50 protein-coding genes and 1 pseudogene (2 of these 51 cut by a window edge) are annotated in these 56812 nt (G+C 73.3%); 31 read left to right on the top strand and 20 right to left on the bottom strand.

The features are described from left to right. Window positions 1-1561, bottom strand: the 5' portion of a protein-coding gene (locus tag MET2598_RS0119975; RefSeq protein ID WP_018262086.1) for a cation-translocating P-type ATPase. 1304 nt of this gene lie to the left of the window's left edge; the window shows 1561 of its 2865 coding nt (coding positions 1-1561); the start codon lies at window positions 1559-1561; its stop codon lies off the left edge, out of view. A gap of 159 nt (window positions 1562-1720) precedes the next feature. On the opposite strand from MET2598_RS0119975, the gene MET2598_RS0119970 reads away from it, so the two are divergent. Continuing rightward, window positions 1721-2563: a universal stress protein gene (locus MET2598_RS0119970; protein ID WP_012331516.1), complete on the top strand. Its 843-nt coding sequence runs from the start codon at window positions 1721-1723 to the stop codon at window positions 2561-2563. 20 nt (window positions 2564-2583) lie between these two features. Here MET2598_RS0119970 and MET2598_RS0119965 read toward each other — a convergent pair whose 3' ends face one another. Beyond that, window positions 2584-3399: a universal stress protein gene (locus MET2598_RS0119965; RefSeq protein WP_018262085.1), complete on the bottom strand. Its 816-nt coding sequence runs from the start codon at window positions 3397-3399 to the stop codon at window positions 2584-2586. Between the two features lie 194 nt (window positions 3400-3593). Here MET2598_RS0119965 and MET2598_RS0119960 point away from each other — a divergent pair, with 194 nt between their 5' ends. Next, the gene (locus MET2598_RS0119960) at window positions 3594-5099 is read left to right on the top strand and encodes an aldehyde dehydrogenase family protein (protein ID WP_018262084.1); all 1506 of its coding nucleotides are present in this window, start codon (window positions 3594-3596) and stop codon (window positions 5097-5099) included. Window positions 5100-5117: 18 nt separating this feature from the next. Here MET2598_RS0119960 and MET2598_RS36950 read toward each other — a convergent pair whose 3' ends face one another. Next, window positions 5118-5987, bottom strand: a complete 870-nt coding sequence (locus MET2598_RS36950) for a hypothetical protein (RefSeq protein WP_157182213.1) — start codon at window positions 5985-5987, stop codon at window positions 5118-5120. 183 nt (window positions 5988-6170) lie between these two features. On the opposite strand from MET2598_RS36950, the gene gspG reads away from it, so the two are divergent. From gspG to MET2598_RS0119930, 5 genes are all read left to right on the top strand, one after another. After that, window positions 6171-6623: a type II secretion system major pseudopilin GspG gene (gspG, locus tag MET2598_RS0119950; RefSeq protein ID WP_018262082.1), complete on the top strand. Its 453-nt coding sequence runs from the start codon at window positions 6171-6173 to the stop codon at window positions 6621-6623. A 16-nt stretch (window positions 6624-6639) separates the two neighbouring features. Further along, window positions 6640-7125, top strand: coding sequence for a prepilin-type N-terminal cleavage/methylation domain-containing protein (locus MET2598_RS0119945; protein ID WP_265576562.1), 486 nt, complete (start codon window positions 6640-6642; stop codon window positions 7123-7125). Next, window positions 7122-7604, top strand: a complete 483-nt coding sequence (locus MET2598_RS0119940; protein ID WP_018262081.1) for a type II secretion system protein — start codon at window positions 7122-7124, stop codon at window positions 7602-7604. The genes MET2598_RS0119945 and MET2598_RS0119940 overlap by 4 nt, the downstream gene beginning before the upstream one ends. A 106-nt stretch (window positions 7605-7710) precedes the next feature. After that, complete coding sequence (locus MET2598_RS0119935) at window positions 7711-8352, top strand: general secretion pathway protein GspJ (RefSeq protein WP_012331521.1); 642 nt, start codon at window positions 7711-7713, stop codon at window positions 8350-8352. Beyond that, complete coding sequence (locus MET2598_RS0119930; protein ID WP_018262080.1) at window positions 8349-9272, top strand: general secretion pathway protein GspK; 924 nt, start codon at window positions 8349-8351, stop codon at window positions 9270-9272. Before MET2598_RS0119935 ends, MET2598_RS0119930 begins: the two co-directional genes overlap by 4 nt. A 31-nt stretch (window positions 9273-9303) precedes the next feature. On the opposite strand, the gene MET2598_RS0119925 is transcribed toward MET2598_RS0119930, so the two are convergent. The 5 genes from MET2598_RS0119925 to MET2598_RS0119905 all read right to left on the bottom strand — a co-directional run bounded on the left by MET2598_RS0119925 (window position 9304) and on the right by MET2598_RS0119905 (window position 17746). After that, window positions 9304-10404: a microcin C ABC transporter permease YejB gene (locus MET2598_RS0119925; RefSeq protein ID WP_012331523.1), complete on the bottom strand. Its 1101-nt coding sequence runs from the start codon at window positions 10402-10404 to the stop codon at window positions 9304-9306. Window positions 10405-10410: 6 nt separating this feature from the next. Then, window positions 10411-12294 (bottom strand): extracellular solute-binding protein, encoded by a 1884-nt coding sequence (locus MET2598_RS0119920; protein WP_012331524.1) that lies wholly within the window; start codon window positions 12292-12294, stop codon window positions 10411-10413. Next, window positions 12291-14156 (bottom strand): extracellular solute-binding protein, encoded by a 1866-nt coding sequence (locus MET2598_RS0119915; RefSeq protein ID WP_018262079.1) that lies wholly within the window; start codon window positions 14154-14156, stop codon window positions 12291-12293. The genes MET2598_RS0119920 and MET2598_RS0119915 overlap by 4 nt, the downstream gene beginning before the upstream one ends. 224 nt (window positions 14157-14380) lie before the next feature. After that, on the bottom strand, window positions 14381-16777 hold the full coding sequence (locus MET2598_RS38190; protein ID WP_051086520.1) for a caspase family protein: 2397 nt from the start codon (window positions 16775-16777) through the stop codon (window positions 14381-14383). A gap of 429 nt (window positions 16778-17206) precedes the next feature. After that, window positions 17207-17746, bottom strand: a complete 540-nt coding sequence (locus tag MET2598_RS0119905) for a c-type cytochrome (RefSeq protein WP_012331527.1) — start codon at window positions 17744-17746, stop codon at window positions 17207-17209. 282 nt (window positions 17747-18028) lie between these two features. Here MET2598_RS0119905 and MET2598_RS0119900 point away from each other — a divergent pair, with 282 nt between their 5' ends. From MET2598_RS0119900 to rffA, 5 genes are all read left to right on the top strand, one after another. Next, window positions 18029-18772 carry a 3-deoxy-manno-octulosonate cytidylyltransferase gene (locus MET2598_RS0119900; RefSeq protein ID WP_026190831.1) on the top strand — a complete coding sequence of 248 codons (744 nt, stop codon included), beginning with the start codon at window positions 18029-18031 and terminating at the stop codon, window positions 18770-18772. 22 nt (window positions 18773-18794) lie between these two features. Further along, a complete protein-coding gene (locus MET2598_RS0119895) occupies window positions 18795-19649 on the top strand; it encodes a prephenate dehydratase (protein WP_012331529.1) in 855 nt (284 codons plus the stop codon). A gap of 139 nt (window positions 19650-19788) precedes the next feature. Beyond that, window positions 19789-20196: a cytidine deaminase gene (locus tag MET2598_RS0119890; protein ID WP_012331530.1), complete on the top strand. Its 408-nt coding sequence runs from the start codon at window positions 19789-19791 to the stop codon at window positions 20194-20196. Beyond that, window positions 20193-21017 (top strand): purine-nucleoside phosphorylase, encoded by an 825-nt coding sequence (locus MET2598_RS0119885; RefSeq protein ID WP_018262077.1) that lies wholly within the window; start codon window positions 20193-20195, stop codon window positions 21015-21017. Before MET2598_RS0119890 ends, MET2598_RS0119885 begins: the two co-directional genes overlap by 4 nt. 346 nt (window positions 21018-21363) lie before the next feature. Continuing rightward, window positions 21364-22509 carry a dTDP-4-amino-4,6-dideoxygalactose transaminase gene (rffA, locus tag MET2598_RS0119880; RefSeq protein ID WP_018262076.1) on the top strand — a complete coding sequence of 382 codons (1146 nt, stop codon included), beginning with the start codon at window positions 21364-21366 and terminating at the stop codon, window positions 22507-22509. A 158-nt stretch (window positions 22510-22667) separates the two neighbouring features. Here rffA and MET2598_RS0119875 read toward each other — a convergent pair whose 3' ends face one another. Further along, window positions 22668-24254: a peroxidase family protein gene (locus tag MET2598_RS0119875; RefSeq protein ID WP_012331533.1), complete on the bottom strand. Its 1587-nt coding sequence runs from the start codon at window positions 24252-24254 to the stop codon at window positions 22668-22670. 815 nt (window positions 24255-25069) lie between these two features. Here MET2598_RS0119875 and MET2598_RS0119870 point away from each other — a divergent pair. The 6 genes and pseudogenes from MET2598_RS0119870 to MET2598_RS43800 form a co-directional block, all read left to right on the top strand. Beyond that, window positions 25070-25723 (top strand): carboxymuconolactone decarboxylase family protein, encoded by a 654-nt coding sequence (locus MET2598_RS0119870; protein WP_018262075.1) that lies wholly within the window; start codon window positions 25070-25072, stop codon window positions 25721-25723. A 152-nt stretch (window positions 25724-25875) separates the two neighbouring features. Then, window positions 25876-26670, top strand: a complete 795-nt coding sequence (locus MET2598_RS0119865; protein ID WP_018262074.1) for a class II aldolase/adducin family protein — start codon at window positions 25876-25878, stop codon at window positions 26668-26670. 197 nt (window positions 26671-26867) lie between these two features. Continuing rightward, window positions 26868-27878: a fumarylacetoacetate hydrolase family protein gene (locus MET2598_RS0119860; RefSeq protein ID WP_018262073.1), complete on the top strand. Its 1011-nt coding sequence runs from the start codon at window positions 26868-26870 to the stop codon at window positions 27876-27878. 11 nt (window positions 27879-27889) lie between these two features. Continuing rightward, window positions 27890-28747: a transporter substrate-binding domain-containing protein gene (locus tag MET2598_RS0119855; protein WP_018262072.1), complete on the top strand. Its 858-nt coding sequence runs from the start codon at window positions 27890-27892 to the stop codon at window positions 28745-28747. A gap of 118 nt (window positions 28748-28865) precedes the next feature. Further along, complete coding sequence (locus MET2598_RS0119850) at window positions 28866-31031, top strand: carboxypeptidase-like regulatory domain-containing protein (RefSeq protein ID WP_018262071.1); 2166 nt, start codon at window positions 28866-28868, stop codon at window positions 31029-31031. A 29-nt stretch (window positions 31032-31060) separates the two neighbouring features. Beyond that, window positions 31061-31255, top strand: a pseudogene (locus MET2598_RS43800) (helix-turn-helix domain-containing protein); the annotation flags it as partial. A 150-nt stretch (window positions 31256-31405) separates the two neighbouring features. On the opposite strand, the gene MET2598_RS0119840 reads toward MET2598_RS43800, so the two are convergent. Then, window positions 31406-32383, bottom strand: a complete 978-nt coding sequence (locus MET2598_RS0119840; protein WP_018262069.1) for an acetamidase/formamidase family protein — start codon at window positions 32381-32383, stop codon at window positions 31406-31408. 14 nt (window positions 32384-32397) lie between these two features. After that, complete coding sequence (locus tag MET2598_RS36940; RefSeq protein ID WP_018262068.1) at window positions 32398-32919, bottom strand: hypothetical protein; 522 nt, start codon at window positions 32917-32919, stop codon at window positions 32398-32400. 56 nt (window positions 32920-32975) lie between these two features. Here MET2598_RS36940 and MET2598_RS0119830 point away from each other — a divergent pair, with 56 nt between their 5' ends. Beyond that, entirely contained in the window at window positions 32976-33311 is a 336-nt protein-coding gene (locus tag MET2598_RS0119830) for a transposase (RefSeq protein WP_018262067.1), read from the top strand. 60 nt (window positions 33312-33371) lie between these two features. Here the strand turns inward: MET2598_RS0119830 and MET2598_RS0119825 are convergent, their stop codons facing one another. Then, entirely contained in the window at window positions 33372-34754 is a 1383-nt protein-coding gene (locus MET2598_RS0119825; protein WP_018262066.1) for a class II 3-deoxy-7-phosphoheptulonate synthase, read from the bottom strand. A 595-nt stretch (window positions 34755-35349) separates the two neighbouring features. Here MET2598_RS0119825 and MET2598_RS0119820 point away from each other — a divergent pair. Beyond that, on the top strand, window positions 35350-35700 hold the full coding sequence (locus MET2598_RS0119820) for a hypothetical protein (protein WP_236728760.1): 351 nt from the start codon (window positions 35350-35352) through the stop codon (window positions 35698-35700). 13 nt (window positions 35701-35713) lie between these two features. On the opposite strand, the gene MET2598_RS0119815 is transcribed toward MET2598_RS0119820, so the two are convergent. Further along, entirely contained in the window at window positions 35714-36601 is an 888-nt protein-coding gene (locus MET2598_RS0119815; protein ID WP_012331541.1) for a sulfite oxidase heme-binding subunit YedZ, read from the bottom strand. Window positions 36602-36751: 150 nt separating this feature from the next. On the opposite strand from MET2598_RS0119815, the gene MET2598_RS0119810 reads away from it, so the two are divergent. The 7 genes from MET2598_RS0119810 (at window position 36752) to MET2598_RS0119775 (ending at window position 44453) form a co-directional block, all read left to right on the top strand. After that, window positions 36752-37075, top strand: a complete 324-nt coding sequence (locus tag MET2598_RS0119810; protein WP_012331542.1) for a hypothetical protein — start codon at window positions 36752-36754, stop codon at window positions 37073-37075. Between the two features lie 47 nt (window positions 37076-37122). Then, window positions 37123-37644, top strand: coding sequence for a Uma2 family endonuclease (locus tag MET2598_RS0119805; RefSeq protein ID WP_018262064.1), 522 nt, complete (start codon window positions 37123-37125; stop codon window positions 37642-37644). Between the two features lie 373 nt (window positions 37645-38017). Beyond that, window positions 38018-39013, top strand: a complete 996-nt coding sequence (locus MET2598_RS0119795; protein WP_018262062.1) for an adenosine kinase — start codon at window positions 38018-38020, stop codon at window positions 39011-39013. A gap of 6 nt (window positions 39014-39019) precedes the next feature. Next, the gene (gene ugpE / locus MET2598_RS0119790; RefSeq protein ID WP_012331544.1) at window positions 39020-39862 is read left to right on the top strand and encodes a sn-glycerol-3-phosphate ABC transporter permease UgpE; all 843 of its coding nucleotides are present in this window, start codon (window positions 39020-39022) and stop codon (window positions 39860-39862) included. Window positions 39863-39885: 23 nt separating this feature from the next. Beyond that, window positions 39886-40947: an ABC transporter ATP-binding protein gene (locus MET2598_RS0119785; RefSeq protein WP_018262061.1), complete on the top strand. Its 1062-nt coding sequence runs from the start codon at window positions 39886-39888 to the stop codon at window positions 40945-40947. Window positions 40948-41541: 594 nt separating this feature from the next. Then, window positions 41542-42714, top strand: a complete 1173-nt coding sequence (locus MET2598_RS0119780) for a CaiB/BaiF CoA transferase family protein (RefSeq protein WP_018262060.1) — start codon at window positions 41542-41544, stop codon at window positions 42712-42714. 59 nt (window positions 42715-42773) lie between these two features. Beyond that, window positions 42774-44453 (top strand): thiamine pyrophosphate-binding protein, encoded by a 1680-nt coding sequence (locus tag MET2598_RS0119775; protein ID WP_018262059.1) that lies wholly within the window; start codon window positions 42774-42776, stop codon window positions 44451-44453. A gap of 96 nt (window positions 44454-44549) precedes the next feature. Here MET2598_RS0119775 and MET2598_RS0119770 read toward each other — a convergent pair whose 3' ends face one another. Both MET2598_RS0119770 and MET2598_RS0119765 read right to left on the bottom strand, forming a co-directional pair. Then, on the bottom strand, window positions 44550-45437 hold the full coding sequence (locus MET2598_RS0119770; RefSeq protein ID WP_012331548.1) for a sterol desaturase family protein: 888 nt from the start codon (window positions 45435-45437) through the stop codon (window positions 44550-44552). Between the two features lie 2 nt (window positions 45438-45439). Then, the gene (locus MET2598_RS0119765) at window positions 45440-46303 is read right to left on the bottom strand and encodes a creatininase family protein (protein ID WP_018262058.1); all 864 of its coding nucleotides are present in this window, start codon (window positions 46301-46303) and stop codon (window positions 45440-45442) included. A gap of 355 nt (window positions 46304-46658) precedes the next feature. On the opposite strand from MET2598_RS0119765, the gene ugpB reads away from it, so the two are divergent. The 4 genes from ugpB to MET2598_RS0119745 all read left to right on the top strand — a co-directional run bounded on the left by ugpB (window position 46659) and on the right by MET2598_RS0119745 (window position 50954). Continuing rightward, complete coding sequence (ugpB, locus tag MET2598_RS0119760) at window positions 46659-47981, top strand: sn-glycerol-3-phosphate ABC transporter substrate-binding protein UgpB (protein WP_012331550.1); 1323 nt, start codon at window positions 46659-46661, stop codon at window positions 47979-47981. Between the two features lie 2 nt (window positions 47982-47983). After that, entirely contained in the window at window positions 47984-48868 is an 885-nt protein-coding gene (ugpA, locus tag MET2598_RS0119755) for a sn-glycerol-3-phosphate ABC transporter permease UgpA (protein WP_012331551.1), read from the top strand. Between the two features lie 63 nt (window positions 48869-48931). Beyond that, a complete protein-coding gene (locus MET2598_RS0119750; protein ID WP_018262057.1) occupies window positions 48932-49609 on the top strand; it encodes a PRC-barrel domain-containing protein in 678 nt (225 codons plus the stop codon). Window positions 49610-49706: 97 nt separating this feature from the next. Next, window positions 49707-50954 (top strand): acyl-CoA dehydrogenase, encoded by a 1248-nt coding sequence (locus tag MET2598_RS0119745; protein WP_018262056.1) that lies wholly within the window; start codon window positions 49707-49709, stop codon window positions 50952-50954. 224 nt (window positions 50955-51178) lie between these two features. Here the strand turns inward: MET2598_RS0119745 and MET2598_RS0119740 are convergent, their stop codons facing one another. The 5 genes from MET2598_RS0119740 to hutI form a co-directional block, all read right to left on the bottom strand. Continuing rightward, window positions 51179-52198, bottom strand: a complete 1020-nt coding sequence (locus tag MET2598_RS0119740) for a GlxA family transcriptional regulator (protein WP_018262055.1) — start codon at window positions 52196-52198, stop codon at window positions 51179-51181. Between the two features lie 150 nt (window positions 52199-52348). Next, window positions 52349-54028: a urocanate hydratase gene (hutU, locus tag MET2598_RS0119735; RefSeq protein ID WP_012331555.1), complete on the bottom strand. Its 1680-nt coding sequence runs from the start codon at window positions 54026-54028 to the stop codon at window positions 52349-52351. Continuing rightward, window positions 54025-54840 carry an N-formylglutamate deformylase gene (gene hutG, locus MET2598_RS0119730; protein WP_012331556.1) on the bottom strand — a complete coding sequence of 272 codons (816 nt, stop codon included), beginning with the start codon at window positions 54838-54840 and terminating at the stop codon, window positions 54025-54027. Before hutG ends, hutU begins: the two co-directional genes overlap by 4 nt. Continuing rightward, window positions 54837-56378, bottom strand: coding sequence for a histidine ammonia-lyase (gene hutH / locus MET2598_RS0119725; RefSeq protein WP_012331557.1), 1542 nt, complete (start codon window positions 56376-56378; stop codon window positions 54837-54839). The genes hutG and hutH overlap by 4 nt, the downstream gene beginning before the upstream one ends. After that, window positions 56375-56812: the 3' end of an imidazolonepropionase gene (gene hutI / locus MET2598_RS0119720; RefSeq protein ID WP_018262054.1), read on the bottom strand. It continues 765 nt past the right edge of the window; only the last 438 of its 1203 coding nucleotides appear in the window; the start codon falls outside the window, past its right edge; the stop codon is at window positions 56375-56377. Before hutI ends, hutH begins: the two co-directional genes overlap by 4 nt.

The following is a 56812-nucleotide window of genomic DNA, read 5'->3' as shown; positions in this document are numbered from 1 at the left end:
CCGCGATCGCGGAGCGGCGCTCCGGCGTGAGGGCCCGGCCGCGCCCGCCGACGAATTCCTGCGCGCAGCGCGCGAGCACGACGTCCGGCGCGCCCTTGGTGGCCAGGAGGAGCGGCGCCTCGCCCTCGGCGTCGCTCTGCACCGTGCTCATCAGCCTGCGCTCGGAGGAGAACGGGATCTCGGCGAGGCGCGCGAAGCGGCGGGCCACCGCCCCGGCCTCCAGCCCCGCCTTGCGCGCCGCGGCGATGAGCGCGCCCTCGGTGGGGTCGCCCTGCACGGTCCAGCGCCCGTCGCGCTCCTGCAGGACCGCGTTGCTGGCCAAGAGGCCGGCGAGGAGGGCCCGCTCCACCTCGGTCCGCAGCGCCTCGCCGAGGGCGCCGCCGGCATGGCCGAGCGGTCCGACCGGGGCGTAGCCGCTGCCGCCGACATCGACGCGCCCGCCCGCGGTCGCGATCACCCGCACGGTCATCTCGTTGCGCGTGAGGGTGCCGGTCTTGTCGGAGGCGATCACCTCGGCCGAGCCCAGCGTCTCCACCGCCGCGAGGCGGCGCACGATCGCGCGCCGCCGCGCCATCCGCTGCACGCCGAGGGACAGGGACGCGGTGACGATGGCCGGGAGACCCTCCGGCACCGCCGCGACGGCGAGCGCCACGCCCAGGATGAGCACGCCGAGGAGGGCGCGCAGGCTGCGGACCTCCTCGACGACCACGATGGTCGCGATCAGCACGAGGGCGATGGCGACCACCACGAGCCCGAGGCGCTTGCCGACGCGGTCGAGTTCGATCTGGAGCGGGGTGCTCTCGTCCGGCGCGTCCTGCAGCATCTGGGCGATGCGCCCGATCTCGGTGCGCATCCCGGTCGCCGTCACCACGGCCAGCCCCCGGCCGCTGGTCACCGCGGTGCCGCTGAAGACCATGGTGCGGCGGGGTTCCGGATCCGCCGCGTCGGCGAGCGGCGCGACCTGCTTGAACACCGGCAGGCTCTCCCCCGTCAGGGCGGCCTCCGTGGTCTGCAGGAGGGCGACCTGGATCAGCCGCGCATCGGCCGGGATCGTGTCGCCCTCCTCCAGGCGGAGGATGTCGCCCGGCACGAGGTCGGCGGCCGGCACGGTCTGGAGCGCGCCGTCGCGGATGACCCGCGCCCGCGCGGCCGCCATCCGGCGCAGGGCCGCGACCGCCCGATCCGCGCGCACCTGCTGGAGCGCGCCCATCGCGGCGTTGAGGAGCACGATCGCGACGATCGCGATCGCGTCGTAGGGCAGGCCGGACTCCCGCTCCGACAGCCACAGCCCCGCCGAGACGAGCGCCGCGGCGAGGAGCAGCAGGACGAGGCTGTCCGTGAACTGGGCGGCGAGGATGCGCCAGGCGGGCACGGGCGGCGCGGCGCGCAGCGCGTTCCCGCCGTGGCGGGCGAGGCGCGCCCGCGCCTCGGGCGCGCTCAGCCCGGAGGCGGCCTCGACGCGCAGGGCCGCCAGAACCTCGTCGGCGCCGAGGCGGGAGGGATCGGCCGGATCCCGCGCGTCCCCCGCGGGATCGGCCTGCAGCGCGCGGTGCTTCGTCATCTCGCCCTGTCCAGTCCGACGCGCAGGTGACCATCCGGCGCGGAGTCCCCGCAAGGGGGGTCCGTCCTGCACCGGGCTAGGGCGACCGCCGCTGATCTACCTCAAGGTGTGCCGAGACCCGTGCCCCGAGAATGACCCCGCCGTATCCGGAGAGCCCTCATGACCGACACCATCAGGACCGTCCTCATCGCCGTGACGGAGCGCACGGGGGACGAGGCGCCCTCCGCGGCGCTCGCCTACGGCCTGGCGCTGGCGGGACAGGCCGGGGCCCGCGCCACCGTGCAGGCGGTCTCGGCCAAGCTCGTGCTGCCGCATGCCTGGATCAGCCGCTTCGTCGCGATGCTCGTCGCGGCCGAGAACCGGCGATTGCGGGATCTGGCGGAGGAACTCGCCGAGCGGGCCCGCGGCGAGGCCGCGGCCGCGGGGATCCTCTGCCGCACGCAGACGCAGCAGCTCCCCGAGGCCGAGCTCCTGGCGAGCGTCCGGTGGCAGGCGCGGCTCCACGACCTGACCGTGACCGACGCGGAGTCGCGCCTGCTGACCGGCGACCGCGGCCTGATCGAAACCCTGCTGTTCGAGAGCGGGCGCCCCGTGATCGTCGTGCCGCCCGGGGTCGAGAGCTTCGCGGCGCAGCGCATCCTCGTGGCCTGGGACGGCAGCGCCCAGGCCGCCCGCGCCGTGCACGACGCGCTGCCGTTCCTCAAGCGGGCGGGCGCCGTCGAGATCGTGTCGGTGGCCGGCGAGAAGGACCTCTCGGGCGCGGTGCCGGGGGCCGAGCTGGCGCCGCACCTCGCCCATCACGGCGTCGCGGTCACGGTCACCGACCTCGTGGCCGGGGACGGCGACGTGGCCGGCACGCTGCGCCGCCACGCGGCGGCCTCCCGCGCCGACCTGCTCGTGATGGGCGCCTACGTGCACTCGCTCCTGCGCGAGATGGTCCTCGGCGGGGTGACGCAGGCCCTGCTGGGATCCTGCCCCGTGCCCCTGCTCCTGGCCCATTGAGGGCGCCCGCCGGGCCGGGATCAGTGGGTCATCAGGCAGCAGAGCGGGCTGCGCTGCAGGACCGAGCGGGTCACGCCGCCGAACACCCACTCCCGCAGGCGACCGCGTCCGTAGGCGCCGAGGACCAGGAGGTCGGCGCCCGCCCGGTCCGCGAAGGCCAGCAGGCCGTCGGCCTCGTCGAGACCCTCCGGGACCGGCTCGGCGGCCGGGGCGGCCTCGACACCGTGACGCGCCAGGAGTTCGGCGACCTCGTCCGCCCCTTCCTCGGCCGCCGCGGGTCCCAGGCTGACGACCGCGACGCGCGCGGCGGCGCGCAGGAAGGGCAGCGCGGCCGCCGCGGCGCGCCGCGCCTCGGGCGTGTCCTTCCAGGCCAGCACGACTCTCTCGGCCCGCAGCTGCTCGGTGCCGGGCGGCACGACCAGGACGGGGCGCCCGGCCTCCATCAGCACCCGGTCGGGCCGGACCGCGTCCGCGGCGATCCCGTCGGCCGGGCCGGGGCGCCCGACGACGAGCAGGTCCGCGCCCCGGGCGCGCAGGACGAGATGCTCCGTCGCCGCCATCGCGGCCTGGCGCCAGGAGCGGCGCTGCGGCCCGCCGGCCTCGCGCGCGAACACGGCCTGCAGGGCGCCGAGATCCTCGTGGAGCCGCGCCGACTCGGCGGCGGCGATCGCCTCCCGCTCCTCGAAGGAGGTCCGCGTCACCGGGAGCGGGAGCTGCCGGGCGGCGGCCCCCGTGAGGGAGGCCCCGAACCGGTCCGCAACCTGGGCCGCGAGCCGGATGCGGCCGGCCGCGCCCGGGAGCGCGTCGACCGAGACCATGATCGTGGCGTAGCTCATGAGCACCTCCCCGGAGGGCGCGCGGCCCGGCGGGCAGCTTGGCACGCGGGCCGGCTCTGCACGAGAGCAGGGTTCCGTTGCAACGGAACCCTGCTCTCGGTTCTTGATTCTGCCGCATTTTCTCCCCCGAACCGGCGGCGACTTCGTCGGAAAATGCTCTAGGGGCGAGCGGCCATGACCATCACCACCCTCGCATGACCATCACCACCCTCGACCGCCTGATCCCCGGCACGCTCGTGCCCTTCGGCGGCGACCGCGCCGCGGTGATCACGCCGGACCTCGCCGCGCGGTTCCAGCCCGGCGACCACCTGCTGGTGCTGCAGGAGACGGGCGATCTCCTGCACGTCCCCGCGGCGCAGAGGGCGCTGGCCGCCGCCGCTGTGGACCGGGCGGAGGCCGCGTTCCGGGCGCTGCCGGCCGTCCCAGATCAGGCCATCGACCGGTTCTTCGACCGCTTCGCGGCGCTCCTGGAGGATTCCTCGGTCTGGGACGCGGTCGCGCAGGCCAACCGGCAGGACGCGGCCCGCGCGGAGCAGGCCGGCCGCTCGACCACCCGCCTCGTCGCGGGCGACCGCATGCGGCGCGACATGAGCGCGGGCCTGCGCGCGTGGCGGGATTGCGGCGAGGGACGCGGTCGCGTGATCGCGCGCGCGGCGCATCCCGGCTGGACGATCGAGCAGGTGGCCGCACCGCTCGGCGTGGTGGGCTTCGTCTTCGAGGGACGCCCGAACGTGTTCGCCGACGCGGCGGGCGTCGTGCGCACGGGCAACACCGCCGTGCTGCGCATCGGCAGCGACGCGCTCGCCACCGCGCAGGCCATCCAGCGGCACGCGCTCGCCCCGGCCCTCCGGGAGGCCGGCCTCCCACCCGGCGCCGTGTCGCTGATCGACAGTCCGGACCGGGCCGCCGGTTGGGCGCTGTTCTCGGACCGCCGGCTCGCCCTGGCGGTGGCCCGCGGGTCGGGCCGGGCGGTCGCGCAGCTCGGCAGCGTCGCCCGGCAGGCCGGGACCGCGGTCAGCCTGCACGGCACCGGCGGGGCCTGGATGGTCGCCGACCGCGACGCGGATCCCGCGCGCTTCGCCGCCGCCGTGGAGGCCTCCCTGGACCGGAAGGTGTGCAACACGCTGAACGTGTGCTGCCTCCACAGGGCCCGGCTCGCCGACCTGCTGCCGGCCTTCCTGGCCGCCCTGGAGGCGGCCGGCCGCGCCCGCGGCCACGGCTGCAAGCTCCACGTGGTGGCCGGCGACGAGGCCGTGCTGCCGCCCGCGTGGCGGACCGGGACCGTGCGCGCCCGGCGCGCGGAGGGCGAGCGCACCGAGCCCCTGACCGAGATCCTGCCCGAGGCCGAACTCGGCCGCGAGTGGGAATGGGAGGACACGCCCGAGGTCAGCCTCAAGATCGTGGACGACCTCGATCACGCGGTGGCGCTGTTCAACCGCTACAGCCCGCAATTCGCGGCCTCGCTGATCAGCCGCGACCCGGCCGCGCATCGGCGCTTCTTCGACACGGTCAACGCGCCCTTCGTGGGCGACGGATTCACGCGCTGGGTCGATGGGCAATACGCCCTCAACCAGCCCGAACTGGGGCTCTCCAACTGGGAGAACGGCCGTCTCCTCGCCCGCAGCGCCATCCTGTCGGGCCTCGGCGTGTACACGGTGCGCAGCCGCGTCGCGCAGGACGATCCGCGGCTGAGGCGGTGACGGCCCGCCCGCGCGGCCTTAAGCCACCGCCCCGCGATCCCGCTCCGGCCGCGTCTCGGCGAGGGCGTCCGCCCCGGTGGCGTCGGCTCCCCAGAGCAGGCGGCGCACGCCCACGAAGGGCCGCCCCGCCGTCTCGAGCGGCGGCAGGAACGGGGCGCGGCCCAGGAGACCGGCCCGTCGCCAGTGCCCCCACAGGATCCCGGTCGCGAGGCTCGCCGCCGCCACCCCCCCGAGCCACAGGCCGAGCAGGAGCTGCACCGGCACCACGCCGTTGAACTCGCGCAGGATCCCGAGCGCGAAGGCGAAGGACCACGACACCGCCGAGACCGCGCCCGAGAACAGGAAGGCCCGGGCGCTCACCGGGGACAGGTCCTCCAGGATCGGCCGGCGCACGTCGGTGAGCACGCGCGGCAGCACCCAATGGTGGATCACGACGCCGTTGAGGGTGAGCACGATCACGACCGAGACCTTCGCCCACATCTTCGGATTGAACAGCTTCTCCGGCGATTCGACGGCGTAGATGGCGAGGAAGCCGAGGCCCGACAGCCACAGGAGCGCGAGGCCGACCGTCACGACCTTGGCCATGAAGCGGATCATCCGCTCGATCTCGGGCGGCATTCCGCCCCAGCGCATCCAGCGCAGGAGCCAGAAATCCATCATCGCGGCGGCCCCGAAGCCGAGGCACAGGCCCACGAGGTGGATGCCGATCATGGGGGTCAGGAGCCGGACCTGCGGCAGCGGCGCCGGCAGCGCGACCGTGAGCGGCGCCGCGAGCGCCGGGACCGCCGCGACCAGCCCGAGGCACAATCCGACGAACGCCCCGCATCCGCCGGGCAGGATGCCCCAGGGGACGACCCGCCCCGCACCGAATCTTAGAAATCCCCGCATCTCTCGCTCCCGCATCCTCACGCAGCGCTCGGCCCCAGGCCGCGGACGCTAGATGTCGAGCCTTAACGATCGATCAATGCATGACTCTGGGGAATTCAGCCCGCGAGGTCATGGAGGCGTCGCGTTTAGATTATCTTCGGGGTTCGGAGTCTGGATGGGGCCGGGACAGCGGGGATCGGCGCGATGAGGCAGGGACGCAGCAGCGAGGCGGTGAGGCGCCCGGAACGGGACGGGAAGGCCGGGTTCTCGCTGGTGGAACTCCTGGTGGTGCTGGCGATCATCGGGATGATCGCCACCATGGTCACCCCGCAGGTGCTCGGCTATCTCGGCCGCGCCAAGGGCGAGACCGCGCGCATCCAGGTCAAGAACCTCGCCCAGGCGGTCGAGCTCTACTACCTCGACCTCGGCACCTATCCGACCACGCAGGAGGGGCTCGCCGCCCTCGTCACCCCGCCCGAGGGCGCGCGGGCGGCGTGGCGCGGTCCCTACCTGCGCGACGGCAAGGGTCTGCTCGACCCGTGGGGGCGGCCGTTCCTGTATCGCTCGCCGGGAGCCGGCGGCGCCCCCTTCGAGATCGCCTTCACGGATCCCGACGCGCCGGGCCGCGGTGCGGCGCCCGAGGTCGCGGCCCGCTGACCGCGCGGGGCCGCCGGTGCCGCGCCGCGGACGCCGAGGATCCCGGCCGGGCGGGCCGGGGCGGGAGGCGGGCGGGTTCAGCCTCGTGGAACTGCTCGTCGTGCTGGCGATCCTCGCCCTGGCGGCGCTCCTCGGCGGCGCTGCCCTCGACGGAATGCTCCCGGCCCGCCGGCTCGACCGGCTCGCCGCCGGCGTGGCGGGCGAACTCGCCAGCCTGCGCGGCCACGCGCGGCGCACCGGCGAGCTGGCGCTGCTGCGGCTCGACCCCGCCCGCGGCCTCTTCCTGAGCAGCCGGCCCGGAGCGCCCCCCCTCGGCCTGGCCGGCTACGCCGTCCAGGTGGAGCCCGCGGCGGGCAGCCGGGCCGGCCCCGGCGAGATCCGCTTCGCCCCCGACGGCTCCTCCTCGGGCGGGACCATCCTGATCCACGGGCGGGGCGGAGGGCGCCGGATCGCGGTGAGCCGCCTCACCGGCCGGGTCGGGGAGGCGGAGGCGATGCCGTGAACCCGGCCTCAACCCGGCGGGGGCAGGATGCGGCCGCGGGCGGTGAGCGCGCCGCGGCCCGCCCGCGCAGGTGGCTCCGCCCGCGGAGCTTCCTCCGCCCGCGGAGCTTCCTCCGCCAGGAGGGCTTCACCCTGGTGGAGGTGCTCGTCGCCTTCGCGGTCGTGGCGCTCGCCACGATCATCGCGCTGGAGGCGGGCGCGTCGCTCGCCCGGCGCGCGCGCCAGCTCGCGGCCGAGCGGCACCGCCTCGACGAGATCGAGGCCATCGTGATGCTGCGCGCGGCGGGAGGTCGGCTCCAGCCGGGGCTCGAACGGGGTCGGTTCGCCGATGGGGAACCCTGGGTGCTCACCGTCGTGGACGTGGCGCCCCTGCTCGGCTGGCAGGGTCTGCCGCCGCTCTGGCGCGTCCAGCTGCGGCGGGGGAGCGCGAACGGCCCGCTCGTCTACGCGACGCTGCTTTCCGGCGGGCAGGCCCGCTAGAGCGGCACCCGATCACGTTGCAACCGGGTGCCGCTCTCGATCTTTGGTCTTGCCGCATTTTCCGCGACGGCACGGTCGGGACCCCGGAGCGGGCCTCGATGGCGGCGTGATCGGATCCTGCTCGCGGCCGCTGTCGCCCGAATCGCCGCCGGCTTCGCGGCCCGGGCCCGCCGCGGCGGGCTTCACCCTGGTCGAGGCGCTGACGGCGCTCGCGGTCGCGGCGCTGATCGCCGTGCTGCTGCTGCAGGCGGTCCGGGCGGCCGGGTTCCTGTCGCGGCTCGGGGCCGGCATCGCCGTGGAGGCGGATCTCGACGTGGTCCGCGACCACCTGCGCGCCGCCCTCGCCCGGCCCCGGGGCCGGGGCGCGGACGGCAGGGGGCCGTCCTTCCTGGGCGAGCCCGGACGTCTGGTGGCGATCCTCGCGGCCAGCCCCGCGACCGAGCGGGGCGCCGACATGCGGATGGTGCTGGCCGGGATGCCCCGGGCGGACGGCCGCATCGACCTCGTCGAGAGCCGCGTCCCGGAGACGGCGGCCGAGGCCGACCCGCCCGAGGTGCTGGTCGGCGGGGCGGCGGCGCTGCGCCTGCACTATTTCGGCGTCGCCCCGACCGAGATGCAGCCGCGCTGGCTCGACGCCTGGACGCGCCGCGACCGGATGCCGGCGCTGGTCGAGATCGTCCTCGACTTCCCGCCCGGCGACCCGCGGCGCTGGGCGCCGCTCGTGGTCCCGCTGGAGCCGCTCCCATGAGGCGCGCGGGCATCCCGGCCGAGGACGGCTTCGTCCTGCCCGCGGTGCTCGTCGTGCTCGCCGCGGTGGCGATCACGGCCGCCATCGCCACCGAGCGCTTCGCGGTCCATCTCGGCGCCACCTCCGGGCGGGCCGAGAGCCTGCGCCTGCAGGGGCTCGCGGACGGCGCCGCCCGGCTCGTCGCCGCCTCCCTGCTCAACGAGCGCCAGCGCGGGGCGCCGGGCCTCGGCCTGCCCGAGGACGGGCTGCCGGTCGGCTGCCCGGTGCCGGGCGCGCGCCTCCTCGTCGCCGTGCAGGACCAGGCGGGGCTCATCGACCTCAATGCCAGCCCGCGGCCGCTGCTGGAGGCCGCCTTCCGCGCCCTCGGCCTCCCCGACCGCGAGGCCGGGACCGTCGCGGCGGAGGTGGTGGATTACCGCGACCCCGATTCCGACCCGGAGCCGAATGGCGGTGCCGAGGCCCCGCAATACCGGGACCAGGGCCTGCCCTACGGCCCCCGCAACGCGCCGTTCCGCAGCCCCGCGGAGATCGGCATGCTGCCGCATCTCGGCGAGGTGGAGGCGGCCCGGCTGCGGCCGTTCCTGACGGTCTACAACGCGACCGGCCAGTTCGATCCCGGCCCGTCGCCGCTCGGCGCGCTCCTCGGCGGCACGGTCGGGGAGGCGCTGCGCCCCTACGCGGCGCGCTCGCCGCGCAGCGTCTTCGCGATCCGGGTCGTGGCGGCCTCGCCGAGCGGGCGGGCGCAGCGGGAGGCGGTGCTGTCGGCCGGCTCGGTCCGCCAGTCCAATACCGGCCTCCTGAGCTGGCAGGCCGGCTTCGACGGCGCCCCGGCCCTGCCCGAGGCCGCGCCGCACCCGGCCTGCGGGCGCATCGCGGCCGCGCTCGCCGCCGAGGATCCGGCGCGGCGCGCCGGCCGGTGACGGGCCGCGCCGCTTGGGGCCCGGCCGGCGCTCACGCGGCCCGGCTCTCGAAGTCGATCCGCGGGTCGATCCAGCTGTAGGTCAGGTCGGAGATCAGGTTCACCACCAGCCCGACCAGCGAGAAGATGTAGAGGTTGGCGAACACCACCGGGTAGTCCCGGTTCACGATCGACTCGAAGGACAGCAGGCCGAGGCCGTCGAGGGAGAAGATGGTCTCGATGAGGAGCGAGCCGGCGAAGAAGGCCGAGATGAAGGCGCCCGGGAAGCCCGCCACCACGATCAGCATGGCGTTCCGGAAGACGTGCCCGTACAGGACCTGCCGCTCGGACAGGCCCTTCATGCGGGCGGTGAGCACGTACTGCTTGCGGATCTCGTCCAGGAACGAGTTCTTGGTGAGGAGCGTCGAGGTCGCGAAGGCGCCGAGCGCCATCGAGACGATCGGCAGCGTGATGTGCCAGAGGTAGTCCGTCACCTTCTGCCAGGGCGGGAAGGTCTGCCATCCCTCGCTGGTCAGGCCGCGCAGCGGGAAGATCTGCAGGAAGGAGCCGCCCGCGAACAGCACGATCAGCAGGATCGCGAACAGGAAGCCGGGGATCGCGTAGCCGACGATGACCACGCCCGAGGTCCAGACGTCGAAGGGCGAGCCGTCCCGCACCGCCTTGTGGATCCCGAGCGGGATCGAGACCGCGTAGGAGATCAGCGTCATCCACAGCCCGAGCGTCACCGAGACCGGCAGCTTCTCGCGGATCAGCTCCAGCACCGAGACGTCGCGGAAGTAGCTCTTGCCGAAGTCGAAGCGGGCGTAGTCCCACAGCATCTTGGCGAAGCGCTCGGGCGCCGGCCGGTCGAAGCCGAATTGCTGCTCCAGGCGCTTGATGAAGGCGGGGTCGAGGCCCTGCGCGCCGCGGTAGCGGGAATTCGCCTCGCCCCCGCCGCCGCGCGGCGCCGCCCCCGCCCCGAGATCGCCGGACCCGCCGCTCACCCGCGACATCGCGCTCTGGCCCTGGAGCTGGGCGAGCACCCGCTCCACCGGGCCGCCGGGGGCGAATTGCACGATCACGAAGGAGATCAGCATGATCCCGAAGATCGTCGGGACCATCAGGAGCAGGCGCCGCAGGATGTAGTTCGCCATCCGCCCTCACCCCCGCCCGATGCGCCGCGCGCGGGCGGCGTCGTACCACCAGATCGCCGGCGCCCCGAGCCCGTAGCGCGGCAAAGCGGCCGGCCGGCCGTACAGGTCCCAGAGGGCGAGCCGGTGCTGCGCCGAGTACCACATCGGCACCCAGTAGCGGCCGACCCGCAGGCAGCGGTCGAGGGCCCGGCAGGCGGTGGTGAGCTCCGCCCGGGTCGCCGCGTTGGCGACCCGGTCCAGCATCGCGTCGACCGCCGGGTCGGCGATGCCGGCGAGGTTCTGCGAGCCCGGCACGGCGGCGCTGCGGCTCGCATAGATCTCCCGCAGCCCCGCGCCCGGCGTCACCGAACCCCCGAACCGGGTCGAGACCACGTCGAAGTCGAACTCCTTGAGCCGCGCCTGGTACTGGGCCGGGTCCACCATGCGCGAACTCGCCCGGATGCCCAGGAGCGAGAGGTTCTTGATGAAGGGCTGCACCAGGGGCTGGAAGACCGGGCTCGAATCCAGGAACTCGAAGGCGAGGGGCTGGCCGTCCGGCAGCCTGATCTGGCCGCCCTCGCGGGTGCAGCCCGCCTCGCGCAGCAGCGCGTCGGCCCGCCGCAGCAGCGCCCGGTCCTGGCCCGAGCCGTCCGAGCGGGGCGGGGACCAGGGCGCGCCGAACACCTCGTCCGGCAGCCTGCCCCGGAAGGGTTCGAGGAGGGCGAGCTCCTCCGGCCCGGGCGGTCCCTCGGCCTTCAGGTCGGAATTCTCGAAGAACGAGGCGGTCCGCCGATAGGCGCCGTACATCAGGTTCTGGTTCGACCACTCGAAGTCGAAGGCGAGCCCGATCGCCTCGCGGATGCGCGGGTCCTTGAAGACCGGGCGGCGGGTGTTGAAGAACCAGCCCTGCGTGCCCGACGGGGTGGCGTCCGGCACGGTCTCGCGCTTGACCCGCCCCTCCTGGGCGGCCGGGAAGTCGTAGCCCGTGGCCCAGACCCGCGAGGTGAACTCCTCCCGCCAGGTGAAGGCTCCGGCCTTGAAGGCCTCGAAGGCGACGTCGCGGTCGCGGAAATACTCGTAGCGGATCTCGTCGAAATTGTTCTGCCCGACATTCACCGGCAGGTCGGCGCCCCAGTAGTCGCGCACCCGATCGAAGGCGATGAAGCGCCCGACCTCGAAGCGGGCGACCTGGTAGGGCCCGGAGCCGAGGGGGGCGTCCAGGGTCGAGGCCTCGAAGTCGCGGGCCGCGTAGTAGGCCTCCGAGAAGATCGGGAGCTCCGCCACGACGAGCGGCAGGTCGCGGCTGCGGCCGGGCGCGAAGGTGACGGTGACCGCCTCGTCGCCCTCCGGCACCGCGTCGGCGACGTCGCGCAGCACCGAGGCGATCCGCGGGTGGCCCTTGTCCCGCAGGATCCGGATCGAGAAGGCGACGTCCCGGGCGGTGAGCCGCGAGCCGTCGTGGAAGCGCGCCTGCGGGCGCAGGGTGAAGCGATAGCTGAGGCCGTCCTCGCTCACCCGCACCGCGCGGGCGACGAGCCCGTAGAGCGCGTCCGGCTCGTCGAGGGCGCGCGTCATCAGGCTGTCGAAGGTCAGGTCCATCCCGGCCGCGCCGTCGCCCTTCAGCACGTAGATGTTGAGCGTGTTGAAGGTCTCGAAGGCTTGGTTGCCCGCCGTGGTGGCGATCTGGGTCGAGAAGGTGCCGCCGCGCGGCGCCATCGGCTCGACATAGTCGAAGCGCGGGAAGTCGGCCGGGTATTTCAACTCGCCGAAGCTCGACAGGCCGTGGCGCTCGCCCGCGGGGGGGCGGCCGTCCTGCGCAGCTGTCCCCTGCGCGCGGCCGGCCCGCGGCAGCGTCCCCGCGAGGGCGGCGCTGCCGGCGAGCCGCAGCAGGGCGCGGCGGGTCGGGCTCATCGCGCCGCCCCGGTCTTGGCGGCGAGGGTCCGGTCGTACCACCAGGTCCAGGGGAAGCCCGAGCCGCCATACGTCGGCAGCACCGCCGGATGCGCGAAGCGGTTCCAGCGCAGCGTCCGGCTCACCCCGGCGGCCCATTGCGGCACCACGTAGTCGTGGGCGAGCAGCACCCGGTCGAGCGCGCGGGTCGCCGCGACGAGCTCGTCCCGGTCGCGGGCGAAGATCACCTTCTCGATCAGCGCGTCGATGCCCGCATCCTTGATGCCGGCGAGGTTGCGCGAGCCCGGCCTGTCGGCGGCGGCGGAGCCCCAGAAATCGCGCTGCTCGTTGCCGGGCGAGAGCGATTCCGGCCAGGAATTCAGCGCCAGCGCGTCGAACTCGAAGCCGCGCACGAGGTTCTGGTACTGGGCCGGGTCGACGATCCGCAACGTGACCTTGATGCCGAGCCGCTCGAGCTGCTGGCGATAGGGCAGCACCACGCGCTCGGCCGAGTTGTCGTAGCCCAGGAACTCGATGGTGAGGGGCTGGCCGGAGGCCGCCCCGACCATCTGACCGCCCCGCTGCGCGTAGCCGGCCGCCTGGAGGAGGCGCACCGCCTCGCGCAGGTTGGTGCGCTGCGCCTCCGCGCTGCCGTTGACCGGGTTGCGGTAGGGCTCGGTGAAGACCTTCTCGGGGATCTTGTCCCTGACGCTCTCCAGGATCTCGCGCTCGCGTCCCTCCGGCAGCCCCGAGGCGGCGAGTTCGGTGCCGAAGAAGTAGGAATCGATCCGCTTGTAGAGCCCGTAGAACAGGGTGCGGTTCATCTCCTCGAAGTCGAAGGCGAGGTTGAGCGCCCGGCGCACCCGCGGATCGGCGAATTTCGCGCGGCGCAGGTTGAAGGTGAAGCACTGCATGATGCCGCTGCCGCGGGAGGGGAACTCCTCCTTGACGATCCGCCCCTCGCGCACGGCCGGGAAGCCGTCGTAGGCGGTGGCCCAGTTGCGGGCGATGTTCTCGCTGCGCCAGTCGAACTGGTCGGCCTTGAAGGCCTCGATCAGCACCGTGCCGTCGCGAAAATACTCGTTGCGCAGGGCGTCGAAGTTGAAGCGGCCCTTGTTCACCGGGATGTCGCGGCCCCAGTAATCCGCCACCCGCTCGTAGGTGATGCTGCGGCCGGGATCGAGCTTGGCGATCCGGTAGGGACCGGAGCCGAGCGGGATCTCCAGGGTCGTCTCGGTCGGCTTGCGGGGATGCCCGCCGCCATCCCGGCCCTCCCACCAGTGCTTGGGCAGCACCGGCATCTGGCCGACGATCTGCGGCAATTCCCGGTTGCCGGTCTCCGAGAACGTGAAGCGCACCTCGCGCTCCCCGACCGCCTCGACCTTGGCGACGTTGTGGTAGTAGGAGGCGTAGAGCGGGCTGTTCTCCTTGAGGATCCCGAACGAGAAGATCACGTCCGCCGGCGTGACCGGCGCGCCGTCGTGCCACTTCGCCTGCGGCCGCAGCCGGTAGGTGACGCTGCCGAGATCCTCCGCCACCTGCACGCCCTCCGCGAGGAGCCCGTAGGACGTGAAGGGCTCGTCGAGCGCCTCGGTCATCAGGGTGTCGTAGATGAGCGGGACCTCGCCCTCGAGGTCGCCCTTCACCCCCGAGACGATCAGGTTGAGGTTGTCGAAGGAGCCCTGCTGGCCGAGGCGCAGGAGCCCGTCCTTGGGCGCCTCCGGGTCGGCATAGGCGAAATGGGTGAAGTCGGCGGGGTATTTGGGCGTGCCGAGCAGCGTCAGGCCGTGGCGCCAGGGCGGGTCGGCGAGGGCCGGCGCGGGCGCGAGGCCACCCGTCAGGCAGAGAAGAAGGGCGAGCGCGGCGGGGCGGCGTGCGGTCACGCGGGACGATCCTCCGTCTGGGCGCCCGGGCGACGGGCCGGGCGCGGCGATGATCCCGTGTTTACGTCCCGCGCTCCCCTGGCGCCACCTGCCCGATGCGCGCAGCCGCCCGGCCCCTCACGCCCTCTTGCCCCAGACCCTCTTGCCCCAGACCCTCCTGCCCCAGATCCTCTTGCCCCAGACCCTCTGCCCCTAGACTTCTTGCCCTCAGGCCTTCCTGGCCCTCACACCCTCCTGCCGAGGCGCCGCAGGGCGGCCGCCGCCCCCGCATGGCCGAGTTCGGCGGCCCGCCCGTAGAGGCGCAGCGCCTCGCCCCGGTTCCGGGGCATCCCGAGCCCGGTCTCGTGGGCCTGGCCCAGGAGGTAGAGCCCGAGCGGGTCGTCGAGGTCGGCGGCCCTGCGGTACCAGGCCAGGGCCTCGGCGGCGTTGCGGCGCTTCTCGTAGAGCGCGCCCAGATGGGCCATGGCGGGGGCGAAGCCGAGATCGGCCGCCCGCCGGAACTGCGCCATGGCGGCCTGCGGATCGGGCCGCAGCCCGCCCTTGCCGTCCCGGTGGAACTGGCCGAGATGGTCGATCGCGACGCCGTTGTTCTCCTCGGCGGCGAGCCGGTAGAGGCGCAGCGCCTCGGCCTCGTTGCGCGGCAGGCCGCCGAGCCCCCGCTCGTGCAGGAAGGCGAGGCCCGCCCGCCCGACCGCGCTGCCCTCCTCGGCGGCGCGCTCGTAGAGCCTGCGCGCCTCCCGCGCATCCTCCGGCAGGCCGCCGCGCCCCTCCCGGTACATCGCCGCCAGATAGGCCATGCCGAGGCTGTTCCCGGCCTCCGCCGACCTGCGGTAGAGCCGCACGGCCTCGACGTCGTCCTTCGCCAAGCCACCCTTGCCGAGCTTGGTCATCCAGCCGAGATGCGCCATCGCGTGGGCATTGCCCGCCTCGGCGGCGCGGCGGAACAGGCGCGCGGCCTCCGCCTCGTCCTTGGCGAACCCGCCCTTCCCGTGCAGCAGGAACAGGCCGAGGTTGTTCTGGGCCGCCGCGTTGCCGAGGCGCTCGGCCCGCGCGTAGAGCCGTCCCGCCTCGGCCTCGTCCTTCGGCACGCCCTCGCCGCGGGCCGTCATCACGCCGAGCTCCACCATGGCGGCGGCATCCTCGCGCTCGACCGCCGCCCTGTACCAGCGCACGGCCTCGGCGGAATCCTTCGCCACCCCCTGCCTGCCGGTCCGGTAGAGGTTGCCGAGGTTGCGCATCGCCGCGACGCTGCCGCGCTCGGCCGCGCGGTGGAACAGGCGGAGCGCCTCGTCGGGGCTGCGCTCCAGGCCGCCGAGCCCCTCCAGCGTCAGGGTGGCGAGGTTGTTGAGGGCCTGCGCGCTGCCCTGATCGGCCGCGCGGCGGTACCAGGCCGCCGCGTCGCCGTACTGCTTGTCGGCGTGCAGGGCCCGGCCGAGCTGCACCGCGTAGCGCGGGTTGTCGGGAGCCGCCCGCGTCGCCGCCCGGCAGGCCTCGACCGCGCGCCGGGCATCGATCTTGTCGAGCGGCACGCCGCGCAGGCCCGGCGCGCGCTCGCGCCCGTCGGAGACGGCGGCGAGTTCGTCGCAGAGGGCCTCGTCGCCGACCCGGCGCAGCGTCGGGGGCGGCAGCGCGGCGACCGTCTGGCGCCGGCTCGTCTCGATCTCGGCGAGGCGGGCCTGGGCCTCCGCCCGCAGCGGGCTGTCGCCGAACTGCGCGACGAAGCTGCGCAGGGCCTCCGGGTCGGTGCTGGTCTTGAGGAAGCGCCACGCGATCTCGTCGGCCCGGGGCGCGGCGGGCGCGGGCGGCTCGGCCCGCGCGCCGGCCAGCATGATCCGCCGCGCGCCGAGCACCTGGTTGTAGACGGCCGGGATCTGGTCGTGGTTCGCCCGGCGGGCGAGGGCGGCCACCTCCTCGCGCACCGTCTCGCCGAGATCGACGAGGCTGGTGCCGGGCTTGCGCAGCTCGGCGGCGAAGACGCGGGTGAAGACCGAGTTGGGGCTCGGGTCGCTGCCGGGGAGGCGGTCGAGGGCCTGCTGGCCCGCCCCGGCCGAGTAGAGCGAGAACACGCCCTGCGGCGGTTCCTTGAACGCGAGGCCGCGGGGCGCGCCGAGCGTGCGCGACCCGGCCTTCGGGAAGGGGTTGTCCCGGCAGGCATCGATCACCAGGATCGTGACCCGGGCGCCGCGGGACTGGATGTCCTGGATGATGTCGGCCTCGGCGAGGGCGAGCTTGCGCACCACGCCCTCGCCGCCCGCCGCCAGCGAGGGGATGTCGGCCGGGATCAGGTAGTTGACGCTGTCGAGGGCGACGCCGTGGCCCGCGAAGTAGAACAGCACCGTGTCGCCCGGCTCGACCTCGCGGGTGAAGGCCCCGAAGGCGGTGAGGAAGCCGGTGAGCGTCGCCTCGCGGGTCAGGCGCGCGACGCGGAAATCGAGGGATTGCAGCGCGTCCGCCACGGTCTCGGCGTCGCGCACCGCCCGCTCGAGCTGCATCCCCTGGGGGAGATTCGCGTAGGCGTTGACGCCGACCACGAAGGCGAGGCGCCGCTCGGCCCTGGCGGCCGCCGCGGAGAGGCAGAGCGTGAGCAGAATCAGGAGCGCCCGCCCGACGGATCCGGTCACGCATCGCCTCCCAGCCGAATGCCTCCCATGCGGGATGGGATATCGGGTCGATGGGAGCGCACAAGTGCCGATCGGCACGCGGTGTGCCCGCCCGCGCGGCGATCTCGGCTGGCAGGGCCGTGATCCGGGATCCGCTTGATCGAAGCGGATCCCGGATCACACGCCCGCGCGGCGCCTGAGCGAAGCCCAAATCCGCCATCCCGAAGGGATCAAGCGGATCACCAGCCCGCGCGGCGCCTGAGCGAAGCCCAAATCCGCCATCCCGAAGGGATCAAGCGGATTTGGCATGACACGACGAAGGCCGGGCGCCCGCCCGGCCTTCCGCGCCGACGATGGTCCGCCCCGGTCGGGATCCGGGATCAAGGCTTTCGGATCAGGGCTTGGGCATCAAGGCTTGGGCATCAGGGCTTGGGCATCAGGGCTTGGGCATCAGGGCTTGGGAAAGTCGACCGGCTTGTCCGAGAGCGTCTTCAGGTAGGCCAGGATGTCGGCGCGCTCGGCGCCGGAGGACACGCCCGCGAAGGCCATGATCGTGCCCTGCACGTAGCCCTTCGGGTTGTGGATGAACTGGTCCAGGTCCTCGTAGCTCCAGTCGCCGCCCTTGGCCTTCATCGCGGCCGAGTAGTTGAAGCCCTCGTGGCTGCCCTTCGGCCGGCCCACGACGCCCCAGAGATTCGGCCCGACCTTGTTCGCGCCGCCCTTGTCGAAGTTGTGACAGGCCGCACATTTCTTGGCCGCCGACTGGCCCTTGGCGGCGTCGGCGCTGGCGAGGCGCACCGGCAGGGGCTCCTCCTTGGGCGCCGCCTCGCCGCCGCCCGCCGGCGCCTCGGTGGCGGCCGCGAGCGCGTAGCCGCGATCGCCCGCCGGCTTCGGCTTGTAGATCAGCTCGGCGAGGAAGCCCGTGCCCATCGCGAACAACAGCGTGCCGAGCACGGCACCGGCGACCTTGTTAAGCTCGAAGGAATCCATGTCTCGGCAGCTCCGGTGCTCGAACGAGCAGGGCCTCGTAGGCGGTTGGAGGTGGCGGGGACGGCCCGAACCGGCCGCGCGCGCGGGGAACACACGGCGGGGTGCTTAGCCGTTCTCCCGCGCCATTGACAATGGCTCCAACCAACGTCGGTTGGTCGCAGACGCGGCCCGGGCCGCACTTGAGCGCGGCCCGGGCGGCGCCGCGGTGGCGGGCAGACCCGGATATGGTCTATGGAGCGCGCGAATCCCGGCTCGCGCCTCTCGCTCCTCTCCGGTTCGTCCATGTCCGATCCGCTGATCCTGATCCCCGCCCGCCTCGCGGCGACCCGCCTGCCGGACAAGCCGCTCGCGGAGATCTGCGGCGAGCCGATGATCGTCCACGTCTGGCGCCGCGCGATCGAGTCGGGTCTCGGCCCGGTCGTGGTCTGCACCGACACGCCCGCCATCGTGGCGGCGGTGGAGGCCGTGGGCGGGCTCGGGGTGCTGACCCGGCCCGACCACCCCTCGGGCTCCGACCGCCTCGCGGAGGCGCTCGCGATCATCGACCCGGAGGGGCGCCACGACGTGGTGGTGAACGTGCAGGGCGACCTGCCGACGATCGACCCCACCGTCATCGCCGCCTCGGTGACCCCGCTCGCCGACCGCGCCGTCGACATCGCGACCCTCTGCGCCGTGATCACGCGACCCGAGGAGCGCACCGAGCCGAGCGTGGTCAAGGTGGTGGGCTCGCCGGTCTCGCCCACGCGGCTGCGCGCCCTCTACTTCACCCGCGCGACCGCGCCCTGGGGGGAGGGGCCGCTCCACCACCATATCGGCCTCTACGCCTATCGCCGCCGGGCGCTGGAGCGCTTCGTCGCCCTCGGCCCGAGCCCGCTGGAGCAGCGCGAGAAGCTGGAGCAGCTGCGCGCCCTCGAGGCCGGGATGCGCATCGACGCCACCGTCGTCGACGACGTGCCGCTCGGCGTCGACACCCCCCACGACCTCGATCGCGCCCGCGCCGTGATGGCGGCCAGGCGCCTCAACTGACCAGAAGGCCGCGTCCCTCCCGATGACCCGCACGATCTCCTACCAGGGCGAGCCCGGCGCGAACTCGCACATCATCTGCGCCGAAGCCTATCCGGACTGGACGCCGCTGCCCTGCCCCACCTTCGAGGACGCCTTCGCGGCCGTGGCGGACGGCAGCGCCGATCTCGGCATGATCCCGATCGAGAATTCCATCGCGGGCCGGGTCGCGGACATCCACCACCTGCTCCCGGCCTCCGGGCTGCACATCGTGGGCGAGCAGTTCCTGCCGATCCATTTTCAGCTGATGGCGCTGCCGGGCGCCGATCCGGAGGCTCTGCGCAGCGTCCACAGCCACGTCCACGCCCTCGGCCAGTGCCGCAAGGTGGTCCGCCGCCGCGGCCTGAAGCCGGTGGTGGCGGGCGACACGGCCGGCGCCGCCCGCGAGGTCGCCCAGATCGGCGATCCGACCCGCGCGAGCCTGTCGCCGCGCCTCGCGGCCGAGATCTACGGGCTCACCATCGTCGAGCAGGACGTGGAGGACGAGGCCCACAACACGACGCGCTTCGTGGTGGTCGCCCGCGAGCCGTCCGTGCCCCCGCCCGAGAGCGGGCCCTGCGTGACGAGCTTCGTGTTCCGGGTCCGCAACCTGCCGGCCGCGCTCTACAAGGCGCTCGGGGGCTTCGCCACCAACGGCGTCAACATGACCAAGCTCGAGAGCTACATGGTCGAGGGCCAGTTCACCGCGACGCAGTTCTACGCCGAGGTCGACGGCCATCCCGAGGAGCCGCCCCTGCGCCGCGCCCTCGACGAGCTCGCCTACTTCTCGCGGGAGCTGCGCCTCATCGGCACCTACCCGGCCCATCCGTTCCGCGAGAGCACGCGGCCGCGGGCCGAGTAGCGGCAAGCGGCCGCCGGAGGAGCGGGAAGCGGCCGTCGCGCCCGGGACGGGCCCTGGCCGCGGCCGCGGCCGCGCGGGGCTCGACAGCGCCCCCTCGTCCCGGGCAATCATCGGGCCCGCCTCCGAGCTCGCCGACCGCATGACCGCCACCGACGCCCTCTTCGCCGCCGCCCGGGCCGTGCAGGCCCGGGCCCACGCGCCCTACTCGCGCTTCCGCGTCGGCGCCGCCCTCCTGGACGAGACCGGGGCGATCCATGCCGGCTGCAACGTCGAGAACGCGGCCTACCCGGTCGGCACCTGCGCGGAGGCCGGCGCCATCGCCGCCATGGTGGCGAGCGGGGGACGGCGCATCGCGGCGATGCTGGTGCTCGGGGACGGCGAGGCGCTGGTGACCCCCTGCGGCGCCTGCCGCCAGCGCATCCGGGAATTCGCCGCGCCGGACACGCCCATCCACGTGGCGGGGCCCGCGGGCGTGCGGCGCAGCTTCACCTTGGACGCCCTGCTGCCCGCCTCGTTCGGCCCGGACAATCTCGGGGCCGGGGCGTGAGCTCGCCCGATCCCCGCGCCGCCGCGGCCGCCGCCGCGCTGCGCGCCCGCGGCGTCGCGGGTCCCTTCGCGCTCGCCATCGTGGCCGGCACCGGCCTCGGCCCCCTCGCGGAGCGGATCGCGTCGCCCCGCATCCTCCCCTACGACGAGATCCCGCATTTCCCGCTCTCCGGCGTCTCGGGCCATGCCGGGCGGCTCGTGGCGGGCACGCTCGCGGGCCGGCCCGTGCTGCTCTTCGCGGGCCGGGTCCATCCCTACGAGCGGGGCGATGCCGCCGCCATGCGGGTGCCGCTCGCCACCCTGGCGGCGCTGGGGGGCCCGCCCCTCCTTCTCACCAACGCGGCCGGGTCGCTGCGCGAGGAGGCCGGCCCCGGGGCCCTGGCGCTCATCACCGACCATCTCAACCTGTCGGGCCTCAACCCCCTGATCGGCGAGCCCTCCGACGCCCGCTTCGTGCCCATGGTCGACGCCTACGATCCGGGCCTGCAGGACGGCCTGCGGCGGGCCGCCGCGCGGGCGGGGATTCCCCTCCACGCGGGCATCTACGCGTGGTTCTCCGGCCCGAGCTTCGAGACGCCGGCCGAGATCCGCATGGCCGGGCTCCTCGGCGCGGACCTCGTCGGGATGTCGACGGTGCCGGAGGTGATCCTCGCCCGCTTCCTCGGCCTGCGGGTCGCCGCGCTCTCGATCGTCACCAACCACGCGGCCGGCCTGCACGGCGGCAGCCCGACCCATGCCGAGACCAAGCGCGCCGCCGCGCCGGCCGCCGAGGCGGTGGGCCGGCTCGTCGAAGCCTGGCTCTCGGGACCCGGGGGACCCTGAGGCCCGGGGCCTCGCCCCCGCGCCGGTCCCGGGTGAGCGCCGCCGGCGCGCGCCGAGGATGGATATCCGGCGGTCTCATTCCGGATTTCGCGCCGACGATGCCCTAGACGAAAAGTCGTATCCAGTCGCGATGTCGCATCAAAGCAGTCACTCCGCTATCTCGGCCGGTTCGTCTGCCGGAAAAATGCTGATCGAAACTGACTCTCATCCGCGTCCCAACGGCCCAGGTGCGGCGGGACCGGGGCGATCGTCCCCACATAAGGCAGACCGGGACAGCTTGGATGGATTGACGCTGCGCTGTCGTTGCTCGATACCCGGCGCAACAGGGGTACGGAACGTGCGGTGGATGACGATCGAGTCCGAGTCCAGGATCCCGTTCGGGCGCCCCACGGTGGTCGGGCGGGAGTTCGACTACATCGCGGATGTCCTGCGCAACGGCAGCATGGCGGGGGGCGGGCCGTACACGCAGCGCTGCGAGGAGTGGCTCAAGGCCGAACTCGGCACGCACCGGGCGCTGCTGACGCATTCCTGCACGGCCGCCCTGGAGATGGCCGCGATCCTGGCGGAGATCGGGCCCGGCGACGAGGTCGTGATGCCCTCCTTCACCTTCTCGGCCACCGCCACCGCCTTCGTGCTGCGCGGCGCCACGCCGGTCTTCGTCGACATCAGGCCCGACACCCTCAACATCGACGAGCGCCTCATCGAGGGCGCGCTCACCCCCCGCACCAGGGCGATCGCGGTCGTCCACTATGCCGGGCGGGCCTGCGCGATGGACGCCGTCATGGCGGTGGCGAACGCGCGCGGGCTCGTGGTGGTGGAGGATGCCGCCCACGCCCATCTGGCGCGGGACGGGGCGCGGCCCCTCGGCACGATCGGGCATCTCGGCTGCCTGTCGTTCCACGAGACCAAGAACGTGATCGCCGGCGAGGGCGGCGCGCTCCTTGTCAACGACCCCCGCCTCGCCGCGCGCGCCGAGATCGTGCGCGACAAGGGCACCGACCGCAGCCGCTTCCTGAGGGGCGAGGTCGACAAGTACACGTGGCAGGATGTCGGCTCCTCCTACGGCCCGAGCGAGATCGTGTCGGCGTTCCTGCTGGCCCAGCTCGAGCGCGCGGCGGCGATCTGCGACGAGCGGCGCGCCCTCTGCGACGCCTACCGGGCCGGCCTCGCCCCGCTCGCCGCGCGCGGCCTCGTCACCCTGCCGGAGGCGGCGGGCACCCAGACGAACGGCCACATCTTCTGGCTGCTGACGCGCGACGAGGACACCCGCAACCGCCTCCTGGCGCATCTGGGTGCGCGCGGCATCCAGGCCACCTTCCACTACGTGCCGCTCCATTCGGCGCCGGCCGGGCGGCGCCACGGGCGGGCCGGGTCGAGCCTCGCGGTCACGGATTCGGTCAGCGCGCGCCTCGTGCGGCTGCCGCTCTTCCTCAACATGACGGGGGGCGAGATCGCCCGGGTCGTGGCCGCGGTCGAGGCCTTCTACGCCTGAGCGGGGCGCCCCGCGCCGCGGCCCCTCATGCGCCATCCGGTTGATCGCTTCGCCATCTCGCATTTCGGCGATGCGGATGTCGGCTGCGCTCAGGCGCCGCGCTCAGGCGCCGCGCGGGCTCGGGATCCGGGATCCGCTTCGATCAAGCGGATCCCGGATCAGGCGGAGGAGCGGTGGAGCGGGTGGTCCATCGTGATGCGCAGCCCCCGGCCGCCCCCGGGCAGGTTGCGGGCCGCGATGTCCCGCAGCGTGGAGGTCTCGGCGATGCAGGCCATGCCCGCCCGGGTGAACGTGTCCGCGTTGTAGACCTGCGGCGACAGGAGCGGGTTGGTCAGCGCGTGCGAGAACGCGTCCGCCGCCACCATGCGGCCGATCAGCGGCGGCACCGCCGCCCGCGGCGGCAGGTCCTCGGCGAAGAGCCCGACGAAGAACTCGATCCGGTCCACCGTCCCGTACAGGTCCCGCAGGGCCGCCACCACGTCCGGATCGCCGCTGATCTGCTCGAAGCGGGTGATGCGGGGATAGTTCATCAATTCCCGGTAGTCGTTGTAGCTCGCCAGCCGGTTGGTGCGGCCCTGCTGGACGCTCGCCCGCTCGACCTCCCGCAGCATCTCGGCGGTGTTGAAGAGGCCGAGGCGCCACGCCTCGGTCGCGCTGGCGGCGTGCAGGGCCGCGCCGAGTCCCTCCGCCAGGAGCGGCCCGTTCCCGAAGCGGGTGCCGGCCATCGGGACCTCGCCGTCCCGCCATCGCACCCGCTCGGGCACCAGGCTGTGCCACCGGTAGAGCAGGTTGAACTCCACCGGGATCCAGTTCTCGCGGTTCCATCGCGCGCCGTAGCAGGGCGTCGGGTCGGCCAGCAGCCTGAACCAGTAGGGCGAGATGTGGTTGATGTACTCCTCGACCACGACCTTGATCAGCTGGACGATGTTGATGGCGCGGGCGGTCTGGAAGATCCGCTCGTCGTCCCAGTCCGGCTCGGCGGCTTCGAGCACGCCGCAGAGCCGGTTGTGCTCGCGCAGGAACAGGGTGTTGATGGCCGCGGTGAAGAGCGTGGCGTTGGCCCGCTCGCCCCCGAAGGCGAAGAGGGTGGCCTTGCGCTCCGGCGGGAGCGTGTCGGGCATCTTCACCGGATCGGGCACGGCCGAGAAGCGCGGGTCGCGCCGGCCCTCCGGGTCGAAGAGGCGCGGCGCCCATTCCTCGCCGCCGTGCATCTCGGAGAGGAGCCGCCCGCGCTCCCCGCGGGCCTCGCTGCGCCGCCGCAGGGCCGCCTGCACCGCCTCGGTGAGCCCGTAGATCTGGCTCAGGTCGATCTGGTGATTGGTCCGGGTGCGGCGGGTATCGGCGGGGTCCGTCATCAGGAACCCGTCCGTGAACCATTGGGCGAAGCTCGGGAACAGGAGGGTCGAGCGGGTCGACAGGCGCGGCCCTTCCGGCCGCGTCACGAAGAGGCGCGCCACCGCGTCCAGGGGCGGCAGCGGGTCGAGATCTCCGGGCGGCGCGTAGCGCGAGAACCACGTCCTGTCGGTGAGCGACGACCAGGAGCTGTAGGGTGCCATGGTGCTGAGCCGCAGCGGCCGCATCGGCGCCTTGCGCACGGCATTGTCGACGATCAGCCGGTTCAACAGGCGCGCGAGCCAGGGCTGCCGGTTGGCGACCTGCCAGAACGGCCTGCCGCGCGTGAGCAGGAAGGTCTCGATCGTGTTGCGCAGGCCGTCCCGGCTGGTGTCGCGGGCGGAATCCACCATGGGCGCACTCCCGATCCGTGAGGGGCGACGAGAGTGATCCGCGCGGCGCGGGCCACCCGCCGTCCAAGAAGGCGCCCGCACGGCCGCGAGGCCTCTGCCGCGTCGCGAGCGCCGGATCTCTCGGTGAAATCTCCACGGATGTCCCCTGGGGCATCCGAAAACACGACGCTGAGAAACAGCGTTCGAACCAGCCACGGTATTGCTCGATTGGGCCTGTTTTGTCAATGCCGCGGGGGCGAGAATCGTGATCTTTCGCACATGTCGGCATGCGCCGAAGCTTGAATCATCAGAAATATATCTCAGTCATATGATTCTATGAATAGCTTGCGAGATTATTTCATTTACGGAGACATCGCGCAAAATCGGCAGATGAATATAGTGAAAAAACGGGGGAGAGAAAGGCGAATGACGAATTTCATCCGGCATGGACAATGGGAAAGGAGCCGTTGCGGAGGGGCGGGGCGCCGCCCGCGGGAAGGCACCGCCACGGGGGCGACGGCCCTGGCTCCTGCCTCGGCCGCAGGAATGCCCCAGAGGCAGGTGGCGGTAAAGCCGTACCCCATGAAATCCGATCCTGTGATCGCGTGATCGTCCGGGGCCGCCCGCATGATCGAGCGGCTGATCCGGCGATGGACCCTGCCTGCCGGCATGCTGCTGTCCGGCCTGCCCCGCCCGCCGGCGCCCGCGCGGCGGCGGCCGGCTGGACATCGGCTGCCACGCGGTCGACCTTATGCCGGCGCGGAGCCCGCATTCCGGCGGGCCCGCGTCGCGCGCGGCCCGCATCCCGACGGGCCCGCGCCAGGGAGGACAGGCCGATGCGACGCAACCTCGTGGGATTCGTGCTCCTCGCCGGGCTCGGGGCGGGCGGGCTGACCGCCTGGCAGGCGCGGGCGCCGGCCCTCGGCAGGGAGCCGCGCTTCCCGCAACTCACGCTGGAGACCCTCACCGACCAGCAGCGCCCGCTCGGCGAGAAGATCATGAAGATCTCCAGCGTCGGGCTCGCCGGCCCCTACAACCCGATGATCCGCAGTCCCGAGATGGCGCAGCGGATGTACGACCTCCTCGACTACCTGCGCTGGCACACCTCGGTGCCGACGCGGCTGAACGAGTTCGCGATCCTGATCACGGGGCGGCTCTGGCGCTCGCAGGTCGAGTGGTACGCGCATCATCCGCTGGCCCTCAAGGCGGGCCTGTCCGAGGAGGTCGCGGCCGATCTCAAGGCCAATCGGCGCCCGCGGGGCATGAAGCCCGACGAGGAGGCGGTCTACGATTTCTGCATGGAGCTCTCCACCAAGCACGCGGTCTCGGACGAGACCTTCGCGCGGGCGAAGGCCGTGCTGGGCGAGCAGGGCGTGGTCGACCTCACGGCCCTGACCGGCACCTACGTCACGGTGGCGATGCTGCTCAGCATGGCCGAGGAGGGCGTGCCGCCCGGCAAGGAGCCGCCCTTCAAGCCGGGCGAGCCGTGAGCCGCGCGGGGCTCGCCCCGCCGCGGCGGCCCGGTTGACTCAACCGGGAATACGCTGATCCTCGGTCTGAACACGCCACGCTCGCAGGTGCCGTCCTGCGCGGCCCCACGCGCGCCGGGTCACGGCCGCCCCGGGGAGGAAGGAGCCCGCCCATGAAGGGGGTCGTCGGAGCGGTCTGCCTCGCCCTGTGGGCCTGGCTCGGCATGGGCGCGGGCGCCGCGCAGGAGCGGCCGGGGCCCGCGCCGCCCGCCGCCCTCGTCGCGGATCTGGTCGCCGCCAACCGCATCCTCGCCGACCAGGGTGTGGTCGACGGTTTCGGCCATGTCAGCGTGCGGCACCCCGAGGACCCGAACCGGTTCCTGATGTCGCGCTCGGTGGCCCCGGCCCTCGTCGCGGCCGCGGACATCATGGAGTTCGACCTCGACGGCAACCCGCTCGATCCCCGCGGCCGGGCGGTGTTCCTGGAGCGGTTCATCCACGCCGAGATCTACCGCGCCCGGCCCGACGTGCACGCCGTTGTTCACAGCCACTCGCCGGCCGTGATCCCCTTCGGCATCGCCCGGACGCCCCTGCGGCCGGCCTACCATATCGCCGCCTTCCTGGGCGCCGGGGTGCCGGTCTTCGACATCCGCGGCGCGGGCGGGGAGACCGACATGCTGGTGCGCGACTCCAGGCTCGGCCGCGCCCTCGCGGCGACCCTGGGCGACAAGGCGGTCGCCCTGATGCGCGGCCACGGGGACGTCGTGGTCGGCCCCACCCTGCCGCTGGCGGTCTTCCGGGCCGTCTACACCGAGGTGAATGCGCGCATTCAGAGCCAGGCGATGGCGCTCGACGGGCCGCCGGTCTTCCTCGACCGCGAGGAGGCCGAGAAGGCCGACAGGGCGCTCGACCAGATCCACCTGCGGGCCTGGGATCTCTGGAAGCGGAAGGTGACGGCGGCACCCTGAGGGCCACGCGCCGGTGGGGTTACCGGTTCGGCGGCACCACGATGCGGCGAGCCGGCTCGCCGGGATCGCCCGACGCCGCCTGCGCCGCTCCCGTGCGGACTGGAACGAAAGCGGCGGCCGGCTCTTGGTTGTGCCGCACGTCGTCCGGCGAACCGGTCGCCGCGTCGTCGGACGATGCTGCAGGGAGGGACACGGACATGCAGGCAGATCGTCGCGATTTCCTGATGGGCGCGGCCGGGCTGGCGGCCGCCGGCGCCGGGACGGCCGCGGGGCTGCGGACCGGGGCGGCGGCCGCGGCGGCCTCCTTCGAGATGCCGCGGGGCATGACGCTGCTCAACATGCAGCGCCAGGGGGGCTACGGCCTCGGCGTCAAGACGGAGCGGGGCATCCTCGACGTGACCGCGGCCGCGGCGAGCCTCGGCCTGCCCGCGCCCGCCGACATGGACGACCTCCTGCAGAACGGGAAGGGCGGGCTGCTCCGGGCGGTGGCGGACGGGGCGGCGCGCGGGCCGGACACCCTCTACCTGCGCGAGGAGGCCGTGCGGTTCGCTCCCCTCGTCACGAGGCCCGAGAAGATCATCATGATGGGCTTCAACTACCGGCACCACGCGGCCGAGACCGGAACCCCCATCCCCAAGGACCCTCCGCTCTTCAACAAGTACAACAACGCGCTCAACCACCATGGCGGCACCATCAAGCTGCCGACCGCGGTCGCGCGCGAGTTCGACTACGAGGTCGAGCTGGTGATTGTGTTCGGGCGGGAATGCTCCAACGTGTCGGAGGCGGAGGCCCTGGACTGCGTGGCGGGCTACGCCACCGGCAACGACTTCAGCGCCCGCGACCTGCAGACCCTGACGTCGCAATTCATGATCGGCAAGACGGCGGACGGTTTCGCGCCGCTCGGCCCCTACCTCGTCACCAGCGACCTCGTGAAGGACCCCAACAACCTGCGGCTGGAGACGCGGGTCAACGGCGTCCAGCGGCAGGACTGGAACACCAACGACATGATCTTCAACTGCCGCCAGCTGATCAGCTTCGCCTCCAAGATGATGACGATCAAGCCGGGCGACATCTTCTACACGGGAACGCCGCACGGCGTGATCTTCGGGGAGAAGAAGCCGCGCGCCGAGCGGCAATGGCTGAAGCCCGGGGACGAGGTCGCCTGCAGCCTGGAGGGCCTGGGCGAGCTGCGCTTCCGCCTCACCTGACGGCGTCGCGGATGCGCCGCCTGAGCCTGATCGCCGCCCTGGCGGCCGCCCTCGCCGGGCCGGCGCGGGCGCAGACGGCGCCGGAGCTGGCGCCGGGCGCGCCGGACCTGGCGCCGGGCGCGCCGGACTTAGCGCCGGGCGCGCCGGACCCGGCGCGCCAGGATCTCGCGCCGGGAGGCGTCCTGCGCGCGGCGATCAATTTCGGCAATCCTGTGCTCGCCCGGCGCGACCCGGCCACCGGGGCGCCGGAGGGCGTCTCGGTGGATCTCGCCCGCGAATTCGGGCGCCGCCTCGGCGTCCCGGTCGTGCTCGTCACCTACGAGGGGGCGGGCTTCGTCTCGGACGCGGCGACGCGGGACGCCTGGGACATCTGCTTCCTCGCGGTCGACCCGCAGCGCGCCCAGGCGATCGCCTTCACGGCCCCCTACCTGCTGATCGAGGGGACCTACCTGGTGCGTGCCGAGTCGTCCCTGCGCACGGTCGAGGATGCCGACCGGGACGGGGTGCGGATCGCGGTCGGGCGCGGCAGCGCCTACGACCTCCACCTCAGCCGAACGCTGCGCCGGGCACAGCTCGTGCGCGCCGCGACCTCGGCCGAGGCGCTCGCGCTCTTCGCCGCGCAGGAGCTCGACGCCGCGGGGGTGGCGCAGCCGCTCAAGGCCTACGCGGCGGCGCATCCCGGGCTGCGCGTGATCCCGGGCCGTTTCATGGCGATCGCGCAGGCCGTGGGAATGCGGCCGGGCCGCGAGGCGGGGCTGCGCCGCCTGCGCGACCTCGTCGAGGCCGCCAAGGCGGAGGGCCTGGTCGCCGCGGCGCTCAGGGCCCACGGCCAGGACGCGACCGTGGCCGGGCCGGATCGGCCGCGGTGAGGACGGACCGGCGGCCGGGGCCCGGCCCCCGACGGCGCCGTCGCTCGCGGAACCTTGTCCTGGACCGCGCGCGATCGAGTTCTCAGGCATGACGAGACGATCCGCGGGAGGACGACGCATGCGTGCCGCCACTGACCTCCGGTCCGCCCTGCCGCGGCTCGCGCTCCTCGCGCTCCTCGCCGGTGCCGCGCCGGCCCGCGCGGCGCCGGAGGTCGCGATCGGGCCCGGCGATCTCGGCGGCGAGGTGACCGGGCCCGAGGGACCGGAGGCCGGCGTCTGGGTGATCGCCGAGACCGCCGACCTGCCGACGCGCTTCGCCAAGGTCGTGGTCACCGACGAGGCCGGCCGCTTCGTCATCCCCGACCTGCCCGCCGCCGGCTACCGGGTCTGGGTGCGCGGCTACGGCCTCGTCGATTCCGACAGGGCCGAGGCCCGCCCCGGCCAGGTCCTGCACCTCGCCGCCAGGCCGGCCCCGAGCGCCGCCGCGGCGGCCGAGTATTACCCGGGCGTCTACTGGTACTCCATGCTGCGCCTGCCGCCGGCCGACGCCTTCCCGGGATCGGACGACAATCCGGCCCATATCCCGGCCGGGATCCGCTCGCAGGCGGACTGGATCGACACGATCAAGAATTCCTGCCAGTCCTGCCACGCGCTGGGGTCCAAGACCGTGCGGTCGCCGAGCCCGGCGCTCGGCAGCTTCCGCACCTCGACGGAGCTGTGGGCGCGGCGCCTGCAATCGGGCCAAGCCATGGCCAACATGGCGCTGACCCTGACCCGGCTCGGGCCGGACGCGGCCCTGCCGCTGTTCGCGGACTGGACCGACCGCATCGCCGCGGGCGAACTGCCCTTCGACGCGCCGCGGCGGCCGAGCGGGATCGAGCGCAACCTCGTCATCAGCCTCTGGGACTGGGGCCTGCCGCCGATGTACCTCCACGACGCGGTCTCGACCGACAAGCGCGACCCGCGCGTCAACGCGAACGGCCCCATCTACGGCTCGCCCGAGGAGAGTTCGGACCTCGTGCCGGTGCTCGATCCCGTGCGCCACGTGGCGCGCCTGATCCGCCACCCCGTCCGCGACCCGGCGACGCCGAGCAGCCGCGACCTTCCGGCCGGCCCCTCGGTGTTCTGGGGCGACGCGCCGATCTGGGACGGGCATGCCAGCATCCACAACCCGATGATGGATGGGCGCGGACGGGTGTGGTTCACCGCCCGAATCCGCCCCGCCGCCAACCCCGCCCCGTGCCGGACCTCCCACCCCTCCGCCTCCGTCGCGCCCCTGTCGGAATCGGCGCGCCAGCTCTCGGTCTACGACCCGAAGGCGGAGAGCTGGACGCTGATCGACACCTGCTTCACCACCCACCACCTCGTCTTCGGCTACGACCGCGACGAGACCCTCTGGCTCAGCGCCGGGCAGCCGGCGAGCGGGGTCGTCGGCTGGCTCAACACCCGGGCCTTCGCGGCGAGCGGCGACGAGGCGGGCTCGCAGGGCTGGACGCCGATCGTCGCCAACCTGACCGGGAGCGGGCAGCGCGCGCCCTACGTCGGGCCCGACCAGCCGGCCGAGCCCGGCAAGGACAAGTGGGTGCGGGCGGCCTTCTACGGCGTGGCGCCAAGCCCGCAGGGGGACGTGATCTGGGGCCAGGCGATGGGGCCGGGCTTCTCGCGCATGGATCAGCCGAGCCTGCTCATCCGCCTCGTGCCCGGGGCGGATCCGAGCCGCACCGCGACGGCCGAGCTGTTCCAGCCGCCGGAGGGCAGCTTCGGGGCGCGCGGCGTGGACGTGGATTCGCAGGGCGTCGCCTGGACGGTGCTGGCGAGCGGGCACCTCGCGCGCTTCGACCGCCGCCGCTGCACCGGGCGCCTCGACGGGCCCGAGGCGGCGACCGGCCGGCACTGCCCCGAGGGCTGGACGCTCTACCGCTTCCCGGGGCCGCAATTCCGCGGCGCCGATCCCGCCGGGAGCGCCGAGCACGCCTACTACGTCTGGGTCGACGTGCACGACACGCTCGGGCTCGGGCGCGACGTGCCGGTCGCCATGGCCAATGGCGGGGAGGCGCTGCTCGCCCTCGTCGGGGAGCGGTTCGTGACCCTGCGGGTGCCCTACCCGATGGGGTTCTTCAGCAAGAACGTGGACGGGCGCATCGACGACCCCGCGGCCGGGTGGAAGGGCCGCGGGCTGTGGACGACCTCGGGCACGCGGGCGAATTTCCACGGCGAGGGCGGCAAGGGCGCCCTCGCCAAGGTGGTCAAGCTGCAGATGCGGCCCGATCCGCTGGCGCGCTGAGGCGCCGGTCCCCGGTCGGACCCGCCGCGATGCCCCGCCGCTTCCTCGATCAGCGCCTGCGGCTGTCGCAGCTGCGGATGATCGACGCCCTCGACCTGCACCGCAGCCTCCTCAAGGCCGCGACGGTGCTCGGCGCCACGCAGCCGGCCCTGTCCAACAGCCTGCACGAGGTCGAGGAGACCGTGCAGGCGCGGCTCTTCGACCGGCACGCCCGCGGCGTGCGCCCCACCGAGGCCGACCTCGTCGTCCTCGCGGCGGGCGCGAGGGCGGTGCTCGCGATCCTCACCTCCCCCCGCGGCCCCGGAGGCCAAGAGGCGCTCCGGGCCCGACGGGGCGTGAGCGCCGGGGCGGCGGGGCCCCCGCGCCGGCCGGGCTCACGCCGCCGGCAGGGCAGACTTGGGCAGGGCAGACTTGGGCAGGGCAGACTTGGGCATCAGCATGTGCACGCCCTTGTTGCCGTCCACGGTCTGGGTGATGCGCAGGTTCCCGGCGAGCGAGCAGAGCATGTAGGCTTGGTTGCGGCTGAGCGAGGTGCGCGCGCAGACGTGCTTGACCATCTCGCGCACCGCCTGCCGCATCGCCTCGTCCAGGCTCTCGTGCAGGCCGATCGCCATCAGGTCGGTCGGCGTCTCGGCGAAGGGCCAGGCGTGGTCGAGGTCCTTGCGCAGGGTGAGCCGGAAGGTCCCGGTGAGGCCGGTCTCCAGCGCGGTGACGCAGACCTCGCCGTCGCCCTGCACCCCGTGCCCGTCGCCCGCGTAGAACCCCGCCCCCTCGTTGAAGACCGGCAGGTAGAGACGGGTGCCGACCTTCAGCTCCTTGTTGTCCATGTTGCCGCCGAAGGCCCGCGGCACCGGCGAGCCGACCCGGCCCCAGGCCCGCGGCGGGGCCGTCGCCAGGATGCCGAAGAAGGGGTCGAGCGGCAGGTCGGTGCCCCAGGGCAGGGTGCAGACGCCGCGCGCGACGTCGATGTCGGGGTGGATCGTCTCGTACTCGGTGAACTCGTCGGGCAGGGTGCCGAGCAGCGGCAGGATGGCGACGAAGCCCCAATCCTGGCGGAACGCGATGTCGAGGATGTCGACCTGCAGCACGTCCCCCGGCAGGGCGCCGCGCACGTGGACCGGCCCGGTGACGAAGTGCGGGCCGTAGCCCGGCGCGTGGGCGTCGAGCGCCGCGAGGTAGTCGGCCGGCACCCGGGCGGGATCGGGATGGAGCGATTCGCGCCCCCCGGCCGGGAACGAGGACAGGGTGACCGTGTCGCCGGACTCCACCGTCAGGACGGGCGGCCTTCGGGCGTCGAAATAGCCCAGCACCATGTTCTCGGGAGTCGCCGGGATCTCGTGGTGGGTCGGCATCCGGTTCTCCTTGTTCAGACCGCGATGTGACGGGAGAGTGCGGCGCGGCTCAAGGCCGCCCGGTCGCCCTGCGCGACGACGCTGCCGCGGGAGAGGACCACGCGGGAGAGGACCACGCGGGAGAGGACCACGAAGGCGTCGGCGAGGCGGATCGCGAAATCGAGGTGCTGCTCGACCAAAGGCACGCTGATCCGGCCCTTGAGCCCGATCACCTCCTCGATCACCGCGACGATCGAGGGCTGGATGCCCTCGGTCGGCTGGTCGAGCAGGAGGCGCCGGCGCGTGGCGAGCGCCCGGGCGAGGGCGAGCTGATGCTGCCCGCCCGAGAGAGTGCCGCCGCGCCGGTGCCGGATCTCCCGCAGGGCCGGGAACAGGGCCACCACCCGTGTGCCGAGGAGGATGCCGGCGAGCCCGAGCCCCGTCGCGGGCGCCGCCATCGGCCAGCCGAACAGCAGCGAGAAGCCGGTCATGCCGTTGTTGCCGCCGAAGCCGCCCACCGCGTGGGCGGCGCAGGATTCTTGCGCGAAAATTCCCATCCGCCCCGGGGGAGGTCCGCTTCTTGCTGCCTCAGCGGCGCACGGGGAGGTCCCGCATGCGATGCTCACGGCACCCGGACGAGGAGATCGTGTTCCTCCTGCGGGAGGCGGAGAACGGGGTTCCGGTCCGGGCGATCTGCGCCCCGGCCCACGTCTCGCTCGCCACCTTCCACCGCTGGAAGCGCCGCTTCGGCGGCCTGCCGCTTCCGGTGGCGGCCCGTCTGCGCCGGGCGGAGCAGGAGAAGGCCGCCCTGCGGGCCGAGGTGCGGCGCCTGCGGCGCGCCGCGGCGCTGCCGCCGCAGGGCCGGGCGCCCGGCCCCGCGCCCGCTCCTTCCCATCGCGAGAGCGGCGCCCTGGTCGGACGCTTCGCCTCCGTGCGCGTCCTCCAGTGAGGCGGGCGCGCGACGCGTCGGCGGGAGACCCGGGCGGGAGACCCGGGCTCCCCCTCCGCGCTACTCGGCGGCCTCGATCCGGGGCCGCTCCTTGTCCCGCCGCTCGCGCTTGACGAGGTCGGCGGTCAGGAACGCCACCTCCAGCGCCTGCTCGGCGTTGAGGCGCGGGTCGCAATAGGTGTGGTAGCGGTCCCGCAGGTCGTCCGCCGTGAGCGCGCGCGCGCCGCCCGTGCACTCGGTGACGTTCTTGCCGGTCATCTCCAGGTGGATGCCGCCCGCGTAGGTGCCCTCCGCCCGGTGGACGTCGAAGAAGCCCTGGATCTCCTTCATCACCCGCTCGAAGGGCCGGGTCTTGAAGCCGCTCGCCGTGACCGTGTTGCCGTGCATGGGGTCGCACGACCACACCACCTTGCGGCCCTCGCGCTCGACCGCCCGGATCAGCCCCGGCAGGTGGTCGCCCACCTTGTCGGCGCCGAAGCGGCAGACCAGCGTCAGGCGGCCCGGCTCGTTCTCGGGATTGAGCAGGCCGATCAGCCGGATCAGGTCGTCGGGCTTCAGGGACGGGCCGCATTTGAGCCCGACCGGGTTCTTGATGCCCCGGGCGTACTCGATGTGGGCGTGGTCCGCCTGCCGCGTCCGGTCCCCGATCCAGAGCATGTGCCCGGACGTGGCGTACCAATCCCCGCTCGTCGAATCGACCCGGGTCAGGGCCTGCTCGTAGCCGAGCAGCAGCGCCTCGTGGCTCGTGTAGAAGTCGGTCTGGCGCACCTCCTGGTGCGTCTCCGGGTTGATGCCGATCGCCCGCATGAAGTCGAGGGTCTCGGTCATGCGCTGGGCGAGGTCCTCGTAGGCCGAGGATTGCGGCGAGTCCTTCACGAAGCCCAGCATCCAGCGATGGGCGTTCTCCAGGTTGGCGTAGCCGCCGGTCGCGAAGGCGCGCAGCAGGTTCAGCGTCGCCGCCGATTGCCGGTAGGCCTCGACCTGCCGCCGCGGATCCGGGATCCGGTCCTCGGCGGTGAAGCCGATGCCGTTGACGATGTCGCCGCGGTAGCTCGGCAGGGCGACGCCGTCCTGCGTCTCGGTCGGCGAGGAGCGCGGCTTGGCGAACTGGCCGGCGATGCGCCCGACCTTCACCACCGGCGAGCCGCCCGCGAAGGTGAGCACCAGCGCCATCTGCAGGAAGACGCGGAAGAAGTCGCGGATGTTGTCGGCCGAATGCTCGTCGAAGCTCTCGGCGCAGTCGCCGCCCTGGAGCAGGAAGGCCTCGCCCGCCGCCACCGTGGCGAGGCTGCGCTTCAGCTTGCGCGCCTCACCTGCAAAAACCAGCGGCGGAAAGCTCGCGAGCTGACGTTCGACCGCCTCCAGCGCCACCGCATCGGGATAGTCGGGCACCTGCTGGATCGGCAGCCGCCGCCAGCTCGAGGGGGTCCAGCGCTCGCTCATTGGTCTCTCCTGCACACCTCTCCTGAAGGGTCACGGGTGGGCCCCGGGGATGGAGCCGCGCTTATAGGGCGGTTGCGGTCAAGAAGCGAGGGTGCTGCGCGGGCCCCGCCGCCCGGTTGCAGCGCCGACCGGCGCCGCTCCCCGGCGCCCCAGGGGCAGGCGGCGCCGGACGCAGCGGCAGGGGCGGGGACGGGCCGCGCCGCCGATGCAGAGCCGGCGCCCGGCGAGGCATCCGGCCCGGCGCGCGGGGCGCCATCATTCCGCAGCAAGGCCCTCGGAACGCTCGCGGAAGCCCGATCCTGCCTCGCCGGCGCGCGGTGATCGTCCGGCAACGCTTCGGATTGCATCAAATGCGATTGCCCCGAAAACAATAACCTGTGCACGTTACAGAGAGGGGCTGTAGAGATAACAACCGAAAATTGTGCGAGTGCTGTAAACGGAATGTTCACACATTGTTCATCTTGCAACGCGGCCGCGAAGCAGCAAGCATCGCCGATGTAAACGATGATTTGAGCTGCTGGCCGAGGGCGACATGCGATTGCGCATCGGAGAGAGGCTGCATTTGACTTTGTCCGGTGCAGGCGACCGCGCGATCGTGAGCCTCAATACTTTTGCGCTGACGCAACCTGCACTGACCGAATTTCCGAGCAGCGAGGACGGCTTCACCTTCGACGCGACGCGCTGGCTGCATCCGGGCCGCAACATCCTCTCGGTCGTGCTGCTGGGCCCGGCCGGCGCGGTCCCCTTCCGCCTCCTGGTCGAGCCGAGCGGGACGGCGTCCTGGATCCTGGACGAGGCGGATTTCCTCCCGCTGGCGGCGCCCTGGCGATTGTGGACCTGCGCCATCGAGGTGGGCGAGGCGCAGGAGGCCGCCTCCCTCGGCGGGGCGGGCGGCTTCCTCCCCGGCTTCCTGCGCCGCGGCGACGCGCGCCGGGCGAGCGCCTGAGCCGGCGCGCCCGTCACGGCTCCGCGGCGACGACCGGCTCGGCGGGGCGCCGGATCGCGTCGGCCCGGCGCGCGGCGGGGGCCCGCTCGCCGCGCCCGCGCAGGAGGTTGAGCGGCACGGCGAGCGCCACGGTGCCGAGCACCCACCAGGCCGGCCGCACGTCGTAGGAGAAGTCGAGATTCGCCGCGAGCACCGCGCCGGCCGGCACCCCGGTGGCGAGCGCGTACCACGCGGTCTCGAGCGCCGCGGTGGCGAGTCCGGACGCGGCGGCCAGCCCCGCCAGGGTGAGCGGGGTGGTGGCGATGCGGCGGTGCTGCATCAGCCGCCAGCCCATCAGGGCGAGAAAGAGCCCGCTCCAGAAGACCGGCTTCGAGACGTCGATCTTCGACTGCAGGAAGTAGTGGAACAGGCCGAGCGCGGCGATCCCGTAGACGAGGCGGTGCAGCCGGGTCCAGGTCCGCCCGAGGCGGCGGATCATGGCGTCCGTCGAGGTGGCGCCGAGCAGGACGAGCCCGAGGAGCGCCGAAAAGCCGATGGCGAGGTAGATGCGCGTCACGATCTCGGCCGCGACCCGCGCGAGGTCGAACTTCAGGTCGGCCGCGTAGAGGAGGAGGTGAATCACCGCGTAGGCGAGGGCCGCGAGGCCGAGCATCCTCCGCACCAGGATCAGCCTCGGCCAGTCCGCCACGCGGCGCAGCGGCGTCACGGCGAGCGAGGCGACCAGCCAGTAGATCGTCCAGTCGCCCATCGCGTGCAGGAAGGCGGTGAGGGGCTTGGCGCCGAGCCGGTCGAGGCCGTAGGCCGCCGCGTAGGCGAGCCCGGGGCCGAGCGTCGCCAGGAACGTCGCGAGCTTGAGCCGGGACAGGCGGCCGGTGCGGTCGAGCCAGGGAAGAGCGAGCATGCGGGACCGGAGGAAGGGGAGGGACGCGTGACGAGGTGGACTTCGTGCCAGATGGGGACTCGGTTACGCTCCTGCCGCGCGGGCGATCACACGATGGCGTGAGGCCCGAAGCGGCCCGGTCCGCCGCGGATCCCGAGCGAGGAGACCCCGTTGCGCCTGTTCCACCCCGGCCTCGCCGCGATCCTGCTCGCGCTCGCCGCCTCCGGTCCGGCCCGCGCCGCCTGCACGCCGCCGACGCCGCCCGCGGCGAGCGAGAAGCCGCAGAAGCCGGCCCTGCCGGAGAAGCCCGCCTGCCTGTCCGTCAAGGCGGGCTGCCCCGGCTTCGAGGCCTACGCGTTCAACGATGCGGTGAAGGCCTACAACGCCAAATTGCCCGCCTACCGGGCGAGCGCCGAGGCCTACGCGGGCAAGCTCAGGGCCTACCTGGATGCCAGCGCCGCCTACGCCGCGTGCGAGATGAAGTCCCTGCAATAGGGCCTCCGTGCTAGGCTGGAGCCATGGACCCGCAGCGCACACGCCGCATGACGGTCGACGAGTTCCTGGCCTGGAGCGAGACGGCGCCCGGCCGGCACGAACTCGTCGGCGGCGAGGTCGTCGCCATGGCGCCCGAGCGGGTGCAGCACGCGCGCCTCAAATTCGCGGTCCAGAAGGCGCTCGATGCCGGCTTGGCCGGACATCCCTGCGAGATGCTGCCGGACGGGATGACGGTGCGGATCGACGAGCACACGGCCTACGAGCCGGACGCGCTCGTCACCTGCGAAGGCCCCCTGGACCCGCACGCCGTCGAGGTGCGCGCGCCCGTCATCGTCGTGGAGGTGCTCTCCCCGGGGACGCGGCGCTTCGACGAGCGGGGCAAACTCGTGGAATATTTCCGCCTGCCGAGCCTGCACCATTACCTGCTGGTCGATCCTGATCGTCGGCGGGTCATCCACCACCGACGGGCCGCCGAGGCGATCGAGACCCGCATCGTGGCGACGGGTCTGCTTCACCTCGATCCTCCGGGCGTCGATCTCCCGCTCGACGTGCTCTTCGCGCGATCCTGACGACGCCATGGACCCGAACCCGAAGCCTCGCATGACGGTCGACGAGTTCCTGGCCCCCGTCATCGTGGTCGAGATCCCCTCTCCCGGGACGCGGCGCGTCGACCTCTCGGAAGCTCGTCGGCGACTTCGCGCTGCCGAGCGTCGCGCATGACCTCGTCGTCGACACCCGGCGCGGCCTTAGTGCTGCATCGCCGGCGGGGTGAGTCCGTGATCGAGACCCGCATCTGCCCGCGCGGGACCCTGCGCCTCGACCCGCCCGGCCTGACGCTCGCGGTGGCGGATCTCCTCGCCGCGCGCTGAGGACCCCGCACCTTGACCCTGCCGGCCGCGGATGCGAGAGGCCGGGCCAGGATCCCTCCCGCCGGGTTGCCGCATGACCGCTCCGCTCGACCTGCTCGTCCTCGGCAACGCCATCGTGGACATCATCGCCCGGACCGACGAGGCCTTCCTGGTGCGCGAATCCGTCCACAAGGGCGCGATGCAGCTCATCGACGAGGCGCGGGCCGAGCACCTGTTCGGCGTCATGGGGCCGGCGACCATCGTGTCGGGCGGCTCGGGCGCCAACACGGCGGTCGGCGCCGCCCAGCTCGGCGCGCGCACCGGCTTCGTCGGCAAGGTGCGGGACGACGAGCTCGGCCGCCTGTTCCGGCACGACCTCACCGCCACCGGCGTGCGCTTCGACGTGGCGCCGACGAGCGAGGGCCCGGCCACGGCGCGCTGCTTCGTCCTGGTCACGCCGGACGGCGAGCGCACCATGAACACCTATCTGGGCGCCTGCCAGGGCCTCACCGCCGCGGACGTGGACGAGGCGACCGCCGGCAGCGCCCGCTTCGTCTACCTCGAAGGCTACCTGTGGGATCCGCCCGCCGCCAAGGACGCCTTCCGCAAGGCGGCGACCCTCGCCCACCAGGCCGGCAACAGGGTCGCGCTCACCCTGTCGGACGCGTTCTGCGTCGACCGCTACCGCGACGAGTTCCTCGGCCTGATCCGGGACGGCAGCCTCGACATCCTCTTCGCCAACATCCACGAGCTGAAGAGCCTCTACCAGACCGCCAATGCCGAGGCGGCCCTCTCGGCCCTGCGCGAGGAGGCGGGGCTCCTCGGCGTCGTCACCCGCTCCTCCGAGGGGGCGCTGGTCGTCACCCGCGGCGAGACCCGGGCGGTGCCGGCCTCGCCGATCCGCGATCTCGTCGACACGACCGGGGCGGGCGACCTCTTCGCGGCGGGCTTCCTCGCCGGCCTCGCCCGCGACCTCGACCACGTGGATTGCGCGCGCCTCGGGGCGATCGCGGCCGCCGAGGTGATCCAGCACATCGGCGCGCGGCCCCAGACCGACCTCAGGGCCCTCGCCGCCCAGGAAGGCCTCTGAGCCGGGATGGTCGAGAACCGCCGTTTCGGCACGCTCGTCCCGCACCTCGTGCTGTGGATCGGGGTCGCCATCGTGGCCTTCCCGGTCTACCTCGCCTTCGTCGCCTCGACGCATGACGGCGCCACCGTGGCGAACGGCCAGATGCCCCTCTGGCCGGGCCTCCACGCGGCCGAGAACTACCGCAGGGCGCTGACGGAATCGGGGCTCGCGGGCGCGCCGGTCGCGACCATGCTCCTCAACAGCCTGATCACCGCGCTGGCCATCGCGGCGGGCAAGATCGTGATCTCGCTGCTCTCGGCCTACGGGCTGATCTACTTTCGCTTCCCGCTCCGGCAGACCGCCTTCTGGCTGATCTTCGTCACCCTGATGCTGCCCGTCGAGGTGCGGATCTACCCGACCTACAAGGTCGCGGCGGATCTCCACCTGCTCGACAGCTACGCGGGTCTGGCCCTGCCGCTGATCGCCTCGGCCACCGCGACCCTGCTCTACCGGCAGTTCTTCCTGACCGTGCCGAACGAGCTGGTGGAGGCCTCGCGCATCGACGGGGCGGGGCCGGTGCGGTTCTTCATCGACACGCTGCTGCCGCTCTCGCGCACCACCACGGCGGCGCTCTTCGTGATCCTCTTCATTTACGGCTGGAACCAGTACCTCTGGCCCATCCTGGTCACGACCCGCGACGACATGCAGACGGTGGTGATCGGCCTGCGCAAGATGACCACGATCACCGACCAGCTCACCGAGTGGCAGGTCGTGATGGCCACCGCGATGCTCGCCATGCTGCCCCCGGTGGCGGTGGTGGTCGGCATGCAGCGGCTGTTCGTGCGCGGGCTCGTCGAGACCGAGAAGTAGCCCTGCGAGCAACGGATCCCGGAATGGCGCGCCTCGTCCTCGATCAGGTGGGGAAGACCTACACGGGAGGCGTCGCGGCGGTGCGCGGCGTCTCGCTGGAGGTGCCGGCCGGGGCCTTCTGCGTCCTCGTCGGCCCCTCGGGCTGCGGCAAGTCCACGGTGCTGCGGATGATCGCCGGCCTGGAGACGGTGACGGCGGGCACCATCGCGATCGGCGAGCGGGTGGTCAACGAAGTCGAGCCGGCCGCCCGCGACATCGCCATGGTGTTCCAGAACTACGCGCTCTATCCGCACATGCGGGTCTCGGACAATCTCGCCTACGGCCTGCGCAACCGCGGCACGCCCAAGGCCGAGATCGCCGCGCGGGTGGGGGAGGCGGCGCGGCTGCTCGGCCTCGACGCGCTCCTCGACCGCTACCCGCGCCAGCTCTCGGGCGGCCAGCGCCAGCGCGTGGCGATGGGGCGGGCGATCGTGCGCAAGCCCCGGATCTTCCTGTTCGACGAGCCGCTCTCGAACCTCGACGCCAAGCTCCGGGTGCAGATGCGGGTGGAGATCCGCCGCCTGCAGCGCCAGCTCGGGGTGACGACGGTCTACGTCACCCACGACCAGGTCGAGGCCATGACCATGGCCGACCGGCTGGTGGTGATGAACGGGGGCCTGATCGAGCAGGTCGGCACCCCGATCGAGATCTATCGCCGGCCCGCGACGCGCTACGTCGCGACCTTCATGGGCTCGCCCCCGATGAACATCCTGGCCGCCGAGGCGGTGGGGGAGGAGGTCCGGATTGCCGGCCGGGTGTTTCCCGTGAGCCTGCCGGATCTCCCGGCCGGCCGCCCGGTCGAGGTCGGGCTGCGGCCCGAAGCCTTCCGGATCGCCCCCGAGGGCCTGCCCTTCCGGGTCGCCTTCGCGGAGGAGCTCGGGGCGACGCGCCTGCTCCACGGCACCCTCGGGGAGGGCGAGGTGGTGGTGCAGGTGCCGGCCGGGCCGGAGCCCGCGGAGGGCGCGACCGTCCTCCTCGCCTTCGATCCGGCGGAGATCCACGTCTTCGACCGCGAGACCGGGCGGCGGATCGGCGGGGGCGCCTGACCGGGGAGGATCGACGGATCCGCCGCCGCGCGTGACCGGGCGTTGCGCATGATTGCCTCTCCGGCGGCCGGCAAGGCGTCGGCGCGCATGCCGGTCAAGGACGCGATGGCCGTCCTGGCCAAGACGCGGCGGGTTGCGGCCGATCCGGCCGGGCATCATGGTTGGGCCAAGCGCTGTTGGGCCAAGCGCTGTTGGGCCAAGCGCTCTTGAGCCGCTCTTGAGCCGAGCGTTTGGCCGGAGCCGCGGGATGTCGCGCGCGGCATGGCGACTGGCGAGCCGTCCACAGCCTGGACCAGATCCGGGCTGAGCGCGGTCCAGTTGCGCGGCCCGCCCGATGCCCTCGGCAGACCTGCTCCCTGCGGGTCCGCTGAGGGTCTTGGCCTCGCATCACCTCTTGCGCCGAACCGGTGACCGTTTCGGCGAATGATGCGTGGAGCAGCGCCCGATCACGGTGCCATCGGGCGCTGCTCCAGCTCCTCGATCGTGCCGCATGTCCTGCGCCGAACCGGCATCCCCTTCGGCGGGAAATGCGCTAGAAGGCCGGCTCGTCCCGGCCGCCACGAGGCCGCGTGAGGCCCCCTCCAAGGAGGTTCCGTGCACAAGCCGCTCGCGGGAATCAGGGTGCTCGAACTCGCCCGCATCCTCGCCGGGCCCTGGATCGGCCAGCTCCTGGCGGATCTCGGGGCCGACGTCGTCAAGGTCGAACGGCCGGGGGTCGGGGACGACACCCGCGCCTGGGGCCCGCCCTTCGTGGAGGCGGCGGAGGGCGGCACCCTCTCGGCCTCCTACTTCCACTCGACGAATCGCGGCAAGCGCTCGGTCGCGGCGGATTTCGAGACCGAGGAGGGCCGCGCCGTGGTGCGCCGGCTCGCCGCCCATGCCGACGTGATGATCGAGAACTTCAAGGTCGGCGGCCTCAGGAAGTACGGGCTCGACCACGAGAGCCTGCGGGCGCTCAACCCTCGCCTCATCACCTGCTCGGTGACCGGCTTCGGCCAGGACGGACCCTACGCGCCGCGCGCCGGCTACGACTTCATGATCCAGGGCCTCGGCGGGATCATGTCGCTCACCGGCGAGCCCGCGGGCGAGCCGGTGAAGACCGCGGTCGCCTTCGCGGACGTGTTCACGGGCGTCTACGGGGCGACGGCGATCCTCGCCGCCCTCCAGGGCCGCCACGCCACCGGCAAGGGCTGCCACGTCGACATGGCGCTGCTCGACACCCAGGTCTCGGTGCTCGGCAACCAGGCGCTGGTCTACCTCGTCTCGGGCCAGCTGCCGCCGCGGATGGGCAACGAGCACATCAGCATCGTGCCCTACCAGGTCTTCCCGGCCGCCGACGGCCACGTCATCGTGGCCTGCGGCAATGACGGGCAATTCGCCAAGCTCTGCGGCGTGCTCGGCACCGCGTGGCACCGGGACCCCGCCTACGCCACCAACCCGGCGCGGGTGACGAACCGGGCCGTGCTGATCCCGCTGATCGCCGCCGAGACCAGCCGCCACCCGAAGGCGGAGCTGCTGGCGCGGCTCACCGCCGTCAACGTGCCGGTCGGGCCGATCAACGACCTCGCGGAGGTCTTCGCCGACCCCCAGGTGCGGCACCGGGGCCTGCGGGTCGACCTGCCCGAGCCGCGCGCCAAGGGCGGCCACGTGCCGAGCGTGCGCTCGCCGATCGTGATCGACGGCGTGCCCATGGTGGCGGACGCCGCCTCGCCGCAGGTGGGGGATCACACGCAGAGCGTCCTCGACGACCCGGCCTGGAGCGGGTGACCCTTCCGGCGGGCCGCCGCCCGTGCGATCCGGCGGGATCGGGACAGGAGAGCCACGCGATGCCTGACAGCGCCACGCCCCGCTCCGGCGGCCGGATCCTCGTCGATCAGCTCCTCGTGCACGGGGTGCGGGACGCCTTCTGCGTGCCGGGCGAGAGCTACCTCGCGGTGCTCGACGCGCTCCACGACGCCGCGATCCGCCTCACCGTCTGCCGCCAGGAGGGCTCCGCCGCCATGATGGCCGAGGCGGCCGGCAAGCTCACGGGCGAGCCCGGCATCTGCTTCGTCACCCGGGGCCCCGGCGCCATGAACGCGGCGCCCGGCCTGCACGTGGCGCGCCAGGATTCGACGCCGCTGATCCTGTTCGTCGGCCAGGTCGAGCGCGGCGCGCGCGAGCGCGAGGCCTTCCAGGAGATCGATTACCGGGCGGTGTTCGGCACGGTGGCCAAGTGGGTAACCGAGGTCGAGGACCCGGCCCGCCTGCCGGAACTGATCTCCCGCGCCTTCCACGTCGCCACGGCGGGCCGGCCCGGCCCGGTCGTGGTGGCCCTGCCGGAGGACGTGCTCACCGCCACCGCCGCGGTGGCGGACGCGCCGCCCTACGCGCCGACTGAGACCCATCCGGCGCTGGCCCAGATGGTGGCGCTGCAGCGGCTCCTCGGCGAGGCCGAGCGGCCCCTCGCGCTCCTCGGCGGCAGCCGCTGGAGCGAGGCGGCCGTGCGGCGCCTCGCGCGCTTCGCCGGCCTGTTCCGCCTGCCCGTCGCCTGCTCGTTCCGCCGCCAGGGGCTGTTCCCGGCCGACCACCCGAGCTACGCGGGCGATCTCGGGCTCGGCGCGAATCCGCGGCTCCTCGCCCGCATCCGGGAGGCCGACCTCCTGCTCCTGGTGGGCGGGCGCCTCGGCGAGATCCCCTCGCAGGGCTACAGCCTGCTCGACATTCCCGGGCCGCGCCAGCGCCTCGTCCACGTGCATCCGGATCCCGAGGAGCTCGGCCGGGTCTACCGGCCGCACCTCGCCGTCAACGCGACCCCCGCCGCCTTCGCGGCGGCGATCGAGACCGTGCAGCCGCCCGCCCGGCTGCCCTGGGCGGAGGGGACCGACGAGGCGCACGCGTCCTACCTCGCCTGGAGCGATCCCGCCCGCGTCGCCACCCCGGGCGACCTCCAGATGGGCGGCGTGATGGCGCATCTGCGCGAGGTGCTGCCCGCCGACGCGATCCTGTGCAACGGGGCCGGCAACTTCGCCACCTGGGTGCACCGCTTCTGGCCCTTCCGGGCCTTCGACGGGCAACTCGCCCCGACCTCGGGCTCGATGGGCTACGGCGTCCCGGCCGCGGTGGCGGCCAAGCGCCTGCGGCCGGAGCGCACCGTGGTGGCGGTGTCGGGCGACGGCGACTTCCTGATGAACGGGCAGGACTTCGCCACCGCCGTGCAGTACGGCCTGCCGATCCTGGTCATCCTCGTCGACAACGGCATGTACGGCACGATCCGGATGCACCAGGAGCGGGAATACCCGGGCCGCGTCTCGGGCACGAGCCTGCGCAACCCGGATTTCGCCGCCTACGCGACGGCCTTCGGCGGCTACGGCGAGCGGGTGACCCGGACCGAGGACTTCCCCGAAGCCCTCGCCCGCGCCCGCGCCTCGGGCCTGCCGGCGATCCTGCACTGCCCGATCGACCCCGAGGCGATCACCCCGACCACCACCCTCACGGCGCTGCGGGAGCGCGGGCGGGCGACCTGACGCTCCCGCGCATCGCGCGCCGGAGGGGCCGCCGGTCGGGCGGCGGAAGCGGTGCGGGAGCGAGGAGCCAGGCGGACGTGCGTCGGGCCGTTGCGCTCAGCGGCCGAGGCCGGCGCCCTCGGCCGCCCCGCCCGCGCCCGCGCCGACGAAGGGGTGGACCAATTGGCCGCCGAACCCGGACGGGAAGGACGGGTCGCCGTTGCCGTAGGCCTCGGGCAGCACCCCCTTGGGCATGTAGAAGGTCCCGAAGATCAGGTCGATGAACGGGAAGCTCGCCGCGAAGTTCATGTTCCCGCCCTGGTCGGGGCCGGTATGGTGCCAGCGGTGGAAGACCGGGCTGACCAGCAGGTAGCGCAGCGGGCCGAAGGTCCAGTCGAGGTTGGCGTGGGCGAGGGCGGCGAGCGCGACGCTGAAGGGCACCAGCGCGATCACCACGTCCGGCGAGATCCCGAGCAGGAGCGGCACCGCGTCCGACAGCGCGCCGTGGAAGACCGCGTCGACCGGATGGAACCGGGCCGCCGACACCCACTCCACCTGCTCCGAGGAATGGTGGACCGCGTGGAACCGCCACAACCGCATCGTGTGGAACAGGCGATGGGTCGCGTACATCACGAGGTCGGACAGGATCAGGTAGAGCGGCACCTGCGCCCAGAACGGCAGGCCCGCGAGGGGGCCCTTGCCCTCCCCGAACTGCGCCGGCAGCCCGGCCGAGGCGCAGGCGGCGTTCATGACCACGATGCCGATGACCAGGAGCCAGACCCGGGCGTAGCCCGAGACGACCGGGATCGCGAACCAGTAGCAGACATCCGTGAGGACGTCGGGCTTGCGCCACCACGGCTGGCCCGGATTGCAGGGCCGGGCCACGAGGCTGACGGCCGTGAACACGGCGCCCAGGATCGTGAGCAGCAGCCACACCCCCGCGGTGCTCTCGGCGAGACCGTGGACGGCGGCCCAGAGGGCGGGCGGGAGCGGGAGGTCGGGCATGGTCACAATCCCTGGCCGGAAGCCATCAGCGGCCGGATCTGCGCGAGCGCGGCCTCGACCTGGATCGCCAGGAGCCGGCGCCCCCGCTCTGCGGTGGCGCGGCGCGGGTCGCCGCTGCTCCCGTCGCCGGCGAGGCCGAGCCGCGCCAGGAGCGAGGGGGCGGCGCGGGTGAGATCGACCCGCTCCGGGGCCGTCACCAGCATCAGGGCGTGGTCGGCGAGCCCGGCGTGGAAGCCGATCGTGGCCGGCGTCTCGCCCTGTGACTCGAGCCAAGCCTGCTGCGCGCGGTTCCCCTCGACGTAGTAGGCGTCGACACTCACCACGCGCACGCCCTGCGGCGCCCAGGCGCGGTCGAGGCGCGCCGCCACCTCCTGCTGCACCTTCAGGCTGCCGCCGTGGTCGCACAGGAACAGGATGAGGCGGAAGCCGTGCGCCTTGAGGCTGCGGGCGATGCCCTCCAGCGTCCCGGCGAAGGCCTCCTCGGAGACGCCGAGCGTGCCGGGGAACAGGAGGTTGTCGGAGGGCGGATCGAAGCGGCCCTGGGGCACGTAGGAGATCACCGGGGCGACCAGGGTATGGCCGAGCGCCTCCGCGATCCGGCGCGCCGTGAAGGCCACGATACTGTCGTGCTTGTCGATCGGCAAGAACGGGCCGTTCTGCTCCAGCCCGCCGCTCGGCACCAGCACGGTCGTGAAGCCCTGCTCGCGCGCCTGCTGCACCTCGACCCAGGTCATGTCGGCGATCGCGATGCGCGCGACGAGCGGGGCCGGGAGCGACGCCCGCATGGTCAGGATGCCGACCGCCAGCACCGTGCCGACGGCGAGCAGGAGGCGCCTGGAGCGCCGGCACGGACTCAGGATCGGCATGGGGCGCGTGGAACGACCAGTGAAGCGGCACGATTCACCAGTCACCTAGCGCGTGACGATTAACCGAATCTTATATGCATGCGGGATGTGCCGCGCGTGCCGCCTTGCTCCGGTAAGAACAACGGGTCGCGCGCCGGCAGGCGCCTGGGCGTGGGTCGAAGACCCGCATCGGCGCCCACCGGGCAGGATCCTCCGCCTCGCGGGCGAGGCGGCGCCGGTCCCTGCCGCGGCCTCCTCTTGCTCCGCGTGCGCGGGCGTGCTTTTGCACGTCTGGCAATGGCCCGGCCGCACCCGTCATCGGGCTGAAACAGAACCGCCCCATCTGTGCCCACGGCACAGCAGGAGACGAGGCGCCATGGCCCTGAACACGATCCTTCGCGCCGGACTCGCGGTCCTCGGGATCGCGGCGGCCGGTCCCGCCCTCGCGGTCACCGAACTGCAATGGTGGCACGCCATGGTGGGGGCCAACAACGACGCGGTCATTCGGCTGGCCGAGGAGTTCAACGCCTCGCAGAGCGAGTACAAGGTGGTCCCGGCCTACAAGGGTACCTATCCGGAGACGCTGAACGCCGGCATCGCGGCCTTCCGGGCCGGCACCGCGCCGCACATCATCCAGGTCTTCGAGGTCGGCACCGCCACCATGATGGCGGCCAAGGGTGCGGTGAAGCCCGTCTACCAGCTGATGAAGGAGGCGGGCGAGCCCTTCGACCCGAATGCCTACCTGCCGGCCATCACGGGTTACTACTCCACCGCCGCCGGGGAGATGCTGTCCTTCCCGTTCAATTCCTCGTCGATGGTGATGTGGGTCAACCGGGACGCGCTGAAGAAGGCCGGCCTCGACCCGAACGCGCCGCCCAAGACCTGGCCCGAGGTCTTCGCCGCCGCCAAGGCCCTCAAGGCTGCCGGCTACACCACCTGCGGCGTCTCCAACACCTGGGTGACCTGGGCCCACCTGGAGCAGTTCTCGGCCTGGCACAACGTGCCGCTCGCCACCAAGGCCAACGGGCTCGACGGCTTCGACACCGCCCTGCAGATCAACGGGCCGCTGCAGGTCAAGCACCTCGCGACGCTCGCGGAGATGCAGAAGGACAAGCTCTACGACTATTCCGGCCGCTACGACAACGGCTTCGGGCGCTTCACCTCGGGCGAGTGCCCGCTGATGCTCGGCTCCTCCGGCTCCTACGGCAACGTGCGCGGCAACGCCAAGTTCGAGTGGGCGGCGGCCCCGATGCCCTATTATCCCGACGCGCCCGGCGCGCCGCAGAACAGCATCATCGGCGGCGCCTCGCTCTGGGTGATGGGCGGCAAGTCGGCCGAGGAGTACAAGGGCGTCGCCAAGTTCTTCGCCTTCCTGTCGGACACCGAGCGGCAGGCGCGCATCCACCAGACCACCGGCTACCTGCCGATCACCAAGGCGGCCTACGAGAAGTCGAAGGCGGATGGCTGGTACGACAAGAACCCGGCCCTCGAAGTCCCGCTCAAGGAACTGACCAACAAGCCGCCGACCGGGAATTCCCGCGGCCTGCGCCTCGGCAACATGCCGCAGATGCGCGACGTCTGGGCCGAGGAGATCGAGGCGGCGCTCGCCGGCAAGAAGAGCGCCAAGGAGGCCCTCGACGAGGCCGCCGCCCGCGGCAACGCCATGCTGCGCCAGTTCGAGAAGCAAGCGAACCGCTGACCGTGGGACCCGATCGCGTCACCTTCGGGGGCTGGCGGCTGCCGCTCCTCCTGCTCCTGCCGCAGCTCCTGACGGTGGCATTGTTCTTCTACTGGCCGGCCGTCCAGGCGGTCGGCCAGTCCTTCCTGGCGCAGGACGCCTTCGGGCTCGCGAGCGAGTTCGTGGGCTTCGACAATTACCGGGCCCTGTTCGCCGACCCGGCCTATTACGGCGCGCTCGGCGTCACGGCCGTGTTCTCGGCCGCGGTGGCGGGGCTGTCGCTCGGCCTCGCGCTGCTCCTTGCCGTGATGGCCGACCGGGAACTCGCCGGGGCGGGCCTCTACCGCACCCTCCTGATCTGGCCCTACGCGGTGGCGCCCGCGGTGGCCGGGGTGCTGTTCGGCTTCCTGTTCCAGCCCTCCCTCGGCATCGTCGCGCGGGGGCTGCGCGACCTCGGCGTTGCCTGGAACCCGCTCCTCGACGGCACCCACGCCCTGATCCTCGTGGTCATGGCCGCCGCCTGGAAGCAGATCTCGTACAATTTCCTGTTCTTCCTCGCCGGGCTGCAGGCGATCCCGCGCAGCGTGATCGAGGCGGCGGCGATCGACGGGGCGGGGCCGGCGCGGCGGTTCTGGACCATCGTGTTCCCGCTGCTCTCGCCCACCACCTTCTTCCTCCTCGTCGTCAACGTGGTCTACGCGTTCTGCGAGACGTTCGGGACGATCGACGTCCTCACCCATGGCGGGCCGGGCCGGGCCACCCAGACCCTCGTCTACAAAGTCTACCAGGACGGGCGCACCGGCTCGGATCTCGGCGCCTCCGCGGCCCAGTCCGTGGTGCTGATGATCATCGTGATCGCCCTCACGGCGGTCCAGTTCCGCACCGTCGAGCGCAAGGTCGCGTATTAGGGCGCGCCCGGGCCGTGAACCTCCGCGCCGCCGCTGCCGTTGGTGCGGGGAATCGGAGGTCCCATGACCCGACGCCCCCTGACCGCGCGCATCGCCCCGCTGACGCTCGCCGCCGCGCTCCTCGCCGGCCCGGCGGCCCTCGCCCAGCCCGTCCATGCCCAGCCCGTCCATGCCCAGTCCGTCCCTGCCCAGCAGGGCGCCTCGCCGTTCCTCACGGCCCCGCCCCCGGGCGCGATGCGGGCGAGCAAGATCCGCGGCGTCGGCGTCGTCGGGCAGGACCACGTCCGGGTCGGCGAGATCGAGGACCTCCTCGTCACCGAGGACGGCCGGGTGCGGGGGGTCGTGATCGGGGTGGGAGGCTTCCTGGGCCTCGGCGAGAAGAAGGTCGCGGTGCCCTTCGACACGCTCGCCTGGAACACCGGCGTGTCGCCCCGGGAGGGCCCGCCCTCCTTCACCACGCCCGAGCGCGCGCCGAGCGAGGCCGAGGCCCGGACCGCCGGCCCCGAGACGATGCCGGGGGCGACGAGCCGCAACGAGGTGCTCTCGGCCGTGCAGGACAAGCACAGCGGCGCGGTCACCGAGGCGACCGGCTCGGTCGAGGCGGCGCGGCAGCCGCGCGGACCCGCCACCGTCCTGGTGGTCGGCAAGAGCGGCGGGCCGATCGAGGCCGAGTTGCGCATGACCAAGGCGGAGCTCGAGGCCGCCCCGGCCTTCGATGACGAGGCCCGCCCGGCCCGGTGAGGCGGCCGGCCGCTGCGAAACGCGGTTTCGCGTCCTGGCGGTCGGGGCGCGACCGCGCTACACCTCGGGGCAACCGACCAGCAGGAGGAGCCCGCGCATGACCGCCGCGCCCGTCGCCGCCATCACCCAGACCGACCTGAGCGCGGCCAAGCCGCACGAGGGAAGCAAGGGCGCCTTCCGCTGGGACGATCCCTTCCTGCTGGAGGACCAGCTCACGGACGAGGAGCGGCTGATCCGGGACACGGCGCGCGGCTTCGCGCAGGAGCGGCTCCTCCCCGGCATCGTCGAGGCCTACGCGGAGGAGCGGACCGACCGCTCCCTGTTCAACGCCATGGGCGAACTCGGCCTCCTCGGCGTGACGCTGCCGGAGGAGTACGGCTGCGCCGGCGCGAGCTACGTCGCCTACGGCCTCGTCGCCCGCGAGGTGGAGCGGATCGATTCCGGGTACCGCTCGATGATGAGCGTGCAATCCTCCCTCGTCATGTACCCGATCTACGCCTACGGCGACGAGGCGCAGCGCCGGACCTACCTGCCGAAGCTCGCGACGGGCGAGTTCGTCGGCTGCTTCGGCCTCACGGAGCCCGATGCCGGCTCCGATCCCGCCGGCATGAAGACGCGGGCGGAGAAGATCGACGGCGGCTACCGCCTCTCGGGGGCCAAGACCTGGATCTCGAACGCGCCGATCGCCGACGTCTTCGTGGTCTGGGCGAAGTCGCCCGCCCACGACAACCAGATCCGGGGCTTCGTCCTGGAGAAGGGGATGAAGGGGCTCTCCGCCCCCAAGATCAAGGGCAAGCTCTCCCTGCGGGCCTCGGTCACGGGCGAGATCGTCATGGACGGGGTCGAGGTGCCCGAGAGCGCGCTCCTGCCCCATGTCAGCGGCCTCAAGGGGCCGTTCGGCTGCCTCAACCGGGCGCGCTACGGCATCTCCTGGGGCGCCCTGGGGGCGGCGGAGGATTGCTGGCACCGCGCCCGCCAGTACACGCTCGACCGCACCCAGTTCGGCCGCCCGCTCGCCCAGACGCAGCTGGTGCAGAGGAAGCTCGCCGACATGCAGACCGAGATCGCGCTCGGCCTCCAGGCCTCCCTGCGCGTCGGCCGGCTGTTCGACGAGGGCCGGGTCGCGCCCGAGATGATCTCGATCGTCAAGCGCAACAATTGCGGCAAGGCCTTGGAGATCGCCCGCACCGCCCGCGACATGCACGGCGGCAACGGCATCATGGGCGAGTACCACGTCATGCGCCACGCCCAGAACCTGGAGACGGTGAACACCTACGAGGGCACCCACGACGTGCACGCCCTAATCCTCGGCCGGGCGCAGACCGGGCTGCAGGCGTTCTTCTGACGCCGGGCCGCGGCCCGCCCGGGATGCGGCCGCCTCGACCCCATCGGCGAGGTCGGCGCGACCTGTGATCCTCGACGGGGCGGGCGATGCGCCGCGCCGCGGTCTCGCCTGCGGGGGCCGCGACGGGCGCATCTCGGCGGTGATCCGGCTCGCTCCCGAGGGCTTCGCTCAGGCGCCGCGCAGGCTTGTGATCCGGGATCCGCCTCGATCAAGTGGATCCCGGATCAGGCCGTCTCCGCCGGGTGGCCCGCCCGGCGCAGGGCCTGCGGGGACTGGCCGTAGAGGCGCAGGAAGGCGCGGCGCATCCGCTCGCGATCGGCGAAGCCCACCTCCGCGGCGATCACGTCCAGGGAGTGGCGCCCCTCCACCAGCATCGCCCGCGCCGCCTCCACCCGCAGCCGCTCGACCACCTTGGCGGGCGGCTGGCCCAGCGCCTGCCGGAAGGCGCGGCTGAACTGGCGCGGCGACAGCCGCGCCGCCTCGGCCAGGCGGGCCACCGTCAGGTCCTCCCGCAGGTGGCGCCGGGCGTAGTCGAGCACCCGCTCGATCCGGTCGGTCTTCGGGGCGAGGTCGAGCAGGCGCGACAGCTGCGGCTGCCCCCCGGAGCGCCGCCGCTCCAGCAGCATGCGGCGCGCCACCTCGCGGGCCGTCTCCGGACCGAGGTCGTCCTCGACGAGCCGCAGGGCGAGGTCGATGCTCGCCGCCATCCCGGCCGAGGTCCACACCGTCCCGTCGCCGACGTAGAGCCGGTCCCGCTCCAGGCGCACCGCCGGGTAGCGGGCCTGCAGCTCCGAGGCGTTGCGCCAATGCGTCGTCGCGCGCAATCCGTCGAGCAGCCCGGCCTCCGCCAGGACGAAGGCGCCCGTGCAGGTCGCCGCCACCCGCCGGGCGCGGGCCGCGGCCCGCCGGACCAGGGCGGCGAGGCCCGCCGGCACGGTCCGGGGCCCCGCGAAGGCCCCGACCATCAGCGTGTCGAAGGGCGCCTCCGGGAAGGGCTCGGTCTCCAGGCGGAACCCCGCCGCGGTCGGCACCGGCCCGCCCTCCTGCGAGACCAGGCGGATCGCGTAGGCGGGCCTCGCGCCGAGCGCGTTGGCGCTCTGGAACGCGGCGAGCGCGGCGAGCGACATCAGCTGCGCCCCGGGCAGCACCAGGAGGCCGATCGTCCGCGCCGCGCGGGCCGGCGCGAGCGCCTCCGGCGCCGCATCCGCGATGCCCCGGGACGATGCTGCGAGGTCGTGGTCCATGGCGCGCGCGGGTCGGGACGGGCTCGACCGCGGCGGCCCTGGCCCCGCGTCGTGAGCGGATGCGGGGGCCCGGCGCCGCGGATTACAGGCATATACCAGTAACCTGCCCGCCCGGTCCAGCAGGGCCCGCCGCGCGGCCCCGCCGGGCGGTCAGCCGAGGCTCGGCAGGGTCAGACCGTGCTCCCGCGCGCAGGCGACCGCGTCCGGGTAGCCGGCATCGGCGTGGCGCATCACGCCGCTCGCCGGATCGTTCCAGAGCACCCGCGCGAGGCGCCGGTCGGCGGCCTCGCTGCCGTCGCAGACGATCACCATCCCGGCATGCTGCGAGAAGCCCATTCCGACGCCGCCGCCGTGGTGCAGGGACACCCAGGTCGCCCCCGAGGCGGTGTTGAGGAGCGCGTTCAGGAGCGGCCAGTCGGAGACCGCGTCCGAGCCGTCGCGCATCGCCTCGGTCTCGCGGTTCGGCGAGGCGACCGAGCCGGAATCGAGGTGGTCGCGCCCGATCACGATCGGGGCCTTCAGCTCGCCGCTGCGCACCATCGCGTTGAAGGCGAGGCCGAGGCGGTGGCGGTCGCCGAGGCCGACCCAGCAGATCCGGGCCGGGAGGCCCTGGAAGCGGATCCGCTCCCGCGCCATGTCGAGCCAGCGGTGCAGGGCTGCGTTGTCGGGCAGCAATTCCTTCACCTTGGCGTCTGTCCGGTAGATGTCCTCGGGATCGCCCGAGAGGGCGCACCAGCGGAACGGCCCGATGCCGCGGCAGAACAGCGGGCGGATATAGGCCGGCACGAAGCCCGGGAAGGCGAAGGCGTCGCGGACGCCCTCCTCCAGCGCCATCTGCCGGATGTTGTTGCCGTAATCGACCACGGGCACGCCGGCCCGGTGGAAGTCCAGCATCACCCGAACCTGCTCGGCCATGGAGCGCTTGGCCGCCGCCGCGACCCCGTCCGGGTCGCTCTCGCGGCGGGTTTCCCACTCGGCGAGGCTCCAGCCCCGGGGCAGGTAGCCGTTGACGGGATCGTGGGCGGAGGTCTGGTCGGTGACGCAATCCGGCCGCACGCCCCGGCGCCAGATCTCGGCGTAGATTTCGGCGGCGTTGCCCAGGAGCGCGACCGAGCGGGGCGTGCGCGCCCGGCAGGATTCCTCGATCAGGGCGAGCGCCTCGTCGAGGTCCCGGGCCTGCACGTCGACGTAGCCCGTGCGAAGGCGGAACTCGATGCTGGAGGCCCGGCACTCGACGGCGAGGCAGGAGGCGCCCGCCATCGTGGCGGCGAGGGGCTGCGCCCCGCCCATGCCGCCCAGGCCCGCCGTCAGGATCCAGCGCCCGGCGAGGTCGCCGCCATGGTGCTGGCGGCCCATCTCCACGAAGGTCTCGTAGGTGCCCTGCACGATCCCCTGGCTGCCGATGTAGATCCAGGAGCCGGCCGTCATCTGGCCGTACATCATCAGGCCCCGGCGATCGAGCTCGTGGAAATGCGCCCAGGTCGCCCAGTGCGGCACGAGGTTGGAGTTGGCGATCAGCACGCGGGGCGCGTCCGCGTGGGTGCGGAAGATCCCGACCGGCTTGCCGGACTGGACCAGCAGTGTCTGATCCTCCTCCAGGTCCGTGAGGGCGGCGACGATCCGGTCGAAGCTCGCCCAGTCCCGGGCCGCCCGCCCGATGCCGCCATAGACCACGAGCTCGCCCGGCCGCTCGGCGACCTCCGGGTCGAGGTTGTTCATCAGCATGCGCAGGGGCGCCTCGGTGAGCCAGCTCCGCGCCGTGAGGGCGGGGCCGCGCGGGGCGCGGACGAGGCGGGCATTGTCGAGGCGGGGATCGTCGAGGCGGCTCATGGCGGGCAGGCTCCGAAGGCGAGGCACGCGGACAGGACGTCCTGCAGGGCCGCGCGGACCGGCGCGGCGTGGTCGGGATCGTAGGGCACCGGCCAGGTCGCGGGATCGACCGGCCCGACCGGCTCGGCCAGGTAGGCGCGGCAGGCGAGTTCCATCTGCACCGCGTGGACGCCGTCCTGCGGGCGGCCGTAGGCGCGGGTGATGAAGCCGCCGCGGAAGCGCCCGTTGCTGACCTGGCTGAGGCCGCTGCCCCGGCAGATCGCCTCGATCCGCTCCTGGAGGGCGGGGTCGCAGGCCTGGCCGCCATGCGTGCCGATGTTGAAATGGGGCAGCAGGCCGGGGAACAGGCGCGGGATCTCCGAGCGGATCGAGTGGGCGTCGTAGAGCACCACCCGGGGATGGAGCCGCCGCAGCCGCGCGAGTTCGTCCTGCAGGGCCGCGTGGTAGGGGTCGAACCAGCGGGCGCGCCGGTCGGCCGGGTCGGGCGCCTGCCCGTCCCGGTAGAGCGGCTCGCCGTCGAACGTGGTGGTGGGGCAGAGCTCCGTCGTCGCCTGCCCGGGATAGAGCGAGGCGCCGGACGGGTCCCGGTTCACGTCGATCACCGTGCGCGAGAGGGAGGTGCGGATGATCGTGGCGTCGAGATCCGCCGCGAAGGCGTAGAGCCGCTCGATGAACCAGTCCGTGTCCTTGCGGGCGAGCCAGGGCGAGACGAGACCGGCCTCGATCTCGGGCGGGATCTCGGTGCCGGTATGGGGCAGGCTGAGGAGAAGGGGCGACGCCCCCCGCCGGACCGCGAGCCAGGCCGGCGTCATCGCCCGTCCACCCCCGGCAGGTCCAGGCCCGCGGCCGCCACCACGGCCCCGTCGCGCACCAGAGCCGTCGCCGCCTCGAGCTCCGGATGCAGGTAGCGATCCTCGTCGAGGCGGGGCACCGCCGCCCGCAGCCGCGCCCGCACCCGCTCCAGGGCCTCGCTCGACCGCAGCGGCGCCAGGAAATCGCAGCCCTGCGCCGCTGCCAGCAGCTCGATGCCGAGCACCGCGGCGGCGTTCTCCGCCATCGCCAGGAGGCGCCGCGCGCCGTGGGCCGCCATCGAGACGTGGTCCTCCTGGTTGGCGGAGGTCGGGATCGAATCGACGCTCGCCGGGTAGGCCCGCTGCTTGTTCTCCGAGACCAGGGCCGCCGCCGTCACCTGCGGGATCATGAAGCCCGAGTTGAGGCCCGGCCGCCCGGTCAGGAAGGCCGGCAGGCCCGAGGACAGGGCGGGGTCGACGAGGAGCGAGATCCGCCGCTCGGCGAGGGAGCCGATCTCGCACAGGGCGAGCGCGATCATGTCGGCCGCGAAGGCCACCGGCTCGGCGTGGAAGTTCCCGCCCGAGAGCGCCTCCCCGGTCTCGGGGAAGACGAGCGGGTTGTCCGAGACGCCGTTCGCCTCGGTCTCCAGGGTCGCCCCCGCCTGCCGCAGGAGGTCGAGGGCGGCCCCCATCACCTGCGGCTGGCAGCGCAGGCAGTAGGGGTCCTGCACCCGCTCGTCGCCGACGAGGTGCGAGGCCCGGATCGCCGAGCCGGCGAGGAGGCGGCGCAGGGCGTCGGCCGCGTCGATCTGGCCGCGGTGGCGGCGAAGCGCGTGGATGCGCGGGTCGAAGGGCGTGTCCGAGCCGCGGGCGGCGTCGACCGAGAGCGCCCCGGTGACCAGGCCCGCCCGCAGCAGGTCCTCCGCCCCGAACAGGCCCGCCAGCGCGAGCGCGGTCGAGAATTGCGTGCCGTTGAGGAGCGCCAGCCCCTCCTTCGGGCCGAGATCGAGGGGCGCGAGGTCCGCCCGCGCCAGGGCCGCGGCGGCGGGCAGCCGGGCGCCCCCCGCGTCGAGGCACTCCCCGACGCCGATCATCGCCGCCGTCATGTGGGCGAGCGGCGCGAGGTCGCCCGAGGCGCCGACCGAGCCCTGGCCCGGCACCACCGGGGTCACGCCCCGCGCCAGCATCGCGTCGAGCAGGGCCACCGTCTCGGGCCGCACGCCCGAGGCCCCCTGCGCGAGGCTCGCGAGCTTGAGCGCCATCATCAGCCGCACGATCCCGGCCGGGACCGGCGCCCCGACCCCCGCCGCGTGCGAGAGCACGATGTTGCGCTGCAGCGTGGCGAGGTCGTCGGGCGCGATCCGCACCGTCGCGAGCTTCCCGAACCCGGTATTGATCCCGTAGACGGGCTCGCCCCGCGCCACGATCGCCGCCACGGTCTCGGCGGCCCGCGCGATGCCGGGCCGGCAGGCGGGATCGAGCCGCAGCGGGGCCCCGTCGCGGATCGCGCGCCACTGCGCCAGCGCGGCGCGGCCGGGAGTCAGGGTGACGGCGCTCATCGGCCCTTCCGGATGCGGGCGTGCAGCGGGTTGAATCCCATGCGGTAGACGAGTTCGGCCGGGCGCTCGACGTCCCAGACCGCGAGGTCGCACCACTTGCCCGCCTCCAGCGTGCCGATCTCGTGCAGGCGCCCGAGGGCGCGGGCCGCCTCCCGGGTCACGCCCGCGAGGCATTCCTCGACGGTGAGCCGGAACAGCGTCGCTCCCATGTTGAGCACGAGGAGCAGGGAGGTGAGGGGGGAGGTGCCGGGATTGCAGTCGGTGGCGAGCGCCATCCGCGTGCCGTGGCGGCGGAACAGGTCGACGGGCGGCCGCCGCGTCTCCCGGATGAAGTAGAAGGCCCCCGGCAGCAGCACCGCCACGGTGCCGGCCCGGGCCAGGGCGGCGGCGCCGGCCTCGTCCGCGTATTCCAGGTGGTCGGCCGAGAGGGCGCC

This window comes from Methylobacterium sp. WSM2598 (assembly GCF_000379105.1).
Classification (GTDB): domain Bacteria; phylum Pseudomonadota; class Alphaproteobacteria; order Rhizobiales; family Beijerinckiaceae; genus Methylobacterium.
Note: the sequence above shows the minus strand (reverse complement) of the source record. Positions and strands in the feature narration are given on the sequence as shown.

Coding starts and splice junctions, on each gene's coding strand:
- MET2598_RS0119970 (WP_012331516.1), top strand. CDS start 1,721: ATGACCGACACCATCAGGACCGTCCTCATCGCCGTGACGGAGCGCACG.
- MET2598_RS0119785 (WP_018262061.1), top strand. CDS start 39,886: ATGGCGCGCCTCGTCCTCGATCAGGTGGGGAAGACCTACACGGGAGGC.
- MET2598_RS0119905 (WP_012331527.1), bottom strand. CDS start 17,746: ATGGATTCCTTCGAGCTTAACAAGGTCGCCGGTGCCGTGCTCGGCACG.
- MET2598_RS0119870 (WP_018262075.1), top strand. CDS start 25,070: ATGCGACGCAACCTCGTGGGATTCGTGCTCCTCGCCGGGCTCGGGGCG.
- MET2598_RS0119775 (WP_018262059.1), top strand. CDS start 42,774: ATGCCTGACAGCGCCACGCCCCGCTCCGGCGGCCGGATCCTCGTCGAT.
- MET2598_RS0119805 (WP_018262064.1), top strand. CDS start 37,123: ATGACGGTCGACGAGTTCCTGGCCTGGAGCGAGACGGCGCCCGGCCGG.
- MET2598_RS0119960 (WP_018262084.1), top strand. CDS start 3,594: ATGACCATCACCACCCTCGACCGCCTGATCCCCGGCACGCTCGTGCCC.
- MET2598_RS0119890 (WP_012331530.1), top strand. CDS start 19,789: ATGACCGCCACCGACGCCCTCTTCGCCGCCGCCCGGGCCGTGCAGGCC.
- MET2598_RS0119745 (WP_018262056.1), top strand. CDS start 49,707: ATGACCGCCGCGCCCGTCGCCGCCATCACCCAGACCGACCTGAGCGCG.
- ugpB (WP_012331550.1), top strand. CDS start 46,659: ATGGCCCTGAACACGATCCTTCGCGCCGGACTCGCGGTCCTCGGGATC.
- MET2598_RS0119895 (WP_012331529.1), top strand. CDS start 18,795: ATGACCCGCACGATCTCCTACCAGGGCGAGCCCGGCGCGAACTCGCAC.
- MET2598_RS36940 (WP_018262068.1), bottom strand. CDS start 32,919: ATGGGAATTTTCGCGCAAGAATCCTGCGCCGCCCACGCGGTGGGCGGC.
- MET2598_RS0119850 (WP_018262071.1), top strand. CDS start 28,866: ATGCGTGCCGCCACTGACCTCCGGTCCGCCCTGCCGCGGCTCGCGCTC.
- MET2598_RS0119900 (WP_026190831.1), top strand. CDS start 18,029: ATGTCCGATCCGCTGATCCTGATCCCCGCCCGCCTCGCGGCGACCCGC.
- MET2598_RS0119740 (WP_018262055.1), bottom strand. CDS start 52,198: ATGGACCACGACCTCGCAGCATCGTCCCGGGGCATCGCGGATGCGGCG.
- gspG (WP_018262082.1), top strand. CDS start 6,171: ATGAGGCAGGGACGCAGCAGCGAGGCGGTGAGGCGCCCGGAACGGGAC.
- MET2598_RS0119965 (WP_018262085.1), bottom strand. CDS start 3,399: ATGAGCTACGCCACGATCATGGTCTCGGTCGACGCGCTCCCGGGCGCG.
- MET2598_RS0119840 (WP_018262069.1), bottom strand. CDS start 32,383: ATGCCGACCCACCACGAGATCCCGGCGACTCCCGAGAACATGGTGCTG.
- MET2598_RS0119825 (WP_018262066.1), bottom strand. CDS start 34,754: ATGAGCGAGCGCTGGACCCCCTCGAGCTGGCGGCGGCTGCCGATCCAG.
- MET2598_RS0119930 (WP_018262080.1), top strand. CDS start 8,349: ATGAGGCGCGCGGGCATCCCGGCCGAGGACGGCTTCGTCCTGCCCGCG.
- MET2598_RS0119770 (WP_012331548.1), bottom strand. CDS start 45,437: ATGCCCGACCTCCCGCTCCCGCCCGCCCTCTGGGCCGCCGTCCACGGT.
- hutH (WP_012331557.1), bottom strand. CDS start 56,378: ATGAGCGCCGTCACCCTGACTCCCGGCCGCGCCGCGCTGGCGCAGTGG.
- ugpE (WP_012331544.1), top strand. CDS start 39,020: ATGGTCGAGAACCGCCGTTTCGGCACGCTCGTCCCGCACCTCGTGCTG.
- MET2598_RS0119925 (WP_012331523.1), bottom strand. CDS start 10,404: ATGGCGAACTACATCCTGCGGCGCCTGCTCCTGATGGTCCCGACGATC.
- MET2598_RS0119750 (WP_018262057.1), top strand. CDS start 48,932: ATGACCCGACGCCCCCTGACCGCGCGCATCGCCCCGCTGACGCTCGCC.
- hutU (WP_012331555.1), bottom strand. CDS start 54,028: ATGAGCCGCCTCGACGATCCCCGCCTCGACAATGCCCGCCTCGTCCGC.
- MET2598_RS0119920 (WP_012331524.1), bottom strand. CDS start 12,294: ATGAGCCCGACCCGCCGCGCCCTGCTGCGGCTCGCCGGCAGCGCCGCC.
- MET2598_RS0119830 (WP_018262067.1), top strand. CDS start 32,976: ATGCGATGCTCACGGCACCCGGACGAGGAGATCGTGTTCCTCCTGCGG.
- MET2598_RS0119865 (WP_018262074.1), top strand. CDS start 25,876: ATGAAGGGGGTCGTCGGAGCGGTCTGCCTCGCCCTGTGGGCCTGGCTC.
- MET2598_RS0119855 (WP_018262072.1), top strand. CDS start 27,890: ATGCGCCGCCTGAGCCTGATCGCCGCCCTGGCGGCCGCCCTCGCCGGG.
- hutG (WP_012331556.1), bottom strand. CDS start 54,840: ATGACGCCGGCCTGGCTCGCGGTCCGGCGGGGGGCGTCGCCCCTTCTC.
- MET2598_RS36950 (WP_157182213.1), bottom strand. CDS start 5,987: ATGCGGGGATTTCTAAGATTCGGTGCGGGGCGGGTCGTCCCCTGGGGC.
- rffA (WP_018262076.1), top strand. CDS start 21,364: ATGACGATCGAGTCCGAGTCCAGGATCCCGTTCGGGCGCCCCACGGTG.
- MET2598_RS0119860 (WP_018262073.1), top strand. CDS start 26,868: ATGCAGGCAGATCGTCGCGATTTCCTGATGGGCGCGGCCGGGCTGGCG.
- MET2598_RS0119795 (WP_018262062.1), top strand. CDS start 38,018: ATGACCGCTCCGCTCGACCTGCTCGTCCTCGGCAACGCCATCGTGGAC.
- MET2598_RS0119815 (WP_012331541.1), bottom strand. CDS start 36,601: ATGCTCGCTCTTCCCTGGCTCGACCGCACCGGCCGCCTGTCCCGGCTC.
- MET2598_RS0119765 (WP_018262058.1), bottom strand. CDS start 46,303: ATGCCGATCCTGAGTCCGTGCCGGCGCTCCAGGCGCCTCCTGCTCGCC.
- MET2598_RS0119875 (WP_012331533.1), bottom strand. CDS start 24,254: ATGGTGGATTCCGCCCGCGACACCAGCCGGGACGGCCTGCGCAACACG.